Source organism: Runella sp. R0.1_18 (genome assembly GCF_057652155.1).
Window position 1 is genome coordinate 172069 of the sequence record NZ_JBYFCK010000010.1, and the last position, 57671, is coordinate 229739.

General features: G+C 44.5%; 48 protein-coding genes (2 of these 48 only partly in view). 32 read left to right on the forward strand and 16 right to left on the reverse strand.

The annotated features are described in order from the left end of the window. The 8 genes from AC23P2_RS18490 to AC23P2_RS18525 all read left to right on the forward strand — a co-directional run. Positions 1-153 carry the final stretch of a DUF6702 family protein gene (locus AC23P2_RS18490; RefSeq protein ID WP_487774570.1) on the forward strand. The gene continues 393 nt to the left of window position 1, outside the view, so the window shows 153 of its 546 coding nt (coding positions 394-546); its start codon lies beyond the left edge, outside the window; its stop codon occupies positions 151-153. A gap of 72 nt (positions 154-225) precedes the next feature. Then, positions 226-420 carry a 50S ribosomal protein L35 gene (gene rpmI / locus AC23P2_RS18495; protein ID WP_028526736.1) on the forward strand — a complete coding sequence of 65 codons (195 nt, stop codon included), beginning with the start codon at positions 226-228 and terminating at the stop codon, positions 418-420. A 93-nt stretch (positions 421-513) separates the two neighbouring features. After that, the gene (rplT, locus tag AC23P2_RS18500) at positions 514-858 is read left to right on the forward strand and encodes a 50S ribosomal protein L20 (protein WP_028526735.1); all 345 of its coding nucleotides are present in this window, start codon (positions 514-516) and stop codon (positions 856-858) included. 142 nt (positions 859-1000) lie between these two features. After that, the gene (locus AC23P2_RS18505; RefSeq protein ID WP_487774571.1) at positions 1001-1447 is read left to right on the forward strand and encodes an HYC_CC_PP family protein; all 447 of its coding nucleotides are present in this window, start codon (positions 1001-1003) and stop codon (positions 1445-1447) included. A 64-nt stretch (positions 1448-1511) separates the two neighbouring features. After that, positions 1512-2093 carry a helix-turn-helix domain-containing protein gene (locus tag AC23P2_RS18510; RefSeq protein WP_487774572.1) on the forward strand — a complete coding sequence of 194 codons (582 nt, stop codon included), beginning with the start codon at positions 1512-1514 and terminating at the stop codon, positions 2091-2093. A gap of 4 nt (positions 2094-2097) precedes the next feature. Further along, positions 2098-4347: a TonB-dependent receptor gene (locus tag AC23P2_RS18515; protein WP_487774573.1), complete on the forward strand. Its 2250-nt coding sequence runs from the start codon at positions 2098-2100 to the stop codon at positions 4345-4347. A 12-nt stretch (positions 4348-4359) separates the two neighbouring features. Then, a complete protein-coding gene (locus AC23P2_RS18520; RefSeq protein ID WP_487774574.1) occupies positions 4360-4716 on the forward strand; it encodes a heavy-metal-associated domain-containing protein in 357 nt (118 codons plus the stop codon). A 368-nt stretch (positions 4717-5084) separates the two neighbouring features. Next, on the forward strand, positions 5085-5609 hold the full coding sequence (locus AC23P2_RS18525) for a YfiT family bacillithiol transferase (RefSeq protein ID WP_487774575.1): 525 nt from the start codon (positions 5085-5087) through the stop codon (positions 5607-5609). Positions 5610-5680: 71 nt separating this feature from the next. On the opposite strand, the gene AC23P2_RS18530 is transcribed toward AC23P2_RS18525, so the two are convergent. Continuing rightward, positions 5681-8143, reverse strand: coding sequence for an alpha/beta hydrolase-fold protein (locus AC23P2_RS18530; RefSeq protein ID WP_487774576.1), 2463 nt, complete (start codon positions 8141-8143; stop codon positions 5681-5683). Between the two features lie 148 nt (positions 8144-8291). Here AC23P2_RS18530 and AC23P2_RS18535 point away from each other — a divergent pair, with 148 nt between their 5' ends. Then, the gene (locus AC23P2_RS18535; RefSeq protein WP_028526727.1) at positions 8292-8483 is read left to right on the forward strand and encodes a cold-shock protein; all 192 of its coding nucleotides are present in this window, start codon (positions 8292-8294) and stop codon (positions 8481-8483) included. Positions 8484-8568: 85 nt separating this feature from the next. On the opposite strand, the gene AC23P2_RS18540 is transcribed toward AC23P2_RS18535, so the two are convergent. Genes AC23P2_RS18540 through AC23P2_RS18555 form a run of 4 tightly spaced genes read right to left on the reverse strand, consistent with a single transcriptional unit; the run spans position 8569 to position 13007 of the window. After that, positions 8569-9393 (reverse strand): ZIP family metal transporter, encoded by an 825-nt coding sequence (locus AC23P2_RS18540; RefSeq protein ID WP_487774577.1) that lies wholly within the window; start codon positions 9391-9393, stop codon positions 8569-8571. Positions 9394-9417: 24 nt separating this feature from the next. Further along, positions 9418-10992 (reverse strand): arylsulfatase, encoded by a 1575-nt coding sequence (locus AC23P2_RS18545; protein ID WP_487774578.1) that lies wholly within the window; start codon positions 10990-10992, stop codon positions 9418-9420. A 1-nt stretch (position 10993) separates the two neighbouring features. Next, positions 10994-11887: an SMP-30/gluconolactonase/LRE family protein gene (locus tag AC23P2_RS18550; RefSeq protein WP_122931268.1), complete on the reverse strand. Its 894-nt coding sequence runs from the start codon at positions 11885-11887 to the stop codon at positions 10994-10996. A 46-nt stretch (positions 11888-11933) separates the two neighbouring features. Beyond that, entirely contained in the window at positions 11934-13007 is a 1074-nt protein-coding gene (locus AC23P2_RS18555; RefSeq protein WP_487774579.1) for a CaiB/BaiF CoA transferase family protein, read from the reverse strand. Positions 13008-13062: 55 nt separating this feature from the next. Here AC23P2_RS18555 and AC23P2_RS18560 point away from each other — a divergent pair, with 55 nt between their 5' ends. Both AC23P2_RS18560 and AC23P2_RS18565 read left to right on the forward strand, forming a co-directional pair. After that, positions 13063-13626, forward strand: a complete 564-nt coding sequence (locus AC23P2_RS18560) for a hypothetical protein (RefSeq protein WP_487774580.1) — start codon at positions 13063-13065, stop codon at positions 13624-13626. A 175-nt stretch (positions 13627-13801) separates the two neighbouring features. Continuing rightward, positions 13802-16015: a carbohydrate binding family 9 domain-containing protein gene (locus tag AC23P2_RS18565; protein ID WP_487774581.1), complete on the forward strand. Its 2214-nt coding sequence runs from the start codon at positions 13802-13804 to the stop codon at positions 16013-16015. Between the two features lie 143 nt (positions 16016-16158). Here AC23P2_RS18565 and AC23P2_RS18570 read toward each other — a convergent pair whose 3' ends face one another. Genes AC23P2_RS18570 through AC23P2_RS18585 form a run of 4 tightly spaced genes read right to left on the reverse strand, consistent with a single transcriptional unit; the run spans position 16159 to position 19845 of the window. Beyond that, positions 16159-17214 carry a LysM peptidoglycan-binding domain-containing protein gene (locus tag AC23P2_RS18570; RefSeq protein ID WP_487774582.1) on the reverse strand — a complete coding sequence of 352 codons (1056 nt, stop codon included), beginning with the start codon at positions 17212-17214 and terminating at the stop codon, positions 16159-16161. After that, positions 17211-18011 (reverse strand): DUF4905 domain-containing protein, encoded by an 801-nt coding sequence (locus AC23P2_RS18575; protein WP_487774583.1) that lies wholly within the window; start codon positions 18009-18011, stop codon positions 17211-17213. Before AC23P2_RS18575 ends, AC23P2_RS18570 begins: the two co-directional genes overlap by 4 nt. Positions 18012-18021: 10 nt before the next feature. Beyond that, a complete protein-coding gene (locus AC23P2_RS18580; RefSeq protein ID WP_487774584.1) occupies positions 18022-19179 on the reverse strand; it encodes an MFS transporter in 1158 nt (385 codons plus the stop codon). Between the two features lie 6 nt (positions 19180-19185). After that, positions 19186-19845, reverse strand: coding sequence for an HAD family hydrolase (locus tag AC23P2_RS18585; RefSeq protein ID WP_487774585.1), 660 nt, complete (start codon positions 19843-19845; stop codon positions 19186-19188). Between the two features lie 353 nt (positions 19846-20198). Here AC23P2_RS18585 and AC23P2_RS18590 point away from each other — a divergent pair, with 353 nt between their 5' ends. The 3 genes from AC23P2_RS18590 (at position 20199) to AC23P2_RS18600 (ending at position 23219) form a co-directional block, all read left to right on the forward strand. Beyond that, positions 20199-21632: a PQQ-dependent sugar dehydrogenase gene (locus tag AC23P2_RS18590; RefSeq protein ID WP_487774586.1), complete on the forward strand. Its 1434-nt coding sequence runs from the start codon at positions 20199-20201 to the stop codon at positions 21630-21632. A gap of 157 nt (positions 21633-21789) precedes the next feature. Next, positions 21790-22896: an Mrp/NBP35 family ATP-binding protein gene (locus AC23P2_RS18595; RefSeq protein WP_472490339.1), complete on the forward strand. Its 1107-nt coding sequence runs from the start codon at positions 21790-21792 to the stop codon at positions 22894-22896. Positions 22897-22970: 74 nt separating this feature from the next. Continuing rightward, positions 22971-23219: a NifU family protein gene (locus tag AC23P2_RS18600; protein ID WP_206019723.1), complete on the forward strand. Its 249-nt coding sequence runs from the start codon at positions 22971-22973 to the stop codon at positions 23217-23219. Between the two features lie 118 nt (positions 23220-23337). Here the strand turns inward: AC23P2_RS18600 and AC23P2_RS18605 are convergent, their stop codons facing one another. From AC23P2_RS18605 to AC23P2_RS18615, 3 genes are all read right to left on the reverse strand, one after another. Beyond that, positions 23338-24420, reverse strand: coding sequence for an MBL fold metallo-hydrolase (locus AC23P2_RS18605; RefSeq protein WP_487774587.1), 1083 nt, complete (start codon positions 24418-24420; stop codon positions 23338-23340). Positions 24421-24453: 33 nt separating this feature from the next. Further along, on the reverse strand, positions 24454-24993 hold the full coding sequence (locus AC23P2_RS18610; protein ID WP_487774588.1) for a TetR/AcrR family transcriptional regulator: 540 nt from the start codon (positions 24991-24993) through the stop codon (positions 24454-24456). A 362-nt stretch (positions 24994-25355) separates the two neighbouring features. After that, entirely contained in the window at positions 25356-25880 is a 525-nt protein-coding gene (locus AC23P2_RS18615) for a 3'-5' exonuclease (RefSeq protein WP_487774589.1), read from the reverse strand. A gap of 127 nt (positions 25881-26007) precedes the next feature. Here AC23P2_RS18615 and AC23P2_RS18620 point away from each other — a divergent pair, with 127 nt between their 5' ends. Further along, positions 26008-26358, forward strand: coding sequence for a LytTR family transcriptional regulator DNA-binding domain-containing protein (locus AC23P2_RS18620; protein WP_487774590.1), 351 nt, complete (start codon positions 26008-26010; stop codon positions 26356-26358). Between the two features lie 8 nt (positions 26359-26366). On the opposite strand, the gene AC23P2_RS18625 is transcribed toward AC23P2_RS18620, so the two are convergent. After that, positions 26367-29408 (reverse strand): PD-(D/E)XK nuclease family protein, encoded by a 3042-nt coding sequence (locus AC23P2_RS18625; RefSeq protein ID WP_487774591.1) that lies wholly within the window; start codon positions 29406-29408, stop codon positions 26367-26369. Between the two features lie 239 nt (positions 29409-29647). Between AC23P2_RS18625 and AC23P2_RS18630 the strand changes: the two genes are divergently transcribed. The 8 genes from AC23P2_RS18630 (at position 29648) to AC23P2_RS18665 (ending at position 44832) form a co-directional block, all read left to right on the forward strand. After that, on the forward strand, positions 29648-32800 hold the full coding sequence (locus tag AC23P2_RS18630; RefSeq protein ID WP_487774592.1) for a SusC/RagA family TonB-linked outer membrane protein: 3153 nt from the start codon (positions 29648-29650) through the stop codon (positions 32798-32800). Between the two features lie 26 nt (positions 32801-32826). Beyond that, a complete protein-coding gene (locus AC23P2_RS18635; RefSeq protein ID WP_487774593.1) occupies positions 32827-34410 on the forward strand; it encodes a RagB/SusD family nutrient uptake outer membrane protein in 1584 nt (527 codons plus the stop codon). 239 nt (positions 34411-34649) lie between these two features. Then, positions 34650-37631 (forward strand): SusC/RagA family TonB-linked outer membrane protein, encoded by a 2982-nt coding sequence (locus tag AC23P2_RS18640; protein ID WP_487774594.1) that lies wholly within the window; start codon positions 34650-34652, stop codon positions 37629-37631. A gap of 20 nt (positions 37632-37651) precedes the next feature. Then, positions 37652-39058, forward strand: coding sequence for a RagB/SusD family nutrient uptake outer membrane protein (locus AC23P2_RS18645; protein WP_487774595.1), 1407 nt, complete (start codon positions 37652-37654; stop codon positions 39056-39058). 55 nt (positions 39059-39113) lie between these two features. After that, positions 39114-39617, forward strand: coding sequence for a DUF4843 domain-containing protein (locus AC23P2_RS18650; RefSeq protein ID WP_487774596.1), 504 nt, complete (start codon positions 39114-39116; stop codon positions 39615-39617). 184 nt (positions 39618-39801) lie between these two features. Next, positions 39802-40908: an efflux RND transporter periplasmic adaptor subunit gene (locus tag AC23P2_RS18655; RefSeq protein WP_487774597.1), complete on the forward strand. Its 1107-nt coding sequence runs from the start codon at positions 39802-39804 to the stop codon at positions 40906-40908. 12 nt (positions 40909-40920) lie between these two features. Further along, complete coding sequence (locus AC23P2_RS18660; RefSeq protein WP_487774598.1) at positions 40921-44034, forward strand: efflux RND transporter permease subunit; 3114 nt, start codon at positions 40921-40923, stop codon at positions 44032-44034. Positions 44035-44181: 147 nt separating this feature from the next. Further along, on the forward strand, positions 44182-44832 hold the full coding sequence (locus AC23P2_RS18665) for a response regulator (protein ID WP_487774599.1): 651 nt from the start codon (positions 44182-44184) through the stop codon (positions 44830-44832). Between the two features lie 44 nt (positions 44833-44876). On the opposite strand, the gene AC23P2_RS18670 is transcribed toward AC23P2_RS18665, so the two are convergent. Next, positions 44877-46700, reverse strand: coding sequence for a tetratricopeptide repeat-containing sensor histidine kinase (locus AC23P2_RS18670; RefSeq protein ID WP_487774600.1), 1824 nt, complete (start codon positions 46698-46700; stop codon positions 44877-44879). Between the two features lie 202 nt (positions 46701-46902). On the opposite strand from AC23P2_RS18670, the gene AC23P2_RS18675 reads away from it, so the two are divergent. Continuing rightward, complete coding sequence (locus AC23P2_RS18675; RefSeq protein WP_487774601.1) at positions 46903-47544, forward strand: response regulator; 642 nt, start codon at positions 46903-46905, stop codon at positions 47542-47544. A gap of 1 nt (position 47545) precedes the next feature. On the opposite strand, the gene AC23P2_RS18680 is transcribed toward AC23P2_RS18675, so the two are convergent. Further along, on the reverse strand, positions 47546-48094 hold the full coding sequence (locus AC23P2_RS18680; protein WP_487774602.1) for a Uma2 family endonuclease: 549 nt from the start codon (positions 48092-48094) through the stop codon (positions 47546-47548). A 70-nt stretch (positions 48095-48164) separates the two neighbouring features. Further along, positions 48165-50063 (reverse strand): sensor histidine kinase, encoded by a 1899-nt coding sequence (locus tag AC23P2_RS18685; protein WP_487774603.1) that lies wholly within the window; start codon positions 50061-50063, stop codon positions 48165-48167. A gap of 147 nt (positions 50064-50210) precedes the next feature. Here AC23P2_RS18685 and AC23P2_RS18690 point away from each other — a divergent pair, with 147 nt between their 5' ends. The 8 genes from AC23P2_RS18690 to AC23P2_RS18725 all read left to right on the forward strand — a co-directional run. After that, positions 50211-50402: a response regulator transcription factor gene (locus AC23P2_RS18690; protein ID WP_472490357.1), complete on the forward strand. Its 192-nt coding sequence runs from the start codon at positions 50211-50213 to the stop codon at positions 50400-50402. 51 nt (positions 50403-50453) lie between these two features. Beyond that, positions 50454-51254, forward strand: a complete 801-nt coding sequence (locus AC23P2_RS18695) for a nuclear transport factor 2 family protein (RefSeq protein ID WP_487774604.1) — start codon at positions 50454-50456, stop codon at positions 51252-51254. A 45-nt stretch (positions 51255-51299) separates the two neighbouring features. Further along, the gene (locus AC23P2_RS18700; protein ID WP_487774605.1) at positions 51300-51689 is read left to right on the forward strand and encodes a hypothetical protein; all 390 of its coding nucleotides are present in this window, start codon (positions 51300-51302) and stop codon (positions 51687-51689) included. A 7-nt stretch (positions 51690-51696) separates the two neighbouring features. Beyond that, complete coding sequence (locus tag AC23P2_RS18705) at positions 51697-52338, forward strand: response regulator (RefSeq protein WP_487774606.1); 642 nt, start codon at positions 51697-51699, stop codon at positions 52336-52338. Then, positions 52339-55338, forward strand: coding sequence for a sensor histidine kinase (locus tag AC23P2_RS18710; protein ID WP_487774607.1), 3000 nt, complete (start codon positions 52339-52341; stop codon positions 55336-55338). A gap of 273 nt (positions 55339-55611) precedes the next feature. Next, positions 55612-56205 carry a hypothetical protein gene (locus AC23P2_RS18715; RefSeq protein WP_487774608.1) on the forward strand — a complete coding sequence of 198 codons (594 nt, stop codon included), beginning with the start codon at positions 55612-55614 and terminating at the stop codon, positions 56203-56205. A 9-nt stretch (positions 56206-56214) separates the two neighbouring features. Next, positions 56215-56979 (forward strand): hypothetical protein, encoded by a 765-nt coding sequence (locus tag AC23P2_RS18720; RefSeq protein WP_487774609.1) that lies wholly within the window; start codon positions 56215-56217, stop codon positions 56977-56979. Positions 56980-57003: 24 nt separating this feature from the next. Further along, positions 57004-57671: the 5' portion of a hypothetical protein gene (locus tag AC23P2_RS18725; RefSeq protein ID WP_487774610.1), read on the forward strand. It continues 148 nt past the right edge of the window; 668 of the gene's 816 nt are visible here — the first part of the coding sequence; the start codon lies at positions 57004-57006; its stop codon lies off the right edge, out of view.

The window sequence follows — 57671 nt, forward strand, 5'->3', positions numbered from 1 at the left end:
TGTCCTGAGGCTATTACGGGTTTTTCGTTGCAAAACAGCATCATGCTTGATTTCTTTGACGACCAAGTGAATCTCGTTAACTTCAACTACCAAGGCCAGAAGAAGTCGTATATCTTTAAAAATGAGGATAAAGTTCTGCCCCTCGGATTGTAATATTCAACAAAGGTTCGTACCTTTGCACCCCAAATTTTTTACTTTTTTTAACTACTTTAAAAGTCTGGTATCATGCCAAAAGTTAAAACCAATTCAGGTGCCAAGAAGCGTTTTAAAATGACTGGCACTGGTAAAATTAAGCGTAAGCACGCTTTCCATAGCCATATTTTGACAAAGAAATCAACAAAACGTAAGCGTGGCCTTGTAGGCTTCACTGTTGTTGATGACACAAATATGGATCGCATCCGTTTGATGCTTAAGTTCTAATTAGTGCGCAAGCACAGGTTCATTGTTTCACCCGATTGTTGGTTTACAAAGTGCTTAAAATAAGCCACCAACCGTCAAAAAACTAACAAAATTATGCCACGTTCGGTAAACCACGTTGCGTCGCGGGCTCGTCGCAAAAAAGTATTAAAATTAGCCAAAGGTTACTACGGCCGTCGTAAAAACGTATGGACAGTAGCCAAAAACGCCGTTGAGCGCGGTCTTAACTACGCTTATGTCGGTCGTAAACAAAAGAAAAGAAATTTCCGTGCCTTGTGGATTCAGCGTATCAACGCTGCGGCTCGTCAAGAAGGATTGTCTTATTCTGCATTGATGGGTAAAGTTCACGCGGCTGGTGTTGAGCTAAACCGTAAAGTACTTGCTGACCTTGCAATGAATCACCCTGAGGCGTTCAAGGCAGTAGTAGAAAAAGTAAAATAATTGGGAAAAGCGGTGCTAAGTGTACCTCTTTTTTGAGAAAGGTGGCGAATTCATTTTCGCCACCTTTTTTATTTTGAACATTCGTCCGAACTTTTTAGCCCAAAGAAATGTTTCAACCTTAATTACAGCGCTATCTGCTTATATGAAATTAATGTTCCGCCGCTTTCTTGCCTTTTTTATGGCACTTGTCGTTCTAACGGCAAGCACGGGCTTTGGCGTGGTTGAACATCATTGTATTCTGAGAGGAAAATCGCTGCATTTGGCTGCCCTTAGTAAACAAAAATGCGGCAGCTGTGCTACGACAAAAGAGTCCACAACTCCTGCTGGACAAACGATTATCAAAAAAAGAACTTGCTGCGAAGACCAACAACGCTACGAAAATGTAGAAGTCGCGTCGTCGGTGACACAATGGGTAGCTAAGTTATTAAAAGCAACGACTGACTGGGTTGTTGAGACGTTTGTAGCGGTCTTCAAAGTTGTATTTGAGTTTTTCTTACCCACTTCGACGGGTTCTTCTTCTGTTTATTCCTTTACTTCTTTTTTTCACGGACGAAGTCTGCTTTCGTTCGTCCAATCTCTCTTGATTTAGGATTTCCTTGGCATGGCTGCCGTTCATGTCAACGCATTTTTGGGAAATGTTAAATCAAAATCCAATGGTATTTTACGTCAAAAACATGGTTTGTGACCGCTGTAAATTGGTGGTTGGCCAAGTATTTTCTCACGCTCATTTTCAGGTTCAACAGATTCAACTCGGGGAAGTGGAGGTAGCAACGCCTGTTACTGCTACTCAGATAGCGGAAGTGACTGTTCGGCTTCAAGAATACGGTTTTGAATTGCTTGAGGATAAACGAGTTCGTACGGTTGAAAAAATCAAAACGCTTGTTTTAGCGTTGATTCGTTCTTCTTCATTGGAATTGAAGGTGAATTATTCTGACTATTTAGCTCAACATCTCAACCGTGACTACAATGGCTTGAGCACTCTTTTTTCTTCGCTGGAAGGCATCACAATTGAGCAATACATCATTCGCCAAAAGATTGAACGTGTGAAAGAATTGTTGACCTACGATGAACTGAGTCTTGGTCAAATAGCCGACGAACTTCATTACAGTAGCGTGGGTCATTTATCGAATCAGTTTAAGAAAATCACGGGCATGACGCCCAGTCAATTCAAAAATGCTGATTCGAAAGACCGTCAACCATTGGATGCTGTTGGAAACAACATTAAAGCAAACTAAACAGATGAAAATCAGTAATTTAAAAATATATCTAAGCCTTCTAAGCTGTTTGCTTGGGGGGGTATTACAAGCGCAGCGCGTCACGGGGGCGATTTATGAGCGCAACGAAACGGGGAAAAAGTCGGCCTTAGTAGGAGTAAACGTTTTTTGGGGTGGAACATCCTTGGGAACAATCACCGATAGCTTGGGAAAATTTGACATCGCCCGCTCTGCCAAAACCAATCGTTTAATCATCAGCTACATCGGCTACAAAACCGACACGATAAAGGTATCGGCGGAAAGTAATTTCGACATCATAATGAAGCCCGAAGGGCAGTTGGGGGAAGTAGTTGTACGAGGCACTTCCTCGCAAATTGACCGCTTAAACCCCATTCAAACCGAAATCATTACGACCAAAGCCCTTGCCAAAGCTGCTTGTTGTAATTTGTCTGAAAGTTTTGAAACCAATGCTTCGGTGTCGGTGAGTTTGAGCGACGGTGTGACGGGGGCCAAACAAATTCAGTTTTTGGGATTGGGAGGGCAATACGTGCAAACCAACGTCGAAAACATTCCGAATATCCGTGGCTTGGGCACGACCTTTGGGCTAAATTACATCCCAGGAACGTGGATTCAAAGCATCGACATTGGCAAAGGTGCAGGCTCAGTCGTCAATGGCTATGAAAGCTTGACGGGGGCGATTAATGTGGAGTTGGTGAAGCCCGATGCGCGAGAGAAACTGTATTTCAATGCGTACGTCAACAATTTTGGCCGTGGAGAGGTAAATTTCAACGTCAATAAAAAACTCAATGAGCGTTGGTCAACGGGCATCCTTTCGCACGCAAGTACGCTTCAAACGCGGGTGGATAACAACGGAGACGGGTTTCTGGACATGCCTCTTTACACGCAGCTTAATGCGGTCAATCGTTGGCAGTATAAAAGCGACAAAATGATGGCGCAGTTTGGGGTAAAAGCCCTTTACGAAAACCGTTTGGGAGGTCAAGTAGGGTTTCGTGAAAATATGCGCGGAACGTCGCAAGCGTACGGTTTTGGCAATACAACTCGGCGCGTAGAGTTTTTCTCCAAAACGGCCAAAATGTACCAAGACAAGCCGTATAAAGGATTGGGTTTTATCGTAAACGGACTGACGCACGCAAGCGACTCGTACTTTGGATTTGCGAACTACGATGCCCGCCAACAAACCTTGTATGCCAATCTGATTTATCAGTCGATTATTAATAACACCAATCATAAGTTTACGACGGGTTTGAGTTATTTGTTGGACGACTATAACGAAACCTATAAAGACCTTCACCGTACGCGGACGGAGTCGGTACCTGGGGCGTTTTTTGAATATACCTATAACTACCTTGATAAACTGACGCTTGTGGCAGGCATTCGGGCTGATGCGCATAACCTTTTTGGGGCGTTTGTTACACCGCGTTTGCACCTTCGCTGGCAGCCGTTTGAACATACGACCCTTCGGGTATCAGCGGGACGAGGGCAGCGTACGCCAAACGCGTTGGCCGAAAACTACGGCTATTTGGTGAGTCAACGGTGGGTGCGTTTTGTGGATGAGCTACGTCCCGAAGTTTCGTGGAATTATGGCGCGAGTTTGACCCAAACCTTCCATCTCTTTGAAAAACATTGGGATGTGATTCTGGACTATTATCGAACCGATTTTCAGAATCAGTTGGTGGCTGATACCGACCATGCCGACGATTTGGCAGCTCATTTGTATTTCTATAATCTCAAGGGTAAATCGTTCTCTAATAGCTTCCAAGCGGAGCTAAACGGCTTATTATCAAAGCGTACCGAAATAAAATTGGCCTATCGTTTGTTTGATGTTTGGCAAACCATGGGGCAGCCTGTCAATGATGTTCGCCTGATGGCCCGTATGATGATACCGCGTGACAGGGTGCTGTTCAATATCGGTTATACCTTACCGTATGATAAATGGAAAGCCGACTTGACGGTTCAGTGGAATGGGAAAGCCCGCATCAATGACCCGTTACAATCGTTGGAAGCAACTTTGGATAAAAAATCAATGCCGATTCTTTATTCACAACCTTATACCAACGTGAATGCCCAAGTATCTCGGGCTTTTCGGAAGTTTGAGGTCTATTTGGGGGGAGAAAATTTGCTCAATTTTAAACAACCAAACCCCATCATCAACGCCCAAGACCCGTTTGGGAAGTATTTTGATTCGGGGCAAGTATGGGGGCCAATCGTAGGCCGAATGGTATATGCAGGCATACGAATAAAAGTAAAAGATTAAAACAAGTAACCAATGAAACAATTAACATTCCTTTTGGTGCTCGTACTGGGAGTAGTATTTAGCACAGCGGCTAACAAGCCTGGCAAAGAAAAAGAAGTAAAAATCAAGACGTCAGCCGTGTGTGACATGTGTAAAGAACGTATTGAGAAAAACTTGACCTTGAGCAAAGGCGTGTCCGAGGCCGTTTTAAACCTTGATGACAAAGTGGTGACTATCAAGTACAATCCTAAAAAAACGGATGAAGCAGCGCTTCGCAAAGTGATTACGGATACAGGCTATGATGCAGATAGTCAAATGTGTAGCAAAACTGCTCACGACAAACTACCTGAGTGCTGCCAAAAAGGAAACGAAGCACACGGTCATCATTAAGTATTTGATCAAAAGTTTTTGAGGAATTCAAAGTAGCCTCGGTAGAGGCGCAACATTTGTAGTAGCAGGAGTTTTTTTTGAATTTTTGCTTCGGAGAAGCATAACTTGTTGCGTTGTTATGCTTCTCCGAAGCAATATAAACTACTAATAACCCACAATTACTTAATTTCAAAATTGAAGACGAGGAAGGGAGCATTTTTGCTCCCTTTTTTTGTTGAATCGTGTAGCGGGTTGCTCACAACCCGAAGAGTCTGTTCTGCAATAAAAAAAATGCAGAATATTTTTGCAATAAAATAATTGTATGTGAGGCGGATTGCTCACAATCTGAAGAAATAGGGTTTGAAGAAAATTTAAAATAATACACACTCATGGACATTCAATCACTCCAATTTCCGATTGGAAAATGGTCGCCCAAAGGAGACTACACCGCTGAAGAAATACAAGAACGCCTGACAACGCTGAAGATCATTCCTGCGGAGTATCGGGCGTTGACTGAACAACTTTCGCACGAAGAGTTACAAAAACAATACCGCGAAGGAAGTTGGACCATTCAGCAGTTGATTCACCACGTGGCAGACATGCACTTGCTTCATTACATCCGTTTCAAGCACGCCTTGACCGAAGATACTCCCAATGGCGTCGTGGCCAAAATTGATGCGTGGGCAACGATGCAAGAAGCCAAAACGGCACCTATTGGTTTCTCTTTGCAAATGATTGAAGGAACGCACGCCCGTTGGACGAATTTGATGGAACAAATGTCGGCGGAAGATTTTCAAAAGGGATACTACCATCCGCTTCGCCAAATAAACATCAAGTTGATTGACGCTTTGGACATGGGCGCGTGGCACGCTAAGCACCATTTGGCGCATATCAAGATTGCGTTGGGACAATAACCCAAAAAATGACCACAAACAAGTAGCGGCTAGGATGTGCTGCTTGTTTGTGGCCAAATTTTATGGTTTCGTTACGGCACTTTTACCACATCATTTGAAGAGAATTGCCATTGATTATCAAAGAAACCAGCCATTTTTACGCCTTTTGTACCTTCTTTGAGCATGGCAGAGCTGAAAATAAAATAATCAGGGAATCCGCTTCCTCCCGTAAAATACTGATTCGATTCGGTTGCCATCATCCCTGCCAAACCCGTACCTGTGACGGCTGCTACTGAGGCTAGGGGGCTGTCGGGACGAGGGTAGATAAAATATCCGCCTAAATCGTCGCCCGAAAGGGTTTCGTTGCCAACTTTCATGCTGCCTTTTTGAACCTGAATCGGACATTGGCCTAGTACTAAATTCCAAGCGCTGTTGGTAGTGGCATTGCCAAAAACAACCACACCACGGTCGGCGTAGGCCGCCAACGAAAACTCTTTGTCCGAAATCACATCTACCGCGCCATTGCCACGATAATACCAGGTTTCGGCATCATAACGTGCTTTGTTGTAAGCCCATTCGTTTTCTTCCTTGCTACCTGTTGTTCCATACACAAAGACCATCCGATGGTTGAATGCGGTTTTGAAAGTTCCGTTTCGGTGCGCTCCTTTTTGCTGAATCGACGGTTTTTCGGTGGCTTCCCATTTGTCTTTTTTACTAAAATATAAGGGTTGGTTGTTCAACTGGAAAGTGCCCGTAATTTCCTGATTATCAATTTTTAGCTTAAAAGACTGATTCGCTAAAAACGCCGAAGGATGCACGGTGAGCGTTTGTACGTTGTCGGTGGTAATAGCCAACGTCTTCTCGTTTAGCATTCGTTTTGCCTGAATGCGGCTGTATTGCAACGGCCGAATTTGTTGTTCAACCCCAATCCAATGGTAGTGAGAAGAAATAGCAGGGTTTGCCGTGGTAAAATCTAGGACGTCAGTATCTTCGGCTTTTTTTGAACGGTGCCATTTGAAATAATCAAAAAGCGGTGCCCAGTCCACACTGTGGTCGCCGTACCAGTGTGAGCCGTTGGGGTATTCGTAATACGAAAAATCATTGTGAAAAGCGCCCAGGGTGTTGCGCATTGTGCGGGCATATTCTACCGAAACGGTACGGTCGGCATCGCCGTGTAGGATGTAAATGCCGCTGGCTTTGTAGTTTTGAGCCAAGGCCATTACGTTGCTTGGATTACTGGCACGGAGTAACAATTGCTCGACTGGATTGGTGCTGTTTTCAGGAATTTTGCCATCGGCTGAGCCATAGCCCATCAAAGTTGGATAGCCCGCACAAGGGGCAATTCCTGCCCATTTTCCTGGGAAAGTCGCTCCTAAATACCACGTTCCGTGGCCGCCCATCGAGTGGCCTGTTAAGTAAATTTTTTGTGGATGAGGCTGGAATTTTTTCTCGGCAATGGCCAATACTTCCAGCGCATCTAAGCGCCCCCAGTCTTCCCAGTTGAATCCGCGTGGGCGGCGGTTGGTGGGCGCTACGAGCGTTCCCCAATCTTTGGGTTTGTAGGCGCGTGCTTGTCCAATGGCCTCTACGCCCGCTCCGTGTACAGAAAGAAACAAGGCTGAGGTGTCCGTTTTTTCTCCTTTTTGGGGCGCAACACCGTAGTATTGCACACTCCCGTCAATGTTACTGACAAATGTTTGACTATAATGCTCTTTGTTATTAACTGCCTGTAAAGTAAGGGTTTTGGTGTCAACCACTTTGCCATTTTGGAGTATAGAAACCTCACAAGTTACGTCACCGCGTTGCGTAACGCTGCTAGCATCTATTTTAAAACCAACTTTACGTGAATTGAGGGATGTAATGGTTGGAAGGTCAGTAGTTATTTCTTTTCCTTGTACCAACGCCCTGATTTTTAGTCCTATAAGTGGTTTTTCAGTGGCATTAAAAAGCACAATTCCTCCCCAAATTGGCTCGTTATTTTCTCCCAAAACCACGTGCGGAAGGGTGATGTCGGGAAGACTAAGGGAGATTAGCTTTTCGGGAAAAACCAATCGGGCGGAAATGCCTTGGAAACGCCCGCCCATACCGACGCGCACTATCAACTCGTTTAGTCCTTTTTTAATCTTTACGGGGCTATACATATATTCATAGCGGTTGGCATCGCCTCCGCGCGGAATGCCGTTGAAATACAGTCCCGCATGACCAGCCACGTTGAGTAGCGCCACGGTTTCTTTGGGCGATTGGTAGGTCAAATAAACGTAACCATTGGACATGGCCGCGTGGCGAAAACGTTTGGCAGTGTCGGCCGTTATTTTTTGCCATTTGAGCTCTTGGCCTTTCTCATTGGTGAGTAAAACGGTGCCCTCAGTGGGTTTGACAAAGGTTTTTTGAATCAACTGGTAGGCAAGCTGGTCGGTATAAATGGCTTCGCGGCCGTATTGATGGCAAGGACCAACTACCAAGCCTTCGGAAAAGGAGTGGGTGGTTTGGGCGTGAAGGTGATTAAGAAAAACAAGGCAAAAAGTAGTCACAAAAAGGTAAAGACAAGCTCTCATATATAATGGTGGTTTTATTTTTTTTTAAAGATAAACAAAATAGTTTTGGACATGGGCTGAAAAATACTTTTCAAAAGAAGAAGGAATAAATTAGGTATATCCAATGTATATTCTTACCTTTGAGAATCAATACTTTAAAGATAATACAATGCAAGAAGGAACAGTTAAATTTTTTAATGACACCAAAGGATTTGGTTTTATTACTCCATCCAATGGTGGCGCAGACATTTTTGTACACGTATCAGGCCTTGCTGATGATATTCGTGAAAACGACAATGTGTCTTTTGATGTGGAAAATGGTAAAAAAGGTCTAAATGCGGTTAACGTTAAAGTTATCTAATTTTAATCATATAAATCATTGAGTAAGAAGGCCGTCGCTATTGCAGCGACGGCCTTCTTTTTTGTATGTATGAATACAAAATGGTTTAACCAAGGGCAACGTCTAGGATCATCATGACCACAAAGCCACAGATGAAACCAAGCACAGAAATGTCGGTGTATTTGTCACGTTGGGTTTCGGGAATTACTTCTTCCACCACTACGTAAATCATGGCTCCTGCTGCAAACGCCAACGCAAAAGGAAGGACAGGCTGGAGATAAATAACGGCAACCGCGCCTAAAACGCCCGCTACGGGTTCAACAATAGCGGATAGTTGGCCATACCAAAAGCTTTTCCAGCGACTTACTCCGTGCCGACGAAGCGGCATGGCCACCGCGAAGCCCTCTGGGAAATTCTGAATGCCGATGCCGATGGCTAGTGTGATGGCTGCCGATAGCAAATGGTCGCCGCCGCTAATGGTCGCTGCGCCAAACAACACCCCCACCGCCAGTCCTTCGGGAATGTTATGAAGGGTAATGGCTAACAACAACAGCGTGGTTTTGTGCCATTGTGTTTTCATTCCTTCGCTTTCGTTTTCTCCAAAATTGATGTGTAAGTGAGGGGTAAATTTGTCTAAAAAATAAATAAACAGCGAGCCAAGTAGAAAACCCACGGCAGCGGGCATCCAAGGGACGCTGGGGAATAATTTTTCAGATTGCTCAATGCTGGGTGCTAATAGTGACCAAAAACTGGCCGCGACCATGACGCCACCCGTAAAACCTAACATGGCATCGAGTACACTACGATGAACCGTTTTGAAGAAAAAAACCAGGGAGGCGCCGAGTGCCGTAACTGACCACGTAAATGTCGTGGCAATCAAAGCAGCGTAAACGGGGCCTATTTCGCGTAAAAATTGTTCTAACTGTTGCATAAAGGTTGGAAGGCTAACGGGAGATTATTCTCCTTTGGTGGCACCTACTTTGGCAGTCCAGTCGTTGTACAATTTTTTTAATTCTTGTACTTTGGCAGGATGAGAGGTGGCAAGGTCGTAAAGCTCCGAACGGTCGTTTTCCATATCGTAAAGTTCCCATTTTTTGGTGTCTTTGGACCATACCAATTTCCATTTTCCCTGCCGAACGGCTCGACAGTCAAAGTGTTCCCACGCCAAATAAGGGTGGGGAGTACGGGTTTTCCCTTCCAAAATAGGCACTAAACTCTTCCCTTCCAAAGGCTTGATTGAATTTTGCAGGTATTGGCTTGGGTAGGTGGCTTTGGCTAATTCCAAACAAGTGGGCATAATGTCCATAATATGACCTATTTGCGGCGTCTGAAATGGTTTTTTGACGAGCGTAGGATAATGCACAATCATGGGAGTGGCAATGCCACCCTCGTGCGTAAATTGTTTGTACATTCGAAAAGGGGTGTTGCCCAAAGCTGCCCACTCTTTGCTGTACGTAGTGTAAGAACCCTTTTCGCCCGCTTTTTTTGTCAACGATTCTGCATAAGCTTTTTCGCCGAGGTCGCGCTGGGCGCGGTCGTTGAGCACTTCAGCACAAGCGCCGTTGTCGGACAGAAAAACAATGACAGTGTTGTCCCATTGCCCCGTGGCTTTGAGTTTGTCCATTATTTTTCCAATACCCGCATCCATGCGGCTGACCATGGCAGCATAAGCCGCCATTTTTAAGTCCCATTCGTCTTTATTGCTCACCGAAGACCAATCGGGGAGGTTGGCTTCTTTGGGTGAAAGGGCATATTTTTTGGGAAATACGCCCAACTGATACTGCTTCTTTAGGCGTTCAGCGCGGAGTGCATCCCAGCCTTTGAGGTAGCTACCACGGTACTGGGCGATGTCTTCTTCGGGTGCGTGAAGCGGCCAATGAGGTGCGGTGTAGGCGACGTAGAGAAAAAACGGTTGGTTGGAACCTCGATTTTGGTCAATGTAGCCAACGGCTTTGTCCGATATGGCGTCGGTCAAATAAAACTTTTCGGGAATTTTGTACGGTTCGTTGTCTTCGAGCAAAATTCGCCCAGGGAGTACTTCGTAGTAACTGGTTGCTCCGCTAATAAGTCCAAAATAGCGGTCAAAACCGCGCTGTAAAGGCCAATCAGGACGTTCTTCTCCCACGTGCCATTTGCCCGACATGTAGGTCTGATAACCTGCCGATTTTAGTACTTCGGCCATCGTTACGGTTTGTTTGCTCAGCCAACCTTGGGTTGAAGTTTCTTTGGAGCGGTCTTTGACTTTGGTCACGACCATCGTTCCCATGCCTGCTTGGTGCGGATACATGCCCGTTAGTAACGACGCACGGCTTGGACAGCAGCGGGCGGCGTTGTAAAACTGGGTGAATTTTACGCCTTTTGAAGCAAGTTTGTCGAGGTTAGGGGTATTGATTTCGGCGCCGTAACAGCCAATGTCACTAAAACCAAGGTCGTCGGCCATGATAATGACAAAGTTGGGACGCGAGGGCGTTTTTTGTCCCCAAACGATATCCATTCCCAGCATTAAGACCGACAAAATGAGCCTTTTCATGTTATTCAACTCCTTTGACTTGCATTTTGAGCGTGTAGATAGATTCCGATGCGGTGACAAACAACACATTGCGGTTTTTGCCGCCAAAACAAACATTACCTACCCAGCCCGACGGAATCGGAATATTGCCTAGTTTTTTTCCCGTGGGGTCATAGACGGTTACGCCGCGCCCAGTGATGTACAAATTCCCTAGGTTGTCGAGCGTAATTCCGTCCGAGCCTTGCGCCACAAAAAGTTGGCGATTGGTGAGCGTTCCGTCCTTGTTGATGTCGTATTTGTAGGTTTTTTGGTCACGGATGTCGGCCACAAAAAGATGTTTGCCGTCGGGCGTTCCCACAATGCCGTTGGGCTGTTTCAAGTTATCGTCCACCAAAACGGGCGTTTTTGCGCCTTTAGGCAAAAAATACACGCTTTGTTTCTCTTGTTCAGGCTTTTTATGTTCCCAATAATCACGCGGATAAAAAGGGTCGGTGAAGTAAATTCCCCCTTTGGGCGTAATCCAGAGGTCGTTGGGGCCGTTGAGTTTTTTACCCTGATAGCCCGAAAAAAGAACCGTTACTTCGCCTTTGGGAGAGATTTGCCACATTTCATTTTTTTCGTCGGCACAAGAAATGATGTTGCCCTTTTTGTCAAAAAACAGGCCATTAGAACGCCCCGTTTTTTCCATGTACACCCCCAAATTCCCTTCGGTGTCGTACTTCCAAATTTTGTCGTTGGGCTGATCGGTAAAGAAAATATTGCCTTTTTTATCAACGGCGGGGCCTTCGGTAAACTTAAACTGCTTCGAAATTTGCTGAAGGGTTGCGCCTGGTGCTATCAGTTGATTTACTTCCTCTTGCGCACGGCTTACCAACGGTAAAAAGGCAAGGGCTAAAATTGCGATGGTATTTTTCATTCGGTTAGTTGATTTGGTGTATAAGGACGTCCCAAGGCAAAATCTACTATTTTAGCTCAAAAGCGACGGTTTTGACGCGTTTACTGACGCTGCCATCGGCCTGTTTTTCTTCCAAAATCATTGCTTGCGCCGCTGGGAGTTCAAACACTTCTTGCATGTTTCTGATAGAGGCCGCAGGAACGCCCGCTTTTTCTAATTGAGATAAAAGTTCTTGTGAATTTATCCGCCCGATGGCTTGTGCTAATGCCTCGTTTAGGGCGGAGCGATTTTTTACCCGAAACGCATTTGTGGGAAAAAGCACTACCAAGTCCGTTTGTTGTATTACCCGACAAAGATTCTGAAATTGTTTTTCGGTGCCTACGGCCAATAAAACGGTTTTTCCATCTAGGCAAACGTAGGAGTCGCCGTAGGGAGCAATGTTGGGGTGTTGGGTGCCCATGCGCTGCGGAATGTGATCCGCCATGAGCCAGTTGGTCGCTTGGTTGACGAGCGAAGCCACCGCCGATTCAAACAACGACGTAGAAACGTACGACCCCTGTCCTGTTTGATAACGCCGAAGTAAGGCCAATAGAATACCTTCTTTCAACTGGTGAGCGGCCAAAACGTCAATCAAAGCCACGGGCATTTTGACGGGAGGGCCTTCTTTTTCACCGTTCATAAACATAAAACCCGCCTCGGCTTGCAGCACTACATCGAATGCTGGTCGCTCGCTGGTGTCGTCGAAGGCATTGAGTTGGGCAAAAATCAGGTTGGGTACCAACTGGGTGAGCGTTTCATAATCGACACCAAGTTTTTGGGCTACTACAGTACGGTAATTGCTAATGACAACGTCAGCACCTTTGATGAGTTCGTACGCTTGTTGGCGGTCGGTGGTATCTTCCAAATCCAGAAAATGTACCTGCTTGTTCCAATTGACGCTGGCATAGTAGGCTGAAGTAGCCAAAGTGGGGTTTTCGGAAGGGAGTTTCCACGAGCGGGTCATGTCGCCACCCGTTTTTTTATTTTCGATTTTGATAACGTTTGCGCCTAGTTCGGCGAAAAACATACCCACCGCAGGCCCCGCCAGAACACTGGCTAACTCTACGATTTTTAGCTGGTTAGTAAAAAATGATGAGGTCATACACAAATAGCTGCCTAAAAACGGCTAATTTTGCCGCGGCTAAAATTACTTATCAATGACAAACGAAGGTTACAATCCCGAAGAAATAAAATTACTACGGGAGGAATGCGAAGAAGAAGGCATGAACTTTGTTCATTGCGATGACGAAGACGAAAGCATGGCAGAAAATGACGAACTGGCTCACGTTCAGTTTGTTGGCGAATACAAAGGCCAAGAAGTCATTTATGATGCTATTATTTATACGTTACGCCTCCACCACAGTAGTTTGGTGTACGAGAAAGCCGTAGCGCAAGCTCAAAAAGTATTCCCAAAATACTTGCCGTTGGATGAACGTGGCCCAGGCTACAAAATCAAGCCCGAAGAGGAAGAAGAAGCGGAAGAGCTTATCACTGAGCTGATTGAGGCGATTGAAGAAGAAGAAGAAGTGAAAGTGAAAGAGCATTTGGAAATCGACACGGAATTTGAGTACGGGGTAGGACTAGATGCTTGTCTGAACGTAGAAGCAGTAACAGAAGAAGTAATTACTGATTTTGTGAATAACTTCAAAAAAGGCACCCTCAAGCTCGATTCAACGCTTTATTCGTTTCGTAACGATGAAGGCGACGGCGACGAAGAGTAATGCTAAGAACTTCTTTTGCAAAAAGCCCTCACACTTTTAAGTGCGAGGGCTTTTTATTTTCATCGGATGTGAGCATCCGACGGCACACTGACGTATATCCCCTCGTTTGGGTGAAAGGTTATTGAAATAGAAGTGCTAACTTGCGATTTCTTTCGTGTCCAATTCCGCTTCATCCATGAATTATACCTTTACGCTGGTACTGTGCCTGCTGTCATTCTGCTGTTTTTCGCAAGACGTTCAACTGTTTAAACCTGATTCGGTTCGCAAAGAATTTGAGGCGGTTAAGATTTCCAATAACCTCAAAGTAGATGGTCATTTGAACGACAAAGAATGGCAGTTGGCCAAGCCCAAAAGCGATTTTATTGAAGTTGACCCCCGACAAGGAGACAAACCCCGTCACCACACCGAAATTCGAGCTTTATTCAACCAAAACTACCTGTATTTGGGTGTTTTTAACCGTGATACTTTGGGTAAAAAATCTGTACGTGTCATTGATTTTAAACGCGATTTTAACACCCGAACCTCTGATTTTGTGGGAATGAGCATCGACGGTTTCAACGACCGTCGCAATGCAATGGTCTTTACCACCAATCCCCACGGTGTGCAGCGCGATTTCTTGTCTTTTGATGCTACGTATATTGATTTGGATTGGGATGGGCTTTGGCGGGTTCGGACGACGCGCTCGGACTCAGGTTGGGTTGCCGAATTTGCCATTCCTTGGAAAACACTACGTTACGCAAAATCAGATACAGAAACCCAAAGTTGGGGCTTCAATGTCAATCGTGGGCGCCGTATGACCAATGAAAACTACGCATTTTCGCCTTTCCCACGTTCGTTTAATGTCTTGCGAATGGACTACGCGGGTATTATTAAAGGTCTTCAACCGCCTCCGCCCACGGCCAACGTCCGAATACAACCTTACTTTTTGACTTCCTACGACCGTTACCGACAAATCGACGGCCGAAAACCCGAAGAGGCAGCGGTAAAAGTAGGAGGCGAGATAAAATGGGCGGTAAATTCGAGAGCAGTCTTGGATTTAACGTTCAATACTGATTTTGCGCAGGCCGACGCTGACCGACAAGTCAACAACGTTACACGTTTTTCGGTGTTGTTTCCCGAACGCCGTCAGTTTTTCTTAGAAAATGCCTCGCTGTTTGGGATTGGAATCGGGCCTGCGTCGGATATGTCGGGAGGAACGATGCGCATTCAACCGTTTTTTAGTCGTCAAATTGGGTTAGATGTAACAGGTAATCCGATCCCAATTGATGCAGGTGCGCGCTTTGTGAGTCGTTCGGCCAAAACAAATTACGGAGCCATGTACATCCGTCAGCGAGGGTCGGCCTCCTCGCCGCTAACCAATTATTTTGTCGGACGTTATTCAGAAAACTTGGGCAAACAAAGTCGTTTGGGGGCATTGGTAACGGTCAAAAATGATTCAGGAAATACCAATATTGTGGGCAACGTGGACGGTTTTGTTCGCTTTGACGAGGCGCATTCCCTCAATTGGATGCTCAACGTCAGCCATGATACGAAGGGCAACGTGACGGGGGCTGCGGGTGCGGCGCAGTATTATTATGCCACCAATCAATGGAAAATATGGTGGACGCAATCGCTCATTTCAAAATCATATAACCCCGCCGTTGGATTTACTTCGCGTTCTGACGTCATCGGGACTACGCCAGGTATATTTTGGTTTTATCGAGGCAAGCACGTCCCTTTCAAAAAAATCATCCGTTCGGTAGAACCGAGTTTGTTGGTTGAGTTTTACCACCAAGCGAGTACAGGGCGTTTGATTGAACGTTCGTACGGGTTAAGTCCCTTTTGGATAATGCTGCAATCGGGTGGTTTTATGGGGCACATCATGACGCCAACCTACCAGTATTTGACCGAGCCGTTTAGTCCGTTGGGGGTAAAAATCAACGCAGGAAACTATAATTATACGCGCCACGCTGTCTATTGGGGAAGTGATGGTTCCAAAAAAGTAAGCTTTAATTGGAACGGTGAATACGGAACATATTACAACGGTAAACTGAATACGACCAACTTTAGTATGTTAGTAGCGCCGATACCGCACGTTTCAATCACGGGAAGGTACAATCGGAATACTTTCAAGAATGTCGGGGTCAATAATACTTCTAAGAACATTGATTTGTGGTCGATAGAGGGGCGTTTTGCGGCAAACCCGCGTTTGCAATTGATTGGATTTTACCAAAGAAATACCGACACCCAAGCCAATAATTACAACATTCGCCTTTCGTGGGAGTACCAACCGTTGTCGTTTATTTACATCGTATTCAACAAACGCGAGTTTCAATCAACCACTCGCCTAGATACGCGTAGTCAGGAAGACCATCTTATCGCGAAAATTAGCTATTTAAGACAATTGTGAGTGTCGAATGCAGATTGCAGAATGTCGAGTGGGGGGATGACAAATTCCTAACAAAATAGAACATCCTAGGGTGAGCATAAAGTTGTTCTGGTCGTAACCTATGCTACCCACAGTAAGGTAAAGGCTAAAAAGTAGCCGTGTTGTTATTGCGCTAAGTAGCTGATTTCGGCGATAAATTGCTTGCCTCCTGGCGAAAGTTTTTCTTGGGCACGGGCCGACAATTTGATGATAATGCGGTTGTTGGCGCTGATATCAGGAAGTTTGCCAATCACTTTGACCCAAACACTTTGACTATTGTTCATATTTTTGACCTGAATCAACGACCCCACGGGTGCGGTGCGGTGGAGGGCTAAATATTTGCTGTTGTTGTCGGTGCCGTCCAATACCTCTGCCACTCCCGTTTCCATGATACGTTTGCCTGTGTTGGCAATTTTAGGTTCGGGCAAATTGGCATTCGTCGGGTCTTCGGGACGAACGGGTGGAGGGGGCAATTTTTCTTCGCTTGGCTTCTTGGCTTCGGTCAGTTTCACCGAATCCAATTTATTCTTCTTGAGATAATCTTGGTAAGTATTTTCTGAAACAATCAGCTCTTGCCCCGAACGAAGTTGGTCAGAGGTAAGTCCGTTCCAACGTCGGATATCGGCCATCAACACGCCGTACTTGATCGCAATTCCGTACAGCGATTGTCCGCCTTCGACTTTGTGCAAGCCTGTTTTGGGTGCTGAAATGGGGGCTGGTTTTACGTCTTCCTTTTCGGGTTCTTCCGTCGGAGTGGCGGTAGGTTTGGTATCTGCCTCTTTGCCTTTGTCTTCATCTACTTTGACAACGGGAGAGGTTTTCGATTGAATTTCGTAGTCAAGAACGAGCTTATTTCCTTCGGTTTTTTTATCCGTCTTTTCGGGTTCTTTGGCGGCGGTTTTTGCGGGTGAACCGCCCGAGCGGGCAGGGACACGCACCACTTGCCCAACGGAAAGGTTGTCCTTCATTCCTGGGTTGGCATCCTTCAATGCCTTAATGGTGGTTTGGTACTTACGCATCACTGCGTAGAGGGTTTGGCCAGGTTCTACTTTGTGAATGACGTATGTTTTCCCATTTTTATTCTCGATGCCCGTAGAGTCAAATGTAAAGGGAGAAGCCATGGCCTTTGCTCCCATCAACAGCGCTACTACTACAAGGCAACATCCAACTCGCGTAATCATGGTTTCGGCAATTTTATAACTACTAATTCTTGTAAATTTTTCAAATACACTAAATGGTGCTCATTGTAAAAAGACTCACCAAAAGCAGTACTCGTCACGTCGGTTTCAAGGGTTTCGTGGTGAAGCACCGTTTTTGATGTATTTACGACCAAGATAGAGCGGGATAGAGCAGTTGCGTTAGCGTGGTAAAGATACTGAAAAAACAAAATATGTCCACCAATTTCCCCATAATTTAGGGCTTTTTGGGGTGTTTTACCAATTATTTTTTGGACAAACTGACCGATAACCGAATAGTACGGGCTGCTTTCTGGGTGTTCGGTAGGAAAGCGCCAGGAAGCATTCGTAGCCGACTGCTCTAAGACAGAACCTGCCGAAAGGCTTCCGTCTCGTAAATGCCTGTACGTCATGTTTAGCTGCAAATCGCTTGGGGCTTGTGCAGTTTGAAGCAGCTGCCCGTCGGTAGCCACGAAGGAATACCCGTCTAGTTTCCAAAGCAATGCGCCCGTTTCGGCGTCGATGGCCAATAGCGACTTGGGAGCGGGTTGTTCGCTACCTGCATACGTATGAAACAACAAAACCCCCGAATAAAACCCAATCAGGCTGGTCCACCAATCGGCATCAGCGATTGTTTTTTTCCAACGAACAGCATCATTTTCTACGTCAATTACCGCCCATTCAACCCCCGACTTGCTCCGAAGTTCAACCGCCAATAAAGAAGTCGTCGTCTCCGCAGGAATTGTGTCAAAAATAAGTCGCCAAACGGGTAGCGAAAAGGTAAAAGTGTGGGTGGGGAGCATTTGGGAAGTCTTAGTACAACTGGGCTTTGTTGGAAAGTAATGACCAAATGAGGGCTAAAATGGCCACAATGCCGATGGCAAACGAAAGGCTGACGGCATTGGAAATGAGGCCAATGAGGGCAGGGCCAGCTAAAAATCCTGCCAAGCTAAAAGTATTCATGGTGGCTAGTCCTGCGCCTTTGGCCATGCCTGGGACGCGGGCTGCACTGCCGTATAAAATAGGTGCTCCACACGATACGCCTGCTCCAACTAACCCAAATCCTAAAATAGCTGAAAGGGTATAGGGGAGAAACACGGCAATTAGAATGCCTGATGCAGCGATGATTCCACCCGTAACAAGCACTTTTCGGCTGCCGTATTGCGGAATAAGCGCATCACCAATAAACCGCCCAGACGCCATAAAAAAAGCATAACAAGCAAATCCCCAACCAATGAAAAAGTCGTTGGCTTCTACCACTTCACGCATGTAAACTGCCGTCCAATCAGACATGGTACCTTCGGTGATGTTGGTACAAAGTGAAATGGCAATCATCCCCACCAGTACACGGTTGGGCCAAGCAAACTTAGCACCGCCTCCGCTTTTGAGTTTTTCTTCGTGAATGCCCATGATGATGGGCCGAGCCAAAACAATGATGGTTAAAATTGTGAAGGTGATGATGGAAACGTGTATCGCAGGAGGTACTTTAAAGCCCATCAGGACACTGGCCAAAGCTGAGCCTATCATTCCACCGCCGCTGAACATGCCATGTGATGTGGACATAATAAACGTCCCGTCTTGTTTTTCAATTGCCGTAACGCAGGTATTCATGGCTACGTTGGTAAAGGCAATGCCAATGCCTAAAAGTCCGAGTGAAATGGAGGTCATCCAAAGTGCAGGAACGTTGACAGGCAGTAGATAAACCAAGGCCATGCCCGTGAGTCCACCAAGGGTGGTAGTTCTCATGCCAAAACGATTGATAACCAGCGTAGAAAGAGGATTGGTGAGTGTCGAAGCCAATGGTAAGCTCAACAAGAGTAAGCCAAGCTGTGCATCGTCTAAGCCATATTTTTGTTTAACAAAAGGAATCCACGTGACCCAATTCCCAAACAGAAACCCCACCGACGCAAAGATAGCACCAATGGCTAGGCTGCGGTGGTTGGTAAAGTATGTTTTTAAGTGAGTTGTCATACCAAATTAAGAAAGCAATTGTTTTACGAAATCGAAGTTCAACGAATCGTAATTGGCAATATAAGCACTACAGGGTGGAAGCTCATTCGGACTATGCGAGGTAGTAACACCCACAACCTTCATGCCTGCGGCGAGTCCTGCTTTTACTCCCGAAACAGAGTCTTCAAAAACCACACAGCGGTTAGGAGAAATGCCCAAACGTTCGGCGCTTTTGAGATAAACTTCAGGGTTGGGTTTGTGCTGGGTAACGTCACGTTCAGAGAGCATCGACTCCATTATTTGCCCCAACAATGGAATCCGTTCCACCATCATATCTAAGTTTTCAAATGGGGCAGAAGTGGCAATACCCGTTTTGACGTTATTTTGCTTGAGGTCTTTCAAAAAAGGCAAAAGCCCCGAAATCGGCTCGGCAATGGAAGCATATAATTCGCGGAAAAGCGCCTCTTTCTCAAATTGGAGTTGAGCGAGTTCAGCTCCTTCTACGTTTTTTTTGAAAAAATAGCTCAAAATGTAGCTGTTGTGCTTGCCATACATATGGTTTTGGAGCTCTTCTTCGGTGGGAACGATGGCGTATTGGTCCAAAAATTTACGCCAAGCGATGTTGTGAGTGGGGTTGGTGTCGGCAATAACGCCGTCCATGTCAAAGATTACTGCAATTTCTGTCATTTCGTAAAAAGGGAGCTTTTCAAGAAGGAAACTCCGCTGGATTGTTTTGAAGCTACAAAAGTAATGCCTCTTTCTCAATTGACGCTACGACTTTGTTTACCTTTTCTAACACTATATTGCTTTTACGTTAACGTGGGAAGGGTTGGGTTACCGTGCTGAGGGTTGCTCATCGTGCAGAGGGTTGCTCACAACCCGAGTAATTTCCTGATATTAAAATTGCTTTTGAGGTAGCGAGTCGGGTTGTGAGCAACCCTCTGCACGCAGGATGGAAAACCAATTTTGGGAAATTGGTTAAAGACAACAGGATTTCTACTTAATTTACGTCAAAAAACCAATCCCTATCTATTTCAAACATGTTTAAATACGCAGCGATTAGCTCAGTGGCGGCAACCGTGATTTTGGCCAGCCAACTGACGCATCAACCCCAGCCCACCACCGAGTATGTGGTTACACCTGCCGCTTTTGAAACGGCTGCCAACAACTACAAAAATTTCTGCTCAGGTTGTCATGGTGAAAAAGTAGAAATGTTTGTGGATCGCCAGTGGAAACATGGCAAAACGAAGGACGATTTAATCAAAAGTATCACCAACGGCTACCCCGACAATGGAATGCCTGCGTGGGGAAAATCGCTCAAAAAAGAGGATGTCAACGCCTTGGCAGACTATATTTTGGAGGGACTCGATAAAGCAAGCAAGTACAGCTTTGCGTCAAAACCTAAATCAAATATTTTTACATCGGAAGACATGACCGTGAAACTCGACACCATTGCCAGTGGGTTGAGTAGCGCGTGGGGAATGACATTCTTGCCCGATGGTGATATGCTCATTACCGACCGTAACGGCAGTATTTATCGGGTGGATAGAGATAAACAGAAAGAAAAAGTAACGGGTGGGCCTGAGGTGCTGGCCGAAGGCCAGGGGGGACTACTTGATGTGGAACTCCACCCTAAATTTGCCCAAAACCAACTGATTTATTTTTCTTATTCGGCCTTTAAAACGGTTGATGGAACAAAACTTTCTACCACGGCCGTCATGCGTGCCCGACTCATGGGAAACATGCTAACCGACCAAAAAGTGATTTTTGAGGCATTGCCTTACTTAAAAACGCGCCACCATTATGGTTCACGTTTGGAGTTTGATCGTAATGGCTTCTTGTTTGTATCCGTGGGTGATCGTGGGCAGCACCAGCCGCTTTTTCCGCAGTCGGTTGAAAATGCCTGTGGAAAAATTCACCGAATCAATGACGATGGAAGCATTCCTGCCGATAATCCGTATGTCAAACAAGATAAAGCAATTGCGTCTATTTACTCGTTTGGGCATCGCAATCCGCAAGGTTTGGCCATGCACCCTACGACGGGCGAAATGTGGGAACATGAACACGGCCCACGCGGTGGCGATGAGTTGAACCTTATCCGCAAAAACGTCAACTACGGCTGGCCTACGATTTCGTACGGTATCAATTACGACGGAACAGTGTTGACGCCACTAACGGCCAAAGAAGGCATGGCGCAGCCTAATTTGTACTGGATTCCGTCGATTGGACCGAGCGGGATGGTGTTTGTGACGGGCGATAAATACCCTGCTTGGAAGGGCGACTTGTTGGTAGGTTCGTTGCGTTTTAAGTACCTCAACCGTTGTAAAATGGAAAACGGAAAAGTAGTAAAAGAGGAAATTTTGCTCGAAAACCTCGGGCGTTTGCGTAACGTACAAATGGGTCGCGACGGTTATATCTATGTAGGAGTGGAAGATCCAGGTTTTGTATTTCGTTTAGTACCTGTGAAAAAATAATCGTGGCTCAGGTTATGAATAACCTGAGCCAAATCTACTTTTCAAGAACGGTGTTAAGGGTTTAGCAAACTTTCCTTGTACTTTTGGGGTTAGTTAAAAAAATTGACCAGTCCTATCATAGCAAAAGTGTACCCGAACTAGGGATACCGTCATTACAATGGGTGACCTAACGATTAACAAAGAAAAAATACTTCAAGCGCTCAGTACTGTACAAGAGCCAGATCTTAAAAAAGACCTTGTAACGCTCGGTATGATTCGAGACGTAGAAACAGGGCTTGACTTGGTAAGTTTTACGGTGGTGCTAACGACTCCCGCTTGCCCGTTGAAAGAACTCATCCGCAAAGATTGTACGGATGCCATTCATAAGTTTTTTGGCGATCATATTCGGGTCAATGTGAACATGACGGCCGATATTACGACCACTCGTTCGGGCGGGCCTGTGATGCCACAAGTAAAAAATATCATTGCCATAGCATCAGGTAAAGGAGGTGTAGGAAAATCGACGGTGACGGCCAATTTGGCCATGGCGTTGTTGCGCGCGGGGGCAAAAGTAGGCATTTTGGATGCAGATATTTACGGGCCTTCGATGCCTGTGATGTTTGGCGCCGAAGATATGCAGCCTCGCATTGTGACGCGTGATGGACGCAACCTGATGATGCCGATTCAGCAATGGGGAATTAAATTAATTTCGATGGGCTTCTTAGTGCCTGCCGAAAGTGCCACTGTTTGGCGCGGCCCGATGGCGAGTACGGCATTGCGACAGTTGATTGGTGATGTTGAATGGGGCGAATTAGATTATTTGTTGATTGACCTGCCGCCTGGCACAAGTGACATTCACTTGACGTTGGTGCAAGCATTGCCCGTTACGGGAGCGGTAATTGTGACAACGCCTCAGAAGGTTGCCTTGGCCGATGCCATCAAAGGTTTGGCAATGTTCCGTCAGCCGCAAATCAATGTTCCTGTGCTTGGGGTCGTTGAAAATATGGCCTATTTTACCCCTGCCGAACTTCCAAACAATAAGTATTTCTTGTTTGGAAAAGATGGAGGAAAAGAACTTGCTTCAAAGTTTGATGTTCCAGTCCTTGGGCAAATTCCTTTGGTACAGGGGATTCGTGAAGGAGGAGATGAAGGCCGCCCAGCGTTTTTGAGTGAAGATGAAATTACAAAAGCTGCTTTCCAAGAAGCAGCCGAAAGTTTGGCGCAGCAGGTGGCCATTCGGAATGCGACTCAGGCCAAAACCAAACAGGTCGAGATTCGGGTGTAGAAAGCTCCGAACCTTGGTTGGCAATGAAAAAATGTACATATTAGCGTTTTAATCACAGGTTAATACAAACATTCATGGAAGAATTAAAATCACGCGTGGAAAATGCCCTTAACAGCATTCGTCCGTATTTGGAGGCGGATGGGGGCAACGTCAAAGTGAAAGAAATTACGGATGACATGACCGTAATGTTGGAACTCACGGGTGCTTGTAGTGCTTGCCCTATGTCTTCAATGACGTTTAAGGCAGGCTTGGAAGAGGCTATTTTGAAATCGGTTCCCGAAATCAAAAAAGTAGAAGCCCTCAACTTAACGCCTGCATTTTAAGGAAAAAGTCTTCGTTTTGATAGCATAGCGGAGTGAGCATCGTACTCATTCAAAGCAAAAAGCGCTTCTGAGTATCAAACTTAGAAGCGCTTTTTATTTGGTAATACCTCACCAAAAGTTATTTCCACCAAGCCTTGTTAGGATAATGGCGATTGATTTCTACCACTTCGCCAATCATAGGGGTTGTTACTGGAACGTTTAGCGCTTGTGCTTTTTTGGTAACACGCTCGATGGGTTCCATCCACTGATGGAGACCTAAGGTAAACTTGGCCCAGTGAACGGGTAAAAGCGTTTTTGCTTTTAGTTCAACGGCTGCTTGGGCTACTTCTTCGGGCATCATGTGAATGTATTTCCACATGTGATTGTACTGACCACATTCCAAAATCGCTAAGTCAAACGGCCCGTATTTCTCGCCTATTTCTTTAAAATGGGTGTCATAGCCCGAATCTCCCCCAAGATATAGGTTGTATTGAGGTGTTTTTAAAATAAAGGACGACCAAAACGTTTGGGCACGCTTAAATCCTCTGCCCGAAAAATGGCGGGCGGGCGCGGCGGTGATTTCTAACGAATCGGCTATGGTTGTGTTTTCCCACCAGTCTAACTCATTGATTTGTGAAGGAGAATAGCCCCAATGTTGTAAGTGTGAACCTACGCCCAGCGACGTAACTACTTGTTTTACTTTGGGTTGAAGGGCTTTTACGGTTGGGTAGTCGAGGTGGTCATAGTGGTCGTGTGAAATAATGAGGAGGTCGATGGGTGGAAAATCATCCAAGGAATAGACATTACTACCTGCGTAATTGCTCCCAAAAAAAGAAACAGGCGAAGCATTTCCACTAAAAACGGGATCTACCAAAATAGTTTTTCCACCAACCTTCAAAAAATACGACGAATGCCCAAACCAAACCACCGAAGGGGCATCGTTGGGAAGATTTTTTAAATCGGTTTTAACCGACGGGAGGGGTTGGTTTGGTTCTTTATTTTCTACTTTGACAAAATAGGCTTTGAGAATGTCCCAATAGGTAGTGCCTTCGGCAAGGTCGGGGGTAAGGTGTTGATTTTGGAAACCTTTTTCTTTGTAATGAGACGACTTTTTGATTTTCTCAAGGTGCGCTCCCTCAGGATTTCGCCCAAATTGCGGCTGTTGCATGTAAAAATAACCTCCCAAAGCGAGGGCGGCTAAAATGATAAGGGTTGTCATCATGTTTTTTTTGAATTTGCGAGACATTGGTCGGTGTTAGTTGGGGTACTTACTTTTAAGAAAAGCGAGGGTAGTTTCGATGTAATCTGGAGACGGAGAAAGGGCAAGTTGGTGACTAAAACCGTCCAAAAGCATCATCAAAACCTTTACTTCTTGTTCGGGTTGTGCGTATCCGAGCGCCCGAAAACCATCGGTAAGGGCTTGCATCACTTTTAGGTGCGCAGGACTTGGGGTGTAGGTTTGGTTCTTGTATTTTTTCTGCCACTTGAGCGAAAACTGTAGCATCCAAAACTCACGTTCTTCCTGAAAAAGCTTAACGGGGAGTTCGAGCGTCGCGTGGATTTGGTCGATGGGTTTGGATAATTCTAAAATACGCTCGGCATTGGCACTAAGTCGTTCTTCGCTCATAGCGACAATGGCGTCCATGAGTCCGTCTTTGTTGGTAAAATGGCGAAAAATCAACCCTTCCGATACGCCCGCTTCTTTGGCAATGAGGCTGGTGGGGGTGGTATCAAACCCTTTTTCGGCAAAAAGTCGAAGGGCAGTTACCAAGATAAGCTCTTGTTTTTCAGTCATTGGTTAATAAAAGTGAGTAATCACTTACTAAACTTGGCGACTTAGAAAATGGTTCAAGAACTGTGAGAATTTTTACTGTGGGGCGTCGGAGACGCTGGGCCGTTTTCGTCCCGAATCGGAGTTTGTGACGAGTATGAGGCGTAAGAGATGCTGGGCCGTTTGCGTCCCGAATTGGAGTTTGTGACGAGTATGAGGCGTAAGAGACGCTGGGCCGTTTGCGTCCCGAATCGGAGTTTGTGACGAGTATGAGGCGTCAGAGACGCTGGGCCGTTTTCGTCCCGAATTGGAGTTCGGGACGAGCATGAATGACGTCAGAGATGCTGGGCCGTTTTCGTCCCGAATCGGAATTCGGGACGAGTTACTTAGGGGCGCCAATCTTTTAAAATGCCAGCGTGGTCATTTTGAAGAAGCTGCTCAAATAATAGGGTAGTGGCGGAGGCGTCGCCCATGGCGCGGTGATGGTTGACATGGCGGATTTGTAGATCGCGGCAAATGTTGCCCAAACTGTACGATTTATAGCCAGGGAAAATTTTCCGACTTAATTTCACAGTACACAGCGTATCGCGTTTGAAATATTCATCCAAACGGTTGAACTCCCGTTGTACAAACCCATAATCGAACGAGGCATTGTGCGCTACGAAGGCAGCATTGAGGGTCATTCGGCGTACTTCGTCGGCTATTTCTTCAAAAGTTGGGGCATCTTTGACCATCTCGTTGTCAATGCCCGTCAGTTGGGTAATAAAACTGGGGATCCAACATTCAGGATTGACCAAGCTTTGGTAAGAATCAAGTACTTGGGTGCCATCGTGGCGGATAATTGCAATTTCAGTAATGCGGCTTGTGGCATAAGCGCCGCCCGTGGTTTCAATGTCAACAATAGCAAACATATATGTATAATAAACTTAGCTGCGAAAATACGGGAAAATGGCGGGATGTGAAGGGTAGTTTTCCCCTTGAATGACCCAAGGTAAATGACGCACCTTTGTACAACTATTTACTAACTCCCTGTTACTCATGAAAGTATATGAACTTGCATTTACCAAAAAAGGCGTTGCTGGCTTACGCCTTCCATGTACTGGAGGAAAAGTATTTGTGCCTTTGAGCGAAATTGTTCGCTTGGAGGGGCGTCGAAATTATACCCTTATCGTAATAAATGCCCATCCACCGATGCTTGTCGCCAAAACGTTAGGGCTTTTTGAAACAGAATTGTCTAAATCATTTGTAAGAATTCGTCGGGGGTGTATTGTGAATTTGAATCATGCTTCCGTCGGGAATGATGGGTTTGTCCGCCAAAAAGATGGCTTTACTGCACCCGTAGCCCGACGAAGGGCCAAGCAACCTGCATTGCTCATACAGGCTGCTTGAGAGGCGATTTATCGACCACAAATCTCCCTAAAATCACAAAACTGACAAGCTGTTAAATAGTCGGTTTTGCGGAAAGGCTCGTCAGGATTGAGAAGTTTATCTACGACAAAGGCGCGGAGGTAGTTTTCCGATTGTTCTACGTACGATTCGGCATCTTGGGTATCGCCAAATTTTAAAGGATTGAAAATGAAGCCACGTTTGATATTGCGCAGTGAGTAAAAGCCCGAAGTCACTTCGTAGGCATCTAAGTGAAACTCACGTCCGCGTAAACGCAGGCCTTTTTCACGTAACATTTGTTTATAAATCAGGTATTGATAAATCCATAACTGTCTGATTTTTTCATGGTTTGAGTTGTCGCCCGAGCTCATAATGTGGTCAAGTTTGTCGGGGGTAACTTTGGGGAGCTGTTCGATTTTGCCCGTTTTGTAATCAGCCACGCGAATGACGTTTTCGAGGAGTTCTACTCGGTCAATTTTACCCGCAATTTTCAAAGCGAGTGAGCCGTCTGACAAAGGTACGTCAAAGGTCGCGGTCAATTTTTGTTCGGTAGCGAGTACAGTAAGGTTTTCATCGCGTTGGCGTTGTTCTTTCAGAAAATCCAACACGGTTTGCTCGGCTACTTGATACAAAAGACGATTGATACCCGATTCTGGGTCGTAACCTCGGAACAATTTGGCAAATTCTTCGCGCAGAATGGCCTTGATTTCGGCATCGCTAATGGGCTTGCCGTCCATCAAAAATTCGATATCAATGCGTTCCAACACGGCGTGTATCCACGAACCAAAATCGGCAGCCCCCATTCTTTCTTCCACTTCTTCGTCTTCCGAAACCCCAGCCACGCGGCTAAAATAATATTGAAGTGAGCATTTTAGGTACTGGTTGAGGTGGGTTGCGTATAGACCACCGTTAGTTAAGTTTTGACGTAAAAATGCCAGCGTTTCGGGGGTTTTGGGCACAGTCCAATCGTTGTTGAGGGGTTGTTTTTGGGTTGCTGTTTTGGGTTTATCGTTCTTTGTCATACCGACGAAGGAGGTATCTAACACCCGCTCATCGACGAAGGAGGTATCTAACGCCTGCTCATCTGCTGCTTGCTGGTTTTCTTGAAACCTAACCACGTGTTCAGTAAACTTGATATTACCGTTGGCTTTGGGTACAAGTTCATGCTCAATTTGCAGAATAAAGCGACTTTTTTCGCCGCCATTGTAGGTGTTTGAATCGGTTACATAGACCAGGTGAACGTCGTTGGCGCGTTGTAAAAGCCGATAAAAATGGTACGACATTACCGCGTCTTGGTCGCTAAAAACGGGCAAACCCGCTTCTTTAGCAATGTCAAACGGGATGAGCGAATTTTGACGTTTAGTCATCGGGAAAACCCCTTCGTTCATCGACAAAATAATGATTCGTTCAAAGTCTAATGCCCTGGTTTCGAGCATCCCTATGATTTGGAGCGGACTGACGGGCTCGCCACTAAACGGTATGCGTGTTTGGCGGATAAGTTCGTACAAAAAAGCTTTAAACGTACGCAAATTGAGCTTTTCAACGTGCTCAGAACTGAGCGTCGTTTCGAGTTGTTTGAGGAGTGTATAAAACAAGTATAGGTACTCCGTTTCAATCGCATTTTGGGTGTCTTTATATACCGCACGCAAAATATCAATCAGGTCATAAAATACCTTGATGACGGTGTGTGGGTTGTCGTCCCAGCGGTTAAAAAGTGTGTTGAAAAGCGGGTGTTGTTGCCCCCATTCGAGGAGTAGGGCAGGGTCGAGATAGACCAAATTGCGCTGCTGAATCTCCCGAATGGTCACTTGAATGATGGTTTCGGCCGAAACATCACGCTGTTGTAGTGCCAAAAACTCATAACGACGAATAAAAGGGTGATTCAGGACTTTTTGTACCGTTCGGTGGTTGAATTTGGGAATTTTTATGGCTCGTCCATCTTTTGACCTAAATTCGGCAATGGTAAATTGTAACTCAAAAAGGGCGTCGATAAGCGTAAATAACAGCGAGTTACGAAGCGTAAGACCCATCGTTACGTTCAAATCAGTGATGGATTCATCAAGCCCATTGAGCATCGGAACGAGCAGGTTTTCGTCGGCCAAAACAATACCCACGGGGCGCTGTTCCGAGCCGCCTTGTCCTTCCGCGCACCATTGTTGGTAGAGTTCGCCCGCCACTTTCGCCTGCATCGAAGCATTCGGGACGGCATAGACGTGCATGTCTTTCTGGGTACCTAACAAATGGCTTTCACTCCATTTCCATTCACCTGACCAAGCCGCGTCACGGTATTTCCGCAAAAATTTTCCTCCTTCAGCGAGTGGATTATCGCGCATATAGTAGTAATCACAGTCCCAAATCGTTTCGGCTTGTTTGGCATTAACGAGGGTTTTGATGATTTTCTCTTCGGCCGCAGTCAGGGCATTGAAGCCAACAAAATAGTAACGCGGTTTGATTGAATGGTCAGCGGTGAGTAGGACATCAACTGCATTTTCAGCTAAATCGCGGTAGGCCATACCACGAAACGCCCTGTTTCTGTCTTTTAGGTCTTTTTTGAATGAAAAATATACCTTTTTTAAGTTTGAGAACAATTCAAAATACGCTTTTAGGCGATCTGATTGCGTAGAAACATTGCTATTTGGCCAATCGACCTGCCACCGTTCGAGGGCTTTGGCTTCGGTGATATAGTCAAAAAGGTAATCGGCATCAATCAAATACTGGTCAATTTGGTCAAAGTCACGGAGTAGCATACTACCCCACTGCAAGTAGCGATCGAAGGTGATGTTTTTATCAACTTGTTTGAAAATATCGTATAATTCAAAGAGTAGGCTCACATTATCGGCAATTTCGATTTTACAACGGTCAGCTACAAAATCGTCAATGGCGACTACTTCAGGTGCCAAAAATGGCTGAGCAGAACACTGGGCCAAAGCACGCTTTAAAAAATACCCCGAACGTCGGGTAGGAACAATGATGGATAACTGCTCAAGTTGCCGAGTGTCAGGATGTTTTGAAAAAATATACCGAGCTGTTTTTTCTAAAAAGGATTCAATCATGGCCAAGCGTTGTATTTAATGTTTTGGTTTAAGGTTCAAGGTTTTGTAGGTAAAATAAGTATTTTTCGTCGCTAAAATGTGGGGTTTTAGCCGATGTTACTAAGAATACTTACTGATTTTTAGAGATATTATTTTAATCATGTTTTAATTTCGCGCTTACATTAGCACGAAAGCACCTAACTTTGTGCGAAGTAAGTGAGTTAACACCATTTGTTTAACTAAAAACCAAACTAAATCGTATGCGTAATTTTTTACTGGCAAGCTTTTGCTTGTTATTGGGCTTTTGCACTCAACTCAGAGCGCAAGAGCGTACCGTTACTGGTGCAGTCACCAGTAGCGATGACAGTTCTCCATTACCTGGGGTAAGTGTAGTTGTGAAAGGTACGTTAGTAGGAACTGTTACGGATGGTAACGGGAAGTACTCAATCCGAGTTCCTAATGGCAATAGTACCTTGGTGTTTTCATTCGTAGGAATGGAAGAACTAGAAGTGTTGGTAGGCAGCCAATCAGTAATTAATCCTTCGCTTAAAACCCTAGCCAATGAGCTGAGTGAGGTCGTGGTCGTTGGATACGGTGTGCAGCAGCGCAAAGCCTTTACAGGGTCTGCTTCAAAAGTAGATGCCAAACAATTTGCAAACTTGATGACTCCTTCGATTGACAAGCAGTTGGCTGGTCGTGCGACAGGGGTACAGGTAACGAACGTGGGTGGTGGTGTTAACACGCCAGCACGTATCCGTATTCGTGGTACAAACTCAGTAAACCAAGCCAATGATCCATTGATCGTAGTTGATGGAATACCTATCATTTCGGGTAACTTGGCAAGTACAACCAACTCAAACGCTTTGGGAGATATTAACCCTGCCGACATCGAAAACATGGAAGTGTTGAAAGATGGATCGGCTACGGCGATTTATGGTTCTAGAGCGGCTGCGGGGGTTATTTTGATTACCACCAAAAAAGGCACAAAAGGAAGAGGAAAAGTTAGCTACGATGCTTCCATCGGTTTCAACAACGCCCTCAAGCGTTTTGACGTCTTGAATGCCCAGGAATTTGTGATGATTGCCAACGAAAAATTGGCCAATGCGGGTCAAGCTTTGCGTGCCAACATGGACGCAGCCCAAACCAACACCAACTGGCAAGATCAAGTGATGGTAAACAATGCAGCGGTGCACAACCACACCCTAAGTGCGCAAGGTGGTACTGAAAAGACTAGCTACTACATGTCGCTCAACTATTCGCAGCAACAAGGTATCATCATTACCAACTTTAACAAAGCATACCGTGCGCGTTTGAACGTAGAACACGAAGCAAATAAGTACCTTAAAGTGGGTAACAACATTACCATTAGCCGCCAAGACGACGGAGACCAAAACAACGGTACTAACGCCTTGAGTGGTGCGATTTCGTCAACGCTTCGTTTGTTGCCAAACGTTTCGCCTTACAACGCCAATCACCCAACAGGGTTTAACATCAACTGGCCAAACGGTAACTCAATGAACCCAGGCGCTAACACGACTTCAGTGGATGACAACTTCACGAATGCTGCTTTTACGTTACGTAACAACCAGTACCGTTCAGACAAATACCGTATCATCAACAACAGCTTTATCGAAATTTCTCCGATTCAAGGCTTGAAATTGCGTTCGGTATTCTCGGCAGATATGTTAAGTGATTACAGCTTCCAAAGCTGGACAAACCTTCACGGTGACGGTTACGGAACATCAACGGGTGGAACAAACGGTTATGTTTACAACGAAAACCAAAACCGTTTGCGTTATACATGGCAAAACTACGTGAACTACAACTTGACGTTGGGTAAAAACCACAACATTTACTTGACAGCAGGTCACGAAGTGCAACGCGATAACTACAAGTGGCACTCGACATCAGGTTCAAACATCTCGGATATGTTCTTCATCAAAGAAAACTTTATCACGGGTAGTGCAGCCATTCAGACAACGGGTGGATCAATGACGCAGTCTGGTTTTGAATCATTTTTTGGTCGTTTCAACTACGATTTCAACAACAAATATTTTGTACAAGCGTCGATTCGTCGCGATGGACAAAGCTCTTTGGCACCTGAAAAACGTTACGGGGTATTCCCAGGTTTCTCAGCAGGCTGGCGCGTATCGCAAGAAGGTTTCTGGGTAAACAGTGGCTTGAGCCAATACTTCAACGAAGTAAAATTGAAAGCTTCGTATGCGAGAGTTGGTAATACCTTGAGCGGTTTCCCTTATTTGAGTACGTATGGTGCTCGTCCGTACGGAAACATCAGCGGTATTGCAGTATCGGCTATCGGTAACTCTGACTTGCAGTGGGAAACCAGTAACAAATACGACGTAGGGGTTGATATTGGTATCCTTAACAACCGTTTCAACGTAACAGCGGATTACTTCATCAATGACGTTGATAATTTGGTACTTGGTGTTCCAACGCCTTTGAGCGCGGGGGTTCCTGGTAACTCAATTTCTCAGAACATCGGTTCACTTCGTAACAAAGGGTTTGAATTGTCGATTGGTGGTGACATCTTGAAAACAAAAGACTTCACTTGGAATGCCAACTTCAACTACTCAAATATCAAGAACGAAATCACTGCCCTTTACTCAATCGGTGGTACGGCGGTTCCATACATCCAAAACGGTGGCTATAACTTGATTGAAGTAGGTCAACCCATCAACGTCATTCACGGATACCAGTTCTCAGGTGTAAACTCTGCCAATGGTAACCCAGTGTACGTGAAAGCTGACGGAACACTTGCTCAATTGAACATTTCTAACGGTGCACCTTTCTCAATCGGTGGGTATTATGTAGCTTCTGGACAAAACGAAGGTACATTGGGCGCTCAAACGTCGTTGACTTTCAATGACCGTGCGCGTTTAGGAAATCCTACACCAGTGTGGTTTGGTGCATTTACCAACAACTTCAACTACAAAGGGTTGAGTTTAGAAGTAATGCTTCGTTACTCAGGTGGAAACAAAATCTTCAACATCACTCGTCAAGATGCGTTGATGAACCAAAGTTTCCAAAACAACGGTCGTGAGATTCTTCAGAGATGGCAAAAACCTGGTGATATCACCAACGTACCAAGATTGTACTATGGCCAAGGTAACAACATCAACCAATCTCAATTGGCAAACTCTCGTTTCTTAGAGAGCGGCGATTACCTCCGTTTACAAAACATCGTATTGACTTACAGTGTACCAAGCAAAGCGTTGACAAAAGCAACGAAAGGTTTTGTGCAGAGTTTGCGTTTGTTTGCGCAAGGACAAAACTTGGCTGTATGGACAAAATACAGCGGAGCTGACCCTGACAACATCAGTACGTTGGGCTTAGACAACGCAGTTAGTCCACAAATTAGAACCGTTTCTTTTGGTTTAAATGTTGGTTTTTAATTCACACTACGACAAACGATTGATTTATGAAAACATTAGTAAAAAGAATATTAATAGGAGCGATTCCACTGGCGATGATGAGCAGTTGCGAAACCGCCCTGGACAAAAGCCCTTTCAACGCCATTACCGATGCAAGTGCATTCAGTACGGCTGACCGTTGCCTCTTGTCGTTGTATGGTGTATATGATGCGGCACAAAGTAGCCCCTACACTGACGGTTCGGTACGTGGGTATCCTTTTGGAGCGGCCAACATCGAACAAGGTGATGCACGCGGCGAAGACGTTATTAACGTAGCGGCTTTCTTCCAAATTACCTACCAAGCTACTTACAACACCACCACGGCCAATAACGTAGGGCATTGGGGAGCGTTGTATGCGCTTATCAACAAAGCAAACATTTCGATTGATGGCTTTAAAAATGCGGCTCAATCAAATATCATTTCGGCAGCTCAAGCTTCTCAATATGAAGCAGAATGTCGTTTCTTGAGAGCATTGGCGCACCACGAAGCCGTGACGCTTTATGCAAGACCATATTTGGATGGAAACGGAAATAAATTAGGGGTTCCTTACCGTGATTTTGCCATTAACTCAGGTTCGGCAGTAGATCAAGTAAGAGCGATTCCTCGTCCTACGGTGGCTGAGAACTACGAAAAAATCTTAGCTGATTTAGATTTTGCTGAAACAAACTTGCCAGCGACACTTTCACCAGGTACTGTTCGTGCGACAAAAGCGGCGGCTATTGCCTTGAAACAACGCGTGAAATTGCACAAAGGTGACTGGGCAGGGGTAATTGCTGAAGGTGCTAAATTGGTACCTGCGGCAGCGCCATTTGTAAGCCCAATTGGTGCTTGGAAACTGACAGATGAGCCTAATGGGCCGTTCACTAACAACAGTTCTACAGAGAGTATCTTCTCTATTCGTAACGATGCTTTGGATAACACTGGTACCAACGGAGCCTTGCCAAGTATGTACGGTGCGGCTAACTTAGGTGCGCGTGGTTTGTTGGCGATTTCGCCAATTATTTGGAACAACGCAAAGTGGTTAGAAACAGACAAGCGCCGTACGCAATTATATGGTACTGGTGCTAATGCCAATGGAGCTTCAACGGTCAACGTTTTCACGAAGAAATACACGTCTTACACAGAAAGAGCTGACTTTGCTCCACAGATTCGCTACGCAGAGGTATTGTTGAACTCAGCAGAAGCAGAAGCACGCCAAGCAACGGGTGTGTCTGACAGAGCAATCGCTTTGTTGAACGCCGTTCGTAACCGTGCCCTTGCTGCACCTGCAACAGAAGCATACACAGCTGCCAGCTTTGCTGACAAAAAAGCGCTTATCGCGGCAATTTTGTTGGAAAGAAGAATTGAGTTCTTAGCAGAAGGAAAACGTTGGTCGGATATTCACCGCAATGCCGTTGATCCAGATTTCAACACAGGTGGTATTCCTGCCAAGTATGCGAATGCGGCACAAGGAGCGGCTTTGTATCGTGTAGGTGGAGCGATCAACCCAACGCAAGCGGCTATCCCTTACGCTGATTTCCGTTTTATATGGCCAATCCCAGATACTGAGAAAACGCAGAACCCAATCATTGAACAAAATCCAGGCTACTAACCGCTTAGGTATATTTTATTGGTATTTATTTCAAAAAGGAAAGCATTTGCTTTCCTTTTTGCGTTTAAAATAACCCCAAAAAAATCCATTTGGGATAATAAATAGTTGGCAAACTAAATAATGTGCTTGCAACTTCTTGCGTTCTTGCTTAATTTTACGGAACAATTATAAACCGTAATGGGTTTATAGCTGTGTGTTGCAAAACACATTAGAATCAACCTAAAAACCAACTAAATCGTATGCGTAAAATTTTACTCGCAAGCTTTTGCTTGTTGATGAGCTTTTGTGTGCAGCTTCGAGCACAAGAGCGGACCGTTTCAGGAACGGTAACAAGCAGTGAAGATGGAACAGCCCTGCCAGGGGTTACTGTAGTTGTCAAAGGGACAACGCGCGGTGTGAATACTGATGCCGATGGGAAGTACAAAATTGCGGTTTCTAACGGCGGCCAACTTGTATTTAGCTTCGTAGGTTTTGAAAAAACAACCGCTGAGATAGGTTCCAAAACAATCATTAACATTGTACTTACACCAGAAGCCAACAACTTGAACGAAGTGGTCGTAACTGCCTACGGTGGTTCTACGGCAAAGAAGGACATCACTGCGGCGGTGTCGCAAGTAAGTGGTAAAACAATCGAAGGTTTGCCTATGCAAACAGTTGACCGTGCCCTTCAAGGTCGTGCGGCTGGGGTACAGGTAACAGCTACGAGTGGTCAGCCTGGCGGTGGTATCAACGTTCGCGTTCGCGGGGTGGGTTCTATCAACGCTGGTAACGACCCACTTTATATCATTGATGGGGTACAAGTAGCGAGCGGCGGTTTGTCAACGACAGCGAGTTCCAACGTTCTTTCTTCATTGAACCCCAACGACATCGAATCAATCCAAGTATTGAAAGATGCAGCTGCTTCGGCCATCTACGGTGCGCAAGGTTCAAACGGGGTAGTGTTGATCACAACCAAACGTGGTAAATCAGGTAAAACGAAATTCAAGGTGTCTATCCAAGATGGTTTTACGGATGTATTGAAAAAATTAGATGTGTTGACGGCGGCCGAGTTTGCAACCCTTAAAATTGAAGGCTTTGAAAACCGTGCGAGAGCAACCAATGCTTCGGTAGAAACGGCGCGTGCCAACGCAATAACGCAATATGGCGACCCTGCAACGGTTCAAAATACAAATTGGCAAGATTATGTGTATCGCCGTGGTCGTCTTCGTATGATTGATGCTTCGGCTACGGGTGGTGACGGTAAAACAAACTTTTATTTGGCAACTTCTTATAACTACCAAGAAGGGCAAGTAATTAAGTCTGACTTTGGTCGTGGAACTGTTCGTTTGAACGTAGATCACCAAGCCAGCAAAAAATTGAAAATAGAGACTTCTATCGGTTTGGCAGCAACTACCCAAAATGGCACCGTTGCGGACGGAGCTGCTATCAACAGCCCTTTCTTTGCCGCAGCGTTGATTTTGCCAAACCAGCCTGTTTATAAGGCAGATGGTTCGTACAATGCGCCGCTTACAGGAGCATTCGGCATCAACCCAGTGCAAAGCGTAGAGTACGAAACTCGTAAGAACACGACGATTCAGACGGTAAGTAACCTCGCGGTGAACTACGAAATCATTCCTGGGTTAAAATTCCGTTCATTCTATGGTCTTGATTATGCCAACAACCGTGACGACTCATACCGTGACCCAATCGTACCGCAATTTGCTTCAACGGGTGGTAGTGCTACAGTTGCTAACCGTTACAGTTTAAACTGGAACACGGCTCAGACCTTGAATTATAACAAAACCATCGGTGACCACGAAATTGGTGCTTTGGTGGGTGGCGAATACCGTGAGCAAATTTCGGAAGTAGTATCGGCCACTGGTCAAGGATTCCCGAATGGTTTGTTCCGTACGTTGGCAGCGGCGGCCCGTCCAATCACCACTACGGGTACTTACACTACATGGCGGATTGCCAGTGTATTTGGCTCGGTAAACTATGACTACAAAGATAAGTTGATTGGTACGGCTACTTTGCGTTACGATGGTTCTTCTCGTTTTGGCTCAAACAACCGTTACGGTTTGTTCCCTGCTCTTTCGGTAGGTTATCGCCTTTCAGAAGAAAGTTTCTTGAAAAAATATTCGTGGTTGTCTGAGTTGAAAGTATTTGCTGGTTACGGCAAAGCAGGTAACAACAGCATCAGTGACTTTGCATCTCGTGCTTTGTTTGGTATAGGGGGGCAGTACACCGACCTTCCTGGTATCCGCCCTTCGCAGTTAGGAAACGCCAATTTGTCTTGGGAGGTTGCTTCAACTTTCAACGTAGGGGTGAACTACTCGCTTTTCAATGGACGTATTTTTGGGGAAGTACAAGCGTATCGTAAAGTAAACGATAAATTGTTGTTGTCTCGTCCTTTGCCTAACGATAGTGGTTTTGGTTCAATCAATGAAAACCTTGGTAAAGTTGAAAACAAAGGATTGGAAATCGAATTTAGCCACGTAAACGTCAACAAAGGTGGATTCCGTTGGGAAACTAACTGGAACGTGTCGTTCCAACGTAACAAAATCCTTCAATTGTTGCCTGGACAAAATAATATTGGTACAGATTACTGGGTAGGTCAACCTATTTTTATCAACTGGTATCCAACGTATGCAGGGGTGAACCCAGCCGATGGTCGTTCGATGTGGTTGGATTCGCTCGGAAATATCACTTATACACTTCAAGCACGCGATTCAAAAATCCAAGGAACGCCGCTTCCAAAAGGATTTGGTGGGGTAACCAACCGTTTGTCTTACAAAGGAATTTCGTTGGAGTTTTTCTTCCAAGGGCAGTGGGGGAACCAAGTGTTGAACAACAACGGCTTCTTCATGGAAAGCTCAGCATCAGCAGGTTGGAACAATATGCAAAGCCAACTTGCGCGCTGGACTAAGCCTGGGCAAATTACACGCGTACCACGCCCGTATGAAGGAGGAACAGAGCCTGGTAGTAGCTCCATTCAATCGTTCTCCTCTAAACAACTTGAAAATGCGAGTTATATACGTCTGAAACAAGTGACGATAGGCTATGATTTACCATCAAGCATTACTAAAAGACTTCATTTGAACCAAGTACGTTTCTTTGCTCAAGGTATCAATTTATTGACGTGGACGGCCTATACAGGTCTAGACCCAGAAATCTTGATTTTTGAAATAGGTCGTTATCCGCAAAGTAAGCAAGTAACGGGTGGTATTCAAATTGAGTTCTAATTCAAAACATCGTAAAAGACATGTTGACAAAACAACTTAGAAATATATCTTTGGTCGTATTGGCAATGGCGGCTACTTCATGTAGTGATTTGTTAAATACCGAACCAAAACAGTCGATAAGCACGGAAGTAGCTTTGAAAGACATTACGGGGGTGCGTGCCCTTTTGATTTCAGTATATGACCGTTTGCAACCAAACACTTACTACGGAGCACGTATGATGGTTGCTCCCGAAATCATGGCGGATAACGTTCGTTTGACTAACAGTAACTCAAACCGTTATTTCAACGAACGCGTGAATGCGCCAAACGCGCACATGCAGCAGTTTTGGGATAACTACGCGGGCATTAACGAAGCCAACTTTATTATCAAAGGAATTAGTGGTGCAAACACTACCGAGGCCGAAAAAGCTCAAATCAAAGCTGAAGCGTTGTTTTTACGTGCACTTTTGTACTTTGACATGGCGCGTGTATTTTGCTACGAGCCTACCAAAGTAGTTGGTGGGGCAAATTTGGGAATGATTTTGCGTACCGAACCTACGGATGACGTGACCAAAGCAGATTTTAAATCACGTTCGACAATTGAAGAAACGTATCAGTTGATTGAAAAAGATTTGAAAGAAGCCATCGCGTTGTTCCCTGCGACAGGTAACCGCCTACGTGCCAACAAAGCAGCGGCGAATGCCCTTTTGGCGCGGGTGTATCTTTACTGGGAAAAATATGCGGATGCAATCACTTACGCTACTGCGGCCCTTGATGCGCCCAATGGTGCGGCCCTAGCTACTGGTGCCAACTATGCTACAGCATTTACAACGGCGCCAAACCCAGAATCACTTTTTGAAATCAACTACGTTCAAGCAACCGAAAGCTTAGGATCTAACGAATCAATGCACTCGTTGACTACCAATTTGACGACTGGTAACTGGGCAGACGTAGTTCCTACCAATGAACTTTTAGGTTTGTTTGAAGCTACTGACGTTCGTCGTACGCAGGCGATGTTTGCGGGCGTAAAAGGTGGAGAATCGGTGGTGTTTAGCCGTAAATTCCCAGGTTCAAGAGGGCCATTTACAGATAATATCCCTGTGATTCGTTTTTCAGAAGTATTGCTTATTCGTGCTGAGGCTTATGCCGCAACGGGTAAAGATGATTTGGCCTTGGCTGACTTGAACCGTATTCGTACGCGTTCGGGGGCTACGCCCGTGGCTGCTACTGTAAAAGGAGCTGATTTGATTGATGCTATCATGACGGAGCGCCGTTTGGAATTGTACTTGGAAGGACACCGTTTCTTTGATTTGAAACGCCGTGGTCAAACCATTACGAAAGCGAGTCTTTCGGCTGTAGTTCCATACGATGATTTCCGCATTTTGGCACCATTGCCAGTTGCTCAGGTACAACTTAATAAAAACTTGAAGCAAAACCGTGGCTACTAATCGCTACTCAATAGCTATTATTTGTCAGGTCAGTTACTTAAACATTGAACAAAACATGAAAAATAAATTCATTCAATTTTTAGTAGTAGGAGCAATGGCGTTGTCGCTTACGTCATGCTTTGAAAACCCTACGTGGACGTACGATATGGCGCCAGTAGTTGAATTTAAAAATCCACGTACAGGTTTCGCTACGCAGCCCACCAACAACGTGTCGAACGGCGCTGCTCAGCGTACGATTCGCCAAGCAATCAAAAGAGATAGTATTTTGGTGCAATTGGTAGGCGCACAACGCCCAGATGCTACCACACTTGGCTACGTCATTGATGCGGCGAAAAGCACGGCAGTTGAAAATATCAATTACCGTATCTTAGAAAGCAAAGGTTCGGTGACGATTCCTGCCAACAGCAGTTCTGCTTACATCAAGTTTGAAATTTTGGAAGGTATCCCAACGACTGTTGCGGCTACCCAAAACTTCCCATTGGTGTTGACATTGACAGGAAACGACCAAATCAAACCAAGCGAGAATTATAAGACATTTACGTTGAATATTCGACGTTAATCTTTGTAAATAACGCTATACGCATTAAAGCGACGCTCTCAGGGCGTCGCTTTTTTGTTTCATTTAAGCGACACAAAAAACAAATTCGTCGATGCCAGCCGCGAAAGCGACCTTTTTTGCCTAATTATGGTGTTACCTTATCTGAACCTCTACTAAGCAGATATTTATTACTATTTACTAACCAATGAGCAAGCCCGTAAAAACCGTTGTCACAATTTTAGTTATTCTACTTATTACTGGTTTAGCCTTTTACCCTCGTTTAAAAGAATATGCCTCTAAAAAAGAGGAAAAAGGAGCGGGAACAGGAAAAAATGCGGGTGCGGGTGCCAAAGGTGGAGCCCCAGGTAAAGCAGGCGGGCCAGCTCCCGTTGAGATTTTGGTGGTAGGAAACCAGCGAATTGAGGAGAAAATTCTTTCGACAGGTACCATTATCGCCAACGAAGAAGTAGAAATTCGCAGCGAAATCGCGGGTCGGATTACTTCGATTAATTTTCGTGAAGGAGATTACGTACAAAAAGGTACGGTGCTGATTCGTATCAATGATGCTGATTTACAAGCCCAGCTTCAAAAATTGGAATACCAGAAAAAATTGGCCGAAGTAAACGAAGAACGTCAGAAACGATTGTTGGAAAAAGAGGCCATTAGTCAGCGTGATTATGACATCAGTTTAACCAACTTGAACAGTATGAACGCCGACATTGAGAACTTAAAAGCTCAAATTGCGAAAACAGTTATAAAAGCGCCTTTTGATGGTACGGTCGGTTTGCGCTATATCAGTTCGGGAAGTTACGTCAACAATGCCACCCGCATTGCTACCCTCACCAACGTAAATCCTGCTAAACTTGATTTCTCGGTGCCTGCCAAATACGCTACAAGTGTTCGTAAGGGAACAAGTATTACGTTCTCGACCGAAGGAGGAGACGAAAAATTCCGTGGGACAGTATATGCCGTTGAGCCAAAAATTGACCCAAGTACCCGTACACTTACCCTGCGCGCTACCAGCCCGAACCCAGGGCGTAAGTTGGTGCCTGGCGCATTTGCGCGCGTAGAAATCATCCTAAATGCTAAACCAAATGCCATCATCGTTCCTACCGAAGCCGTTATTCCTGACCTTCGTGGGCATCGAGTCTTTATCGTGAAGAATAACAAAGCCGAAACAATTGCGGTAGAAATTGGGATTCGTAACGATAAAACAATCGAAATTACCAAGGGCTTGATGCCAGGTGATACCCTCATTACTTCGGGTATCTTGCAAGTGAAAGCAGGGGGAGAAGTAGATATTAAGAAGTAAAACAAAACTATCATGGCATCATTATCAACAACCAGCATTCAACGACCCGTATTGGCAGTGGTGATGTCGCTCATCATCATTATTTTTGGGTTGATTGGCTTCTCGTACCTTGGCGTGCGGGAGTACCCGAGCGTGGATCCGCCCGTGATCAACGTAATGACCAATTATACGGGGGCCAATGCCGAGATTATTGAGTCCCAAATCACCGAACCGTTGGAGGAATCTATCAACGGAATTTCGGGGATTAAGACCCTGACCTCGGCCAGCCGCGATGGGCGAAGTAACATTACCGTGGAGTTTGATTTGGGCGTGGATTTGGAGACGGCAGCCAACGACGTGCGCGACCGCGTGTCTCGTTCGTTGGGCTTACTACCTCGCGATATTGACCCGCCGATTGTTTCCAAAGCTGATGCGGATTCAAACCCCATTTTCTTCATGAACGTGAAGAGCGATAAGCGCTCGATGCTGGATTTGAACGACATTGTAGAACGTCAAGTAAAAGAACGTTTACAGACCATTTCGGGGGTAAGTTCGATTCAAATATGGGGAGAAAAACGCTACGCCATGCGTTTGTGGATTGATCCGCTCAAATTGGCTTCGTATCGTTTGACCGCCATCGACGTGTTAAATGCCTTGACGCGCCAAAATATAGAGCTTCCATCGGGTTCGATTGAAGGGGCTACTACCGAATTGACCGTTCGTACACTTGGACGTTTGACCACCGTTGACGAATTTAATAACCTCATTGTCAAAGAAGAGTCGGATCGCGTGGTGAAATTTATGGACGTAGGTCGGGCCGAATTAGCCCCCGAAAACGAACGTACCTTGATGCGCCGTGATGGCGTTCCGATGGTGGGTGTGGCCGTTGTGCCTCAACCTGGCGCCAACCAAATCGCGATTGTGGATGAGGTGTATAAGCGCATTGACCAAATTAAAAAAGACTTACCACCTGATATTGTGGCGGCGATTGGCTTTGACTATACCCGTTCGGTGCGTCTTTCAATTTTGGAAGTAGAAGAAACCATCATCACCGCCTTTATTCTGGTGGCCTTGATTATCTTTATCTTCTTGCGCGACTGGCGTAGTACCATCATTCCCCTGACAGCGATTCCTGTATCATTGGTCGGAACGTTCTTCCTGATGTACATCATGGGCTTTTCTATCAATGTATTGACCCTGCTTGGAATCGTACTTTCGATTGGTCTGGTGGTGGACGATGCCATTGTGGTATTGGAAAACATTTATACCAAAATCGAAGAGGGGCTTTCACCGCGAGAAGCTGCGATTGAGGGTTCCAAAGAAATTTATTTTGCCATTATATCAACAACTGTTACGCTGGCGGCGGTATTCTTACCTATTATCTTTTTACAAGGGGTAACGGGGCGCTTGTTCCGCGAATTTGGGATTGTGGTAGCTGGCTCCGTTATTATTTCGGCTTTTGTGTCGCTGACACTGACGCCGATGTTGAGCTCAAAATTGCTAAAATCGAGCCACTCACAACCTTGGTTGTACCGCGTGACGGAACCATTCTTTGTGTGGTTGAACAACGCATACGAGTCGTCATTGGCGTCTTTTATGACAATCCGTTGGATGGCGTGGGTGCTGATGGTAGCGTTTGTTGGCATCATTTATGCCTTGTTCAAATATGAAGCTATTCCTTCCGAATTGGCTCCCATGGAAGATCGTCGTGGTTTTAGGCTGTCGTTGACCATGCAGGAGGGGGCTACTTTTGACTTTACCGATCGTTACCTCAAAATGTTTGGTAAAGTAGTGGAAGATGAAGTAAAGGCCAACGAACGTGATGCTTTAATCACGATTACAGCGCCAGGATTCTCAACCAACGCGACCAATACGGGCTTCGTTCGGGTGGTATTGAGTGAGCCTATGATGCGCCAACGGTCGCAAATGGAAATCGCTGATGCAGTACAATCAAAAGTAGCAAAACTATCGGGGGCAAAATCGTTTGTGTTGCAAGATCCCACCATCCAAACGGGGCAACGGGGAGGAAGTAGTTTCCCTGTGTCGTACGTTGTACAAGCTACGAGCTACGAGAAATTGCGGGCGGTGATTCCCGAATTGATGAAGCGGGTGAACGAAAGCCCAATGTTTGTCGGAACGGATATAAACTTGAAGTTTACCAAACCTGAAATTCGCCTCGAAATTGACCGTGATAAAGCCCAAAACTTGGGGGTATCTATCCAAGATATTGCCCAAACCTTGCAGTTAGGTCTTTCTGGTCGCCGATTTGGTTATTTCTTGATGAACGGAAAACAGTACCAAGTCATTGGGCAAATTGATCGCACAGACCGTGATGATTTAATGGATTTGAAATCATTGTTTGTAAAAAGTAACCGAGGAGAGTTGATTCAGCTTGATAATTTTGTGAAACTTACCGAGCAAAGTTCGCCGCCTCAGTTATTCCGTTTCAACCGATCATCGGCAGCTACCATTACCGCAGGTTTGGCCAAGGGGGTTACTTTAGGAAAAGCCTTGGATGAAATAGACCGAATCGCGAAAGGTGTGCTGGACGAATCATATACCACAGCCCTCGACGGGCAGTCGCGGGAGTTTAAGGATAGTTCTTCTAGCCTTTTGTTTGCTTTTGGGTTGGCTTTGGTGCTGATTTACCTCATTTTGGCCGCGCAGTTTGAAAGTTTTGTTGATCCGATTATTATCCTTTTGACGGTGCCTTTGGCAGTTTGTGGCGCGTTGTTGTCGCTCTGGGATTTTGGGCAAACCCTCAATATTTTTAGCCAAATCGGAATCATTACGTTGGTGGGGCTTGTGACCAAAAACGGGATTTTGATTGTGGAATTTGCTAACCAGCGGAAAGAGCTGGGTATAAACAAATTGCAAGCGGTAAGGGAAGCGGCAGTAGCCCGTTTTCGTCCGATTGTGATGACGAGTTTGTGTGCCATTCTAGGGATTTTGCCCATCGCTTTGGCATTAGGGGCAGGTTCTGAAAGCCGCGTCTCGATGGGGATTTCTGTTGTGGGAGGATTGTTGTTCTCCACGATTCTGACGCTCTACATCATTCCCGCTATTTATTCGTATTTATCGAGCAATATCAAACCTGTGGAGAAGAAAGCTCAGGCGCCAACCGCCGAGACAGAACCCACGGCATAAGACTTTAAGTTTTCCATACCCTTTCTTAATTTTAGCCTCTGCTTTTATCCGCAGGGGCTTTTTCATGGTTTTTCTGTAAAAAATCATGGAAAACCATGAGTAGTTTTAAAGTTAGAAGGCCGCTATTTTGTAGAAAATTGAGAAAAAATGCAACCATCTATACGGCTTGTTATTGTTGATGACCACCAAATCGTTTTGGACAGTCTAAAAATGCTCTTCGGAACGATTGAAAATATAACGGTTGCGGTTACGTTTACCGACAGCCGAAATGTAATACGTTTTCTCGAAGAACACGAAGTCGATATCGTTGTGTCGGACTTACACATGCCCCATTTGAGCGGGATTGACTTGACCCTTGTTTTGCGAGAACGGTTTCCGACGGTGAAGGTTCTTCTCTTGACCATGGCCGAAGATGCCACTCATATTCGAGAAGCGATAAAAGCAGGAGTAAATGGCTATATTTTAAAAAAATCAGGCCGTGAGGAGTTAGAAAAGGCAATTTATGCCCTGATGGCAGGACGAAAGTACTATAGCGAAGCGGTCATTGAAGAGTTGTCTTCGTCGGCGCCTGATGATTTGAACGATGCGCGCCCTGATACTATTTTGCATTTGACAAGTCGAGAAATCGAAATCATTAAATTGATTGCAAATGAATTTTCCACAAACGAGATTTCGGATTTATTGTGCATTAGTGTTCCAACGGTGGAAACCCACCGCCGCAATTTGATGCAAAAATTGAGCGTGAAAAGCGTGGCGGGAGTTGTTAAATATGCCATGCGACACGGATTGGTAAGGTAATGAAGATGTACGAGACAATGATAGTTTTCTAGTTGGCACAATGATTAAGGATTGTGGAGAGGAAGTGAAATCGTGGACATCACCCCGCCAGCTAGTTGGTTCTCAAGCAGCCAATGCCCACCAAGGCTCTCAACCCTTGCTTTGATATTTTTCATTCCTTTCCCGTCCGATGCGTTATCAAATAACCCCTGGCCATTGTCACTTACTTTCAAGATGATTTGACGCTCAGCCAATGAAAGTTGGATACGGGCTTGGGTTGCCTTCGCATGTTTTAAAATATTGTTGGTCAATTCGAGGCAAATACTGTAGAGCTCAAACTCAATACGCTTGTCCAGTCGCCCGATGGCTGGGTCAATTTCGAGGGTAAATTGAGTAGTTTTATTTTGGTTGATTTTTCGGGTTAAATAATGAAGGGCGTCGATAAGTCCTTGTTTTTCAAACTCATCGGGAAGTAGATTGTGCGAAAGGAGGCGGACTTGTTCGTGGGCTTGAGAGATGGTATTTTTGACGTGCTGATAGACTTCTTGCTCTTGAGGGCTAAGTTTTTTGAAATCAATGGCTTCCAAACCCCAGTTGAGGGCCGACATGGTTCCGCCGAGGTTGTCGTGCAAATCAGCCGCAATGCGTTTGCGTTCGATGGTTTGGCCTTGGAGGAGCGCAGCCGAAATCGCTTGGTTTTTCTGCACCAACTCACGGTTTTTGGCAATTAATTTTTGGTTAGCCCAAATCAAAATACATACGACCAAAACCACAAGCCCCTGAATAATCATCAGGTTTTGTTCGCGATTTAGCTCATTTTCTTGGTAGGCTTTTACTTTTTGTAACTCCATTTCCAGCACTTTCTTTTCGTTACGAAGGCTCACATTAACAGTCGTTTCCAGTTTTTTGAGGCTTCCTTTAACATTCTGGTTCTCAATGTCTGATTTAATTTCTAGACATTCGGCCAAAAGTTTGTAGTCTTTGGTTTGCTTAAAAATTTGAATCGCATCGTTGATAAACAGCAACGAATAATAGCGATTGATGTCTTTTTGGTTGTGGTAAAATGCCAGTCCCTGCGAAATCAACTCTTTCTGCAAGCGATTGAGTTGGAGCTGACATTTGGCAATGCCAGAAAATGTCACCAAATACACATCCCGCAGGTTAGTAAAGTCAGTGGCTTGCTTGCAAGTGCGTTGGGCTTGTTCGTAATACTGCATCGCTTCTTTGGCGTTGCCTTGTTTGAGCAACAACTCCGCCTTGGTAAACTGTCCTAACGCATACGGCCGAACCTTCCCTTTTTGAAGGGCGAGTTTCATGGAACTGTCGATGGCCGTGATGGCCTTTCCATACTGCCGTTGGTTGATATAAACCTCCGCTAAATTGCCGTAAATGTGGTATTTCTGCGTCAAGTTGTAGTAATCGGCTTTGCCTTGGTCGTTGTCTTCCAAGGTATAGCTTAGGGCTTTTAATAGGCTAGTTTCGGCATTTTTGAGTTGTTCTGAATTGATGTAAAAGAGGCCCAAAAAATTGTAGGAGTCGGCCAAAAGGCTGCGGTCGTTCAGTAATTTTGCCACGGCTAAGCCTTTGTTTCCTTCTTTGATACCAATTTCGACCAAGTTGTTGAAGTAATAAATTTCGCACTGCCGACTGTGAAAAAGGTACGTGAAGTAAGTGGGTTTTTTGATGGTGAGCAACAAATCGACGCGATTGAGCCAGTATTGGGCCGAATCGTAGTTATCGTCGTTCATAAAATCATCCACTTTCTGAAAATGCTCCTTCACTGTAGCGGATTCCTGCGGAGAAAGGCTTTCGGAGGATTGTCCGAAAGTACTTATAACAAATGTCCCCCAGAGGCATATCAAAAGAATAGGGAAGATGAATGGTTTCATAGGGCAAAGTAGCTTACCTTACAAGGGTGAAACTAGGAAACCCATAGTTACTAAAAAAGTTGCTGATATTCTTTTCGGAGCCTAAATTTTTGGTGTAAAATCATGGAAAACCATGAGGTACATTTTGTCCTTGATTTTTTAACGAACTATTTATCGAAGGAAAACACTATCTTGGTGCTTCCTTAACCCTACCGTAAGACGCATGACAAAAGTTCTCCTTGTGGACGATCACCAAATGATTTTGGAAAGTCTAAAACTACTTTTTAGAAGAATCCCAGAAGTTGAAATTGTTGCTACCACCGACAATAGTCGCAAGGTACTGTCAATGTTGGCCAATGAGTCAATAGACTTGGTGGTTTTAGATTTTAACATGCCCTATTTGAGCGGTGTGGACTTGACGCTTCAAATCAGACAGCACTATCCTAGTATTCGGATTTTAATGCTTACGATGGTCGAAGAGGCGATTCATATTCGTGAAGCGATTAGGGCAGGAGTACATGGCTATATTCTCAAAAAATCAGATCCAGAGGAGTTAGAACGGGCCATTCAACAAGTAATGGAAGGCAAACGTTATTTTAGTCCTGTGATTGTTGATGAGCTTATGGCACAGCCTGGTGAAGATTGGAACAATGCTCAGCCTACTACCATTCAAAACCTAACCGAGCGCGAAATAGAGGTGCTCAAGCTCATTGCGATGGAGTTTTCAAGCCCCGAAATCGCCGAGAAACTATACATCAGCCTTTCCACTGTCGAGACCCATCGTCGGAATTTGTTTCACAAACTCAATGTCAAAAGCGCCATTGGGTTGACTAAATATGCTTTGAAGCACGGGTTGGTGGAGTAGGTTATTGGGCAAAAATAGTGCTTACGGCAATTTCAAAATCTGGCAACACGGGTGCGGCAGAGCAGATGTCGTCTTCAATGCAGATTTTAACGTTACGTCGTGAGGTATAGACTTGCACTATTTTTTCGTCAGGGACAATATTCCATACCACTTTTACCCCTGCTTTGAAATACTCGGTAATTTTCTCTTCAACTTTATAAAAATTATCGCTACCCGAAATAATCTCAATCATAAATTCAGGGATAACGTCTTCGCCCCTTTTAGTACGAGCTATTTGTTCGTCACTCAAATACGCAATATCGGGTCTTCTCATCTGAATGCCTGAAAGCATGGTATCATATTCAGCTATTAACGTTCCAGATTTCCACATTTCTTTTTGGCTAAAAAGTTTATTTAAAGCCTGATAAATGTAAACTTGATGTTTGTTCATTCCCGTAAACTTAATGATTTCTCCGTCGTTCCACTCATATTTGAAGCCGTCGTTGGGCTCCCAAATCTGGAATTCCGACCACGTACGGGGCAGGTGGGTGGTTTGTTGAAGCGTTTTCATTTGAGACGAAGATTTTTAACAAAAATAACGTTTTGATAAGAAACTACCAAAGGCTCGCTTTGAGGATTCATTAAGTAATAGGTACGACGATTTCGCTGCTCATACCCCCATCAGGTAGGTTTTGAATGTGCCAAGTTCCGTTGAGACTTTCAATGCGTGCCTTTACGTTTTTGATTCCTTTTCCGTCAGATTCATTGTCAAAAAATCCACGGCCATTGTCGGAAATAATTAAGGTTAGCGGCTCCCCGCCTGCAACGGCGGAACGCCCCAATGGGGGAGTAAGTTTAAGTAGCTCAATTTTGGCCTCGGTGGCTTTAGAATGTTTCAGGATGTTGTTGATAAGTTCGAGGCAGATGCTGTAGAGTTCAAATTCTATTTTGGGCGAAAGTCTTCCCAAGTTTGGGTCAATAGAGAGGTCAAATTGAATGGTTTTGGTTTGGTTAATTTTTCGGACAAAGTATCGGAGTGCTTCGGCAAGTCCTTGTTTTTCAAATTCTTCGGGCAGGAGGTTGTGGGAGAGAAGCCTGATTTCGTTGTAGGCGGTATCAAGCATTTGTTTTAAATGTCGGTAAACGTTTTTTTCTTGTTCGTCGAGCTTATTGGTATCAATGGCATTGACAGTATAGATTAGCGACGACATGGTACTGCCTAGGCTATCGTGCAGGTCGGCGGCTACGCGCTTGCGCTCAATGGTTTGGCCTTGGAGGAGGGCAGCGGAGATTTCGGCATTTTTTGCAAGAAGTTCCAGATTGTTCTTTTTGAGTTTTTTATTTGTACGAAAAATATAGACAGTTGTAAGCAAGCCGATTATACTCAAAGTGATGAAAAGCCATCTCAATTGATTTTGTCTTTCATTTTGCAATCGTAATTTTTCAAATTCTGATTTCTGTAATTTTTCGTTTTGTTCTTTTAAAGCTAATTGAGATTTTATTCCTTCGAGGCTGTTTTTTTCTTCTACTTGTTTTTTAGAAAGTTCAAAGTCCCTAAACATTATAAGAGAGTTTAGAGCTTCTTTATAATTGCCTTTTTTACGGAATATCTGAAAATCGTAGTAAAAAAGTTGTTTTTTGTCAAGAAGGTAATATCTTTTTGTGTATTTTAAGTACTTTGATGCATTATCTAAGTCATTTTTATTGAGATAATAATTTACTAATATTTCGCTAATATCGCTATGTAAATATTTTTGGTGGTCTGTTTCTGTTGGAATTTTACTAAATGCCGTTAAAATATAATCCAACCCTTTTTTCTCTTGTTTTAGATTTAACAAACAAACACCAATGTTTAATTTATTAGCCCAATAGTTTTCTAAATCGGGGTCATTCATTAAATCGTATTGTTCAAAATCAATAAGAGCTGATTTATAGTCTTTTAAGTTTAGATGAATATTTCCCTTGTGGTTTAACCCCAAAAGGATTAAATTCTTGTTTTTTATTTTTTTTGCAATATCAATTCCTCGGTTTATTACAAATATTGATTTAATTAAATTGGAATGTTTAGAAATAATATACCCCATTTTTATCAATGTATGAGATTGTCTAGCAAAGTCGTTCAATATTTCAAATTGCTTTTCGGCTTGTTCTAATAATTCAACCGATTTTATGGGTTCACCGCTAGACCCTAATCTATTGCCTCTATAAAAAGAGAGGATCGCCTTTGCCTTCTTCCATTTTGTTTTAGTAAGTAGTTGATGAAATTGTTTATCGTAGTAGTGGTATTTTTTTGGTTGAAACCGATGAGCAATAAATATAATCGAATCCAAAGTAATAATCATCGAAGTATCTCTTCCCAATGATTGGGGGAGTTTCAATAAGCTTTCATACTTCTTTTCCAGGGCTAAGTATTTTTGTATAGCATCTTGCCCCTTACAAGCCAGATTGTTAGAACTCAAAAGCAACAATATCGTTAGCACCTTCCTCCTCATAGTCGTTAAATTTATCCTAATCTTAAAATTCACTTTTTGACGCTTCAATTCAAAATACTTTACCCAAAAACACTCAAATATCATGGTAAACCATGAGAACAAAATCATGGGATACCATGAGTTAAAATCAGGGTAACTGACTAGAAACGGTTTGGGAAAGATGCGACACCTTTGTATCAAAACAATAGGGATGTCATGCTCACCAAACGCGAAATAGAAATATTGCAACTCATCAGCCAAGAATTAACTACCGAGCAGATAGCAAGTCAGTTGAAATTGAGTGTTCCGACCATCGAAACCCACCGTCGTAATATGCTGCAAAAGACGGGAGCGAAGTCGGTGGTGGGATTGATAAAACTCGCTTTTAAAGAAGGACTAATCGACTAATTTTTGCAAAAACAATTGAATTACTTAAACCATAAATCAATGATTCCTACAATGAAAAAGTTACTACTTACTCTTGCTATTTTATTCCCCCTTTGGGGGCTAGGGGGCTTGTACGCCCAAACCGACCTGAAAAAGGCATTTGATGAAAACAGCACAACTTTTGACAAAGAGCCCATTAAGTGGGTGCAGAGCCTCCCCGAAAACGTTCGCTTTTTTGGAGGTAATGGGGAGGTTTTCAACAAACAACAAACCCTCGAATTAGCAAAACGAACTGCTTCGGGCAAGTCCACCTCCTCTTTTTCTGACGTACGCGTGAAGCAGTCGGGGAAATTGGGGGTAGTTTCGGGAATCAGGTCGCACGATTTGGTATTTGCGAACGGCTCAAAAATGAGCTGGAAAGATGCTTTTACTTACACTTTTGAGTGGCAAAACAACCAGTGGGTACATACCGATATACATCATACCAAGATTGACTATCAGACGGGAGGCGAAGACAACACGTTTACGACCCAAATGCAGCAAAAAATAGAGAACGAATACAAGACCGATTCAAAAGCCTTTTATGCCAATCGCCTTTCTGATGATTTCAGATATGCCACCGTGCAGGGCAGCTATCTGACCAAAGAAATGGTTTTGAAAAGCGACAAGCAAAACATTATTTCGACCGAGTCGCTCCAACCTATGATTTTTCAATCGGGGGACTTGGCCGTTTCTACGGGTATCCACAAAACCGTGCGTTTAGACAAAGACGGTATCGAGCGCAGTAAGCAAGTAGCGGCTACCTATGTTTTTCAGCGGCGCAATGGCAAGTGGATGTTTGTAAGCTCGCAGCAAACAGATATAGTGCGATAGTTTGCAGCTACGTACTGACTTTTTAACCCTTGAACAAAAATCAAAATGAATCTGAAAACGCTCTTAACCGTCAATGCAATCGTAAATTTCTTATTTTCGATTCCTATGCTCATTGTCCCGCAGTTTATTTGCGAAATATACTCTTCGGGAGATGTACTTCTCAACGAAGGTACTTATTCTATCATTCGTCACTATGGAGGTTTGATTTTTGGTCTTGGTATTGCCTTTGCTTTGCTAAGAAATCAGCCCTATTCTAATGTCATAAAATCGCTTATGATAGGCGCTATAGTAGCCAATGTGCTCCTTGCTATTACACACACAATTTCAATTTTGAAAGGCATAGATAACGCTCAGGCATGGGGCATCGTAGGCATAGGCTTCGTGCTGGCTATCTGGATGGTCTTGATTATTCAAAAGTCGAAATCTGAATCATAACTTATCTATGATTTTTATCGCTGATGATCACCGACTTTTTGTGGATGGGCTTCGTTTTATTATTGATTATGCAACCGATTATAAACTCGCAGGGGTGGTTTATAATGGCAATGAAGTGATGCCTTTTCTCAAAAAACAGCCCGTAGATGTATTGCTTTTGGATATTGATTTGCCAGGGAAATCGGGAAAAGAGATAGCCATTGAAGTAAAGCAACAGTATCCATCCGTTAAGATTCTGACACTCTCTATGCTCAACGACTACGACACCGTCAAAACCATGTTGGGGTTGGGGGTAACTGGCTATTGCCTGAAAACGGCGGGGAAAGACGAACTCCTCGCCGCACTCGCCAGCGTGAGTAAGGGGGACGTTTTTATTAGTGGTGAATTGATGCCCGTTTTACTCAATGGTAGTCGTTTTGTCGCGACCAAATCGAAACCGAGTCCAATCAAGACCCTTACCGACCGAGAACAGGTACTGTTGAAAGCATTGGCAAAAGGAAAAAACGCAGCGACGATTGCCCAAGAAATGAACCTGAGCAAGCATACGGTTGAGAGTCATCGCAAAAGTATTTATTCCAAACTCAACTTACACAGTGTAGGGGAGTTGATGGCATTTGTTCGCGAAAATGGCTTGTATTCAGTCAATTAGATGAGCGTAAATAGTCTAATCGTTTGGTTGCTGATTTGCCTTAGCTTTTCGGTCAAGGCGCAAAATTATCGCGCTACCTTATTAAGTACCGAAGAGGGTTTGTCGCAAGGCTCAGTATATGCCATGCACAAAGATACCCGTGGCTATGTTTGGATAGGTACCCAAGACGGCCTCAATCGCTATGATGGTACGCAGGTAGAAGTATATAGGCAGAAAACAGGGCAAAAGGGTTCAATTAGAGGGCGTTTTATGAACCGTATTGTTGAGTCCCCCGACGGCAAGTTGTGGATAGGGACGGAAGATTGCCTCAATCTTTACGACCGTAACACCAACACTTTTTCGCAAATCTTTGCTACCAATTCCGAAGGGAAAGATGAGACGGGACACATTATGCCCTTTTTGGCTACCAATCGAGTGCTGTGGTACTGGTCAGGAAAAGAGGGAATTATCAAATATAACCACGCTTCAAAATCAAAAACGACCGTATTCACTGATTTTTCTTTTTCGATTACTCACTTTGTCAATCAACACGATCTCTTCTTTGATAAGCAGGGGCAACTCTGGCTAAAAGCCAACAGCGGTGTGGTATGTTTTGACACGCTTTCGCGTCAGGCACGTTATTATTTTAGCGATGATTTGCGCAATGAGGTTGGCAAACCTACTACTTTTATTGAGGTAATGATGGATCAATCGGGGATGTTGTGGTTTGGAACACAAAATGGACTGATTCGGTTTAATCCCCACAATCAGCAGTATAAAGTGTTTTTAGAAGCCAACGGTCGCCGTTTGGACGATGTACATAATATCGTCCAAACCCCCGATGGGGTGCTTTGGATAGCGACACAATCGGCGGGTTTACTCCGATTTAACCCTCAAACAGCGTATTTTCAGGAAGTCAAATACCATCCTCCTTCCGTTCCTCCGCTGACCCCCGCTTATTTTCTATTTACGCTTGGCGACGGAATCGTCTGGGTGCATATTGAGCCGATTGGGTTACTAAAACTTATTCCCAAGGGAAAAAACTTTTTGACTGTCAATTATAACTCGCACCGTGCGCTGGAAAGTAACTCGATTCGATGTTTGGTGGAGCATGACCAAAAAATATGGGTTGGAACTACCGTTCATGGATTATACGTCTATAATCCTAGTACAGATAAAATAGAGAAAAATGTATATCTGCCGACACTGCCTTCGGAAACCATTTGGTGTTTTCATCGAGATGAGCAACATACTATTTGGTTAGGGACAGGCAAAGGCTTGGTTGGGTTTGATAAAAGGAAGAATCGTTTTCAAACATTTACCAATGTCCTGCACCGCAACGATAGGGCGCTCAATGCCAATTTTATTAAACACATTGGTAGTGCGTCCGAAAACCAATTATTAATAGCGACCGAATCGGGAGTGTATCTGTTTGATAAACAAAAACATAACTTTCAGGAAATACGTGCCTTCGAGAAACAGACGATTGAATTTGCTGTTCGATTGCAAGGAGGAAAAGTGATGGTGAGTGTTGAGAATAAGGGCGTACATGTTGGAAAATTAATCAATGGCAATTGGGAAGAAGAACGCCATCTTCTTCACCAAACCCACGTATTATCGTTGCTGGAGCAATCAGGGCGTTGGTGGCTAGGCTGCGCGGATGGATTAGTCAAAGTAGATATTGGAAAAAACTATCAGTGGCGGAAATATGATGAAAGTAATGGGATGGCCAATTCGCACGTGTATGGCCTGTTGATGGACACAAAAGGGTATTTTTGGATGAGTACCAATCGAGGTATTTTGCGATTTGATAGTCAACAAGACAAGTTTTTGCACTTCAAACCGACGGATGGGCTGCAAGGAAATGAATACAATAGAAATGCGTATGTAAGTACATCGATGGGAATGATGTATTTTGGCGGAGCCAATGGGTTTAATTATTTTGATCCTAATGAGATTGCACTCAATCAACACTACCCCGAAGTGAGGTGCTGGAAAATGAGTTTTGCCAATGAAAAATCAACGACGATTTATTTGGATAAGCAAACCGAGCTTGCGTTAAAAGCCGACCAAAACTCGTTTTCGATAGAATATGCGGCCTTAGATTATGTAAGTAATGGCCAAAACACGTACCAATACCGTCTCAAAGGACTTGACAATAGATGGAGCCAGGCCCATCAACAAACCACGGCGCAATTTGTACAAGTACCCGCAGGAAAATACACTTTTGAAGTGAAAGCTGCCAACAGCGATGGGGTTTGGAATCCTGTGTCCACGACGTTGCAGATTGAAATAGCGCCGCAGTTATGGGAAACCATTGGTTTTAGAGCTACAATGCTTTTACTCCTACTAGTGGGAATTTATGGATTTTACCGTTATCGGCTATATGGCATAGTGCAGCGGCAGCGGAGGGAACTGGCCGTGATGGTGCAGACTCAGGAAGCAGAGCGGATGCGTTTTGGGCAAGACCTGCACGATGGCTTGGGAGCCAATTTATCAGCGATGAAAATGGTGCTTGGACTTCTCAATGACCCTGCATCCTTGCCTATCAAAGAGAAGACCGAATACCTTCTTAATGAATCAATTGATGACCTGCGACAGTTGATTCATGCCATGAGTCCACGGAGTTTGGAGCGGTTGGGCTTGCTCAAAGCCGTTCAAGAATTGGCGGTCATCATCAATCAAACAGGTAAAGTACAGGTAGTTGTAGAATCAGATAATTTTCCTGAAAACCTGCCCGAGGAAATGCAGGTAAATTTGTACCGAATGGTGCAGGAACTCTTTCAAAATGCGCTCAAGCACGCCCAAGCCAATCAAATAATACTCAAATTGAGCCGAAATGCCCATAGTTTGGCACTTTGTTACACCGACGACGGCCGTGGACTTGATACATCTCTTATTTCTGCTACTGGCAATGGGTTATCTAATCTCCATACCCGTACTCAATTGCTCAATGGTAAGCTTGATATAAAGTCGGTGGTGGGTAGAGGTACAGCCATAAGCATAGAGATTCCTTTTTAAAATGAGGTGAAGGGATAAAAACACGTATTTCTACGTATTCGATTTACCCTAATTAAGGGATGTCCCGCCTTCCAATTATCCCGACCTTTGAAATATGAAATCCAAACAACAACGATGGAAATGGTACTTGGTGATTGTGCTGTCGATCGTGGCGGTTTTAGTAGCAATCGTAGGGTTGTTGTTTGGGTGAAAAATAAATAAGGAAAATGGCCGATTGTCGCCACATCCTTACATTCTGAAATCTTAGTTTTTATGAACCGTTATTTAATTCCCATGAAAAAACTCATCTTATTCTGTTGTATTTTATTGGTTGGCTGTCAGCTCTTTGCGCAGAAGAATAGAAACCTCGCCCGTGTCCAGCGTCTGGATGGGGTAGAAGTGTATATTTTGGCCGAACCCCTTCGCGATTATGAAACAATGACTAGCGTAACTACTGGTGTAAAGGCGGAGTCAATACTGACAGGTGGATTGTTTAACGAAAGTATTACGGATAAAGTACTACAATACATTCGCCGAGCACGTAAGCAAGGAGCTGTCTTTGATGCAGTACTTTATTCGGGTGGTAAAAGCATCGTGACTATCCGATTTACAGACAAGCCTTCCGAAAAAACGAAAGGAATTGCACAGGTGCGACAATTAGATGGTGTTGACGTATATGTATTAGCGGAGCCCGTCAAAGATTACGAAACGATTATTTCTTCGGGGAGTAGCCTCAGATGGAAATCGTATCTCACTGGTGGATTGGTTAACAATTCTATCGAAGAAGATATGGCAGGGTTCATAAAAAAAATGCGCACTAATGGCGTGAATATGGAGGGGCTGATTTATTCAGGAGGAAAGGCAGCTATTAGCTTTAAATACAAATGAAAAAATGTCATGAACGGTAATATCAAATTTTTAGGAGCACTCGCACTCGTTGGTTTGGCGATGTTTGCTTATGAAGAATACAAAACAAGCCAACAAAAAAATGCGTTTATGGAGCAGATTCAGGCCAGCAACCTTGCCCAACAACGCTTTAGAGAGGGAGTTAATAAACTGAATGAGGTTGGCAATGGAGACTATACCCAAGGAAGTACTTCGGCTTCACAGGATTACGATCCCAATACAATTGTGAATGACCCATTCGGTGTAAGTATCCCCCTATTAGCTGATTTAAAGATGGTGCCAAGTGCTTCTAAAAACAGTTATGCTTTTGTAGATGCCCGAAGCGGTTCTCGGAATGACCTTATTATTGTAATGCCTACTGACGAAGATTTGAATACTATTGTTCAGAATTTGCAATCAGCAGGAACTACTTTTACCAGAGTTGAAAATGGTATTTTTACTTCAATCAGTAACAATGGGATGACCTTGAATATGGTCTATAATGTTTCCCCGAATGGGGGTGGACTTTCCATCATGCGCTGGATTACGGGCGCACCAGCTATTTCACAGCAAACTATAAATGCGCTTTTTAATGGGATTCGATTTAGGGAAGCTACTGCGTCGCTGGCAGAGAGAAAGCAATTAATGGCGATAGATTTACAGAACCAACGAAGCTATAACGCACAACAAAGTGAACAGCAACAGATTGAAAGCCTAAGACGGCAAAGGGTATATGAACATGGGATTCATGAACTCAATAGTGTTGGGGATAATTGAGCCTGAAAAAATAAAACGGCAAACATGAAAAGCCTATTATTTTTTATCTCATTTCTAATCGTGTTTAACAGCATGGCACAGCAAATCAATGGCAAATACCAGGGTAATCTGACTGTTATCGCTAATCAATCAGTTTTGAAAAGCAGTGTGGTACTCAACGCCAGGGAAATGTCTATAACAGGTACGATGACAATTTCTGTCAACGGAACAGACATCGCTTCTGCATTATCGGGAAAATTATCTCACGGGATGTATTCAGGTACATTGACCAATGATACAGGTACTGGTTTTTTTTCCATTCACTATTTGAATAAAATGAGTAATGGCTTGCCCGGCCTTTTTGTACAAGTGTTCGAACAGGGACAGATAATTCTTTCAGGCACACTACAAAAAGCAGGAAAACCTGAAAATAATATAACCCAACCACCTAAAAAAGCACCGAAAGGTAACAATACCCTACCGCGCGATCCTAATTTGATAGGTGTTTGGAGCAAGTTTTCTGCCTATAACCGAAACAGCATGAATACCGAAGAATACTGGGCTTTTAATGCTGATGGTACCATGGAAGGAAAAAGTCGTAGTTCAGCCGCCATTTACCAGCCCGGATTGGAAGCTAACTATAATGGGGGCTGGACTGAGAATGAAGGCTTCAAAGCCGAAAGAGAAGCAGGTATCAGGTGGTTTACGAGAGA

Coding starts and splice junctions, on each gene's coding strand:
- AC23P2_RS18600 (WP_206019723.1), top strand. CDS start 22,971: ATGGAAGAATTAAAATCACGCGTGGAAAATGCCCTTAACAGCATTCGT.
- AC23P2_RS18655 (WP_487774597.1), top strand. CDS start 39,802: ATGAGCAAGCCCGTAAAAACCGTTGTCACAATTTTAGTTATTCTACTT.
- AC23P2_RS18675 (WP_487774601.1), top strand. CDS start 46,903: ATGACAAAAGTTCTCCTTGTGGACGATCACCAAATGATTTTGGAAAGT.
- AC23P2_RS18570 (WP_487774582.1), bottom strand. CDS start 17,214: ATGATTACGCGAGTTGGATGTTGCCTTGTAGTAGTAGCGCTGTTGATG.
- AC23P2_RS18690 (WP_472490357.1), top strand. CDS start 50,211: ATGCTCACCAAACGCGAAATAGAAATATTGCAACTCATCAGCCAAGAA.
- rplT (WP_028526735.1), top strand. CDS start 514: ATGCCACGTTCGGTAAACCACGTTGCGTCGCGGGCTCGTCGCAAAAAA.
- AC23P2_RS18625 (WP_487774591.1), bottom strand. CDS start 29,408: ATGATTGAATCCTTTTTAGAAAAAACAGCTCGGTATATTTTTTCAAAA.
- AC23P2_RS18590 (WP_487774586.1), top strand. CDS start 20,199: ATGTTTAAATACGCAGCGATTAGCTCAGTGGCGGCAACCGTGATTTTG.
- AC23P2_RS18705 (WP_487774606.1), top strand. CDS start 51,697: ATGATTTTTATCGCTGATGATCACCGACTTTTTGTGGATGGGCTTCGT.
- AC23P2_RS18555 (WP_487774579.1), bottom strand. CDS start 13,007: ATGACCTCATCATTTTTTACTAACCAGCTAAAAATCGTAGAGTTAGCC.
- AC23P2_RS18535 (WP_028526727.1), top strand. CDS start 8,292: ATGCAAGAAGGAACAGTTAAATTTTTTAATGACACCAAAGGATTTGGT.
- AC23P2_RS18710 (WP_487774607.1), top strand. CDS start 52,339: ATGAGCGTAAATAGTCTAATCGTTTGGTTGCTGATTTGCCTTAGCTTT.
- AC23P2_RS18605 (WP_487774587.1), bottom strand. CDS start 24,420: ATGATGACAACCCTTATCATTTTAGCCGCCCTCGCTTTGGGAGGTTAT.
- rpmI (WP_028526736.1), top strand. CDS start 226: ATGCCAAAAGTTAAAACCAATTCAGGTGCCAAGAAGCGTTTTAAAATG.
- AC23P2_RS18575 (WP_487774583.1), bottom strand. CDS start 18,011: ATGCTCCCCACCCACACTTTTACCTTTTCGCTACCCGTTTGGCGACTT.
- AC23P2_RS18700 (WP_487774605.1), top strand. CDS start 51,300: ATGAATCTGAAAACGCTCTTAACCGTCAATGCAATCGTAAATTTCTTA.
- AC23P2_RS18580 (WP_487774584.1), bottom strand. CDS start 19,179: ATGACAACTCACTTAAAAACATACTTTACCAACCACCGCAGCCTAGCC.
- AC23P2_RS18680 (WP_487774602.1), bottom strand. CDS start 48,094: ATGAAAACGCTTCAACAAACCACCCACCTGCCCCGTACGTGGTCGGAA.
- AC23P2_RS18540 (WP_487774577.1), bottom strand. CDS start 9,393: ATGCAACAGTTAGAACAATTTTTACGCGAAATAGGCCCCGTTTACGCT.
- AC23P2_RS18595 (WP_472490339.1), top strand. CDS start 21,790: ATGGGTGACCTAACGATTAACAAAGAAAAAATACTTCAAGCGCTCAGT.
- AC23P2_RS18665 (WP_487774599.1), top strand. CDS start 44,182: ATGCAACCATCTATACGGCTTGTTATTGTTGATGACCACCAAATCGTT.
- AC23P2_RS18715 (WP_487774608.1), top strand. CDS start 55,612: ATGAAAAAACTCATCTTATTCTGTTGTATTTTATTGGTTGGCTGTCAG.
- AC23P2_RS18510 (WP_487774572.1), top strand. CDS start 1,512: ATGGTATTTTACGTCAAAAACATGGTTTGTGACCGCTGTAAATTGGTG.
- AC23P2_RS18640 (WP_487774594.1), top strand. CDS start 34,650: ATGCGTAAAATTTTACTCGCAAGCTTTTGCTTGTTGATGAGCTTTTGT.
- AC23P2_RS18530 (WP_487774576.1), bottom strand. CDS start 8,143: ATGAGAGCTTGTCTTTACCTTTTTGTGACTACTTTTTGCCTTGTTTTT.
- AC23P2_RS18585 (WP_487774585.1), bottom strand. CDS start 19,845: ATGACAGAAATTGCAGTAATCTTTGACATGGACGGCGTTATTGCCGAC.
- AC23P2_RS18525 (WP_487774575.1), top strand. CDS start 5,085: ATGGACATTCAATCACTCCAATTTCCGATTGGAAAATGGTCGCCCAAA.
- AC23P2_RS18520 (WP_487774574.1), top strand. CDS start 4,360: ATGAAACAATTAACATTCCTTTTGGTGCTCGTACTGGGAGTAGTATTT.
- AC23P2_RS18505 (WP_487774571.1), top strand. CDS start 1,001: ATGAAATTAATGTTCCGCCGCTTTCTTGCCTTTTTTATGGCACTTGTC.
- AC23P2_RS18630 (WP_487774592.1), top strand. CDS start 29,648: ATGCGTAATTTTTTACTGGCAAGCTTTTGCTTGTTATTGGGCTTTTGC.
- AC23P2_RS18615 (WP_487774589.1), bottom strand. CDS start 25,880: ATGTTTGCTATTGTTGACATTGAAACCACGGGCGGCGCTTATGCCACA.
- AC23P2_RS18550 (WP_122931268.1), bottom strand. CDS start 11,887: ATGAAAAATACCATCGCAATTTTAGCCCTTGCCTTTTTACCGTTGGTA.
- AC23P2_RS18515 (WP_487774573.1), top strand. CDS start 2,098: ATGAAAATCAGTAATTTAAAAATATATCTAAGCCTTCTAAGCTGTTTG.
- AC23P2_RS18645 (WP_487774595.1), top strand. CDS start 37,652: ATGTTGACAAAACAACTTAGAAATATATCTTTGGTCGTATTGGCAATG.
- AC23P2_RS18560 (WP_487774580.1), top strand. CDS start 13,063: ATGACAAACGAAGGTTACAATCCCGAAGAAATAAAATTACTACGGGAG.
- AC23P2_RS18565 (WP_487774581.1), top strand. CDS start 13,802: ATGAATTATACCTTTACGCTGGTACTGTGCCTGCTGTCATTCTGCTGT.
- AC23P2_RS18695 (WP_487774604.1), top strand. CDS start 50,454: ATGAAAAAGTTACTACTTACTCTTGCTATTTTATTCCCCCTTTGGGGG.
- AC23P2_RS18610 (WP_487774588.1), bottom strand. CDS start 24,993: ATGACTGAAAAACAAGAGCTTATCTTGGTAACTGCCCTTCGACTTTTT.
- AC23P2_RS18635 (WP_487774593.1), top strand. CDS start 32,827: ATGAAAACATTAGTAAAAAGAATATTAATAGGAGCGATTCCACTGGCG.
- AC23P2_RS18720 (WP_487774609.1), top strand. CDS start 56,215: ATGAACGGTAATATCAAATTTTTAGGAGCACTCGCACTCGTTGGTTTG.
- AC23P2_RS18650 (WP_487774596.1), top strand. CDS start 39,114: ATGAAAAATAAATTCATTCAATTTTTAGTAGTAGGAGCAATGGCGTTG.
- AC23P2_RS18545 (WP_487774578.1), bottom strand. CDS start 10,992: ATGAAAAGGCTCATTTTGTCGGTCTTAATGCTGGGAATGGATATCGTT.
- AC23P2_RS18660 (WP_487774598.1), top strand. CDS start 40,921: ATGGCATCATTATCAACAACCAGCATTCAACGACCCGTATTGGCAGTG.
- AC23P2_RS18670 (WP_487774600.1), bottom strand. CDS start 46,700: ATGAAACCATTCATCTTCCCTATTCTTTTGATATGCCTCTGGGGGACA.
- AC23P2_RS18620 (WP_487774590.1), top strand. CDS start 26,008: ATGAAAGTATATGAACTTGCATTTACCAAAAAAGGCGTTGCTGGCTTA.